This window comes from Streptomyces diversicolor, from assembly GCF_057537855.1.
Genome location: NZ_BAAJXA010000021.1, coordinates 1 through 55,499 on the forward strand (window position 1 = coordinate 1; position 55,499 = coordinate 55,499).

At 72.3% G+C, this 55,499-nt stretch carries 54 protein-coding genes and 1 pseudogene; 23 read left to right on the plus strand and 32 right to left on the minus strand.

The features are described from left to right. Nucleotides 1-234: 234 nt before the first annotated feature. Complete coding sequence (locus AC27LF_RS24425) at nt 235-876, minus strand: DNA-3-methyladenine glycosylase (protein ID WP_479658651.1); 642 nt, start codon at nt 874-876, stop codon at nt 235-237. Nucleotides 877-1,012: 136 nt separating this feature from the next. On the opposite strand from AC27LF_RS24425, the gene AC27LF_RS24430 reads away from it, so the two are divergent. The 3 genes from AC27LF_RS24430 (at nt 1,013) to AC27LF_RS24440 (ending at nt 3,049) form a co-directional block, all read left to right on the plus strand. Next, complete coding sequence (locus AC27LF_RS24430; RefSeq protein ID WP_404028991.1) at nt 1,013-1,795, plus strand: sporulation protein; 783 nt, start codon at nt 1,013-1,015, stop codon at nt 1,793-1,795. 41 nt (nt 1,796-1,836) lie between these two features. Next, complete coding sequence (locus tag AC27LF_RS24435) at nt 1,837-2,376, plus strand: YbhB/YbcL family Raf kinase inhibitor-like protein (protein ID WP_479658650.1); 540 nt, start codon at nt 1,837-1,839, stop codon at nt 2,374-2,376. 166 nt (nt 2,377-2,542) lie between these two features. Beyond that, nucleotides 2,543-3,049, plus strand: coding sequence for an HNH endonuclease (locus tag AC27LF_RS24440; protein WP_479658649.1), 507 nt, complete (start codon nt 2,543-2,545; stop codon nt 3,047-3,049). A gap of 170 nt (nt 3,050-3,219) precedes the next feature. On the opposite strand, the gene AC27LF_RS24445 is transcribed toward AC27LF_RS24440, so the two are convergent. From AC27LF_RS24445 to AC27LF_RS24455, 3 genes and pseudogenes are all read right to left on the minus strand, one after another. Beyond that, on the minus strand, nt 3,220-4,182 hold the full coding sequence (locus AC27LF_RS24445; RefSeq protein ID WP_479658648.1) for an SPFH domain-containing protein: 963 nt from the start codon (nt 4,180-4,182) through the stop codon (nt 3,220-3,222). 130 nt (nt 4,183-4,312) lie between these two features. Further along, nucleotides 4,313-4,744, minus strand: a complete 432-nt coding sequence (locus AC27LF_RS24450; RefSeq protein ID WP_479658647.1) for an NfeD family protein — start codon at nt 4,742-4,744, stop codon at nt 4,313-4,315. A 316-nt stretch (nt 4,745-5,060) separates the two neighbouring features. Then, nucleotides 5,061-5,714, minus strand: a pseudogene (locus AC27LF_RS24455) (ABC transporter ATP-binding protein); the annotation flags it as partial. A 29-nt stretch (nt 5,715-5,743) separates the two neighbouring features. On the opposite strand from AC27LF_RS24455, the gene AC27LF_RS24460 reads away from it, so the two are divergent. Then, nucleotides 5,744-6,532 carry a hypothetical protein gene (locus tag AC27LF_RS24460; protein ID WP_479658646.1) on the plus strand — a complete coding sequence of 263 codons (789 nt, stop codon included), beginning with the start codon at nt 5,744-5,746 and terminating at the stop codon, nt 6,530-6,532. A 97-nt stretch (nt 6,533-6,629) separates the two neighbouring features. Here AC27LF_RS24460 and AC27LF_RS24465 read toward each other — a convergent pair whose 3' ends face one another. The 4 genes from AC27LF_RS24465 to AC27LF_RS24480 all read right to left on the minus strand — a co-directional run bounded on the left by AC27LF_RS24465 (nt 6,630) and on the right by AC27LF_RS24480 (nt 9,285). Then, the gene (locus tag AC27LF_RS24465) at nt 6,630-6,869 is read right to left on the minus strand and encodes a chaplin (protein WP_479658645.1); all 240 of its coding nucleotides are present in this window, start codon (nt 6,867-6,869) and stop codon (nt 6,630-6,632) included. A gap of 184 nt (nt 6,870-7,053) precedes the next feature. After that, complete coding sequence (locus AC27LF_RS24470; protein WP_479658662.1) at nt 7,054-7,299, minus strand: chaplin; 246 nt, start codon at nt 7,297-7,299, stop codon at nt 7,054-7,056. 173 nt (nt 7,300-7,472) lie between these two features. After that, nucleotides 7,473-8,114, minus strand: coding sequence for a response regulator (locus AC27LF_RS24475; protein ID WP_479658644.1), 642 nt, complete (start codon nt 8,112-8,114; stop codon nt 7,473-7,475). Then, nucleotides 8,107-9,285, minus strand: a complete 1,179-nt coding sequence (locus tag AC27LF_RS24480; protein ID WP_479658643.1) for a GAF domain-containing sensor histidine kinase — start codon at nt 9,283-9,285, stop codon at nt 8,107-8,109. Before AC27LF_RS24480 ends, AC27LF_RS24475 begins: the two co-directional genes overlap by 8 nt. Nucleotides 9,286-9,770: 485 nt before the next feature. Between AC27LF_RS24480 and AC27LF_RS24485 the strand changes: the two genes are divergently transcribed. Continuing rightward, entirely contained in the window at nt 9,771-10,505 is a 735-nt protein-coding gene (locus tag AC27LF_RS24485) for a transglycosylase SLT domain-containing protein (protein ID WP_479658642.1), read from the plus strand. Nucleotides 10,506-10,593: 88 nt separating this feature from the next. Here the strand turns inward: AC27LF_RS24485 and AC27LF_RS24490 are convergent, their stop codons facing one another. Further along, entirely contained in the window at nt 10,594-13,101 is a 2,508-nt protein-coding gene (locus AC27LF_RS24490) for an ABC transporter ATP-binding protein/permease (RefSeq protein WP_479658641.1), read from the minus strand. A gap of 239 nt (nt 13,102-13,340) precedes the next feature. Here AC27LF_RS24490 and AC27LF_RS24495 point away from each other — a divergent pair, with 239 nt between their 5' ends. Both AC27LF_RS24495 and serB read left to right on the plus strand, forming a co-directional pair. Beyond that, complete coding sequence (locus AC27LF_RS24495; RefSeq protein WP_479658640.1) at nt 13,341-15,380, plus strand: streptophobe family protein; 2,040 nt, start codon at nt 13,341-13,343, stop codon at nt 15,378-15,380. A 468-nt stretch (nt 15,381-15,848) separates the two neighbouring features. Further along, the gene (gene serB / locus AC27LF_RS24500) at nt 15,849-17,057 is read left to right on the plus strand and encodes a phosphoserine phosphatase SerB (RefSeq protein WP_479658639.1); all 1,209 of its coding nucleotides are present in this window, start codon (nt 15,849-15,851) and stop codon (nt 17,055-17,057) included. 42 nt (nt 17,058-17,099) lie between these two features. On the opposite strand, the gene AC27LF_RS24505 is transcribed toward serB, so the two are convergent. The 4 genes from AC27LF_RS24505 to AC27LF_RS24520 form a co-directional block, all read right to left on the minus strand. Beyond that, nucleotides 17,100-17,618 carry a SixA phosphatase family protein gene (locus AC27LF_RS24505; protein WP_479658638.1) on the minus strand — a complete coding sequence of 173 codons (519 nt, stop codon included), beginning with the start codon at nt 17,616-17,618 and terminating at the stop codon, nt 17,100-17,102. A 79-nt stretch (nt 17,619-17,697) separates the two neighbouring features. Then, nucleotides 17,698-17,904, minus strand: coding sequence for a hypothetical protein (locus tag AC27LF_RS24510; RefSeq protein ID WP_479658637.1), 207 nt, complete (start codon nt 17,902-17,904; stop codon nt 17,698-17,700). A 168-nt stretch (nt 17,905-18,072) separates the two neighbouring features. Continuing rightward, nucleotides 18,073-18,189, minus strand: a complete 117-nt coding sequence (locus AC27LF_RS24515) for an SGM_5486 family transporter-associated protein (RefSeq protein ID WP_388717775.1) — start codon at nt 18,187-18,189, stop codon at nt 18,073-18,075. 279 nt (nt 18,190-18,468) lie between these two features. Then, nucleotides 18,469-19,821 carry a CynX/NimT family MFS transporter gene (locus AC27LF_RS24520; RefSeq protein ID WP_479658636.1) on the minus strand — a complete coding sequence of 451 codons (1,353 nt, stop codon included), beginning with the start codon at nt 19,819-19,821 and terminating at the stop codon, nt 18,469-18,471. Nucleotides 19,822-19,891: 70 nt separating this feature from the next. Here AC27LF_RS24520 and AC27LF_RS24525 point away from each other — a divergent pair, with 70 nt between their 5' ends. Continuing rightward, on the plus strand, nt 19,892-20,584 hold the full coding sequence (locus AC27LF_RS24525; protein ID WP_479658635.1) for a FadR/GntR family transcriptional regulator: 693 nt from the start codon (nt 19,892-19,894) through the stop codon (nt 20,582-20,584). A gap of 129 nt (nt 20,585-20,713) precedes the next feature. Here AC27LF_RS24525 and fabI read toward each other — a convergent pair whose 3' ends face one another. Continuing rightward, complete coding sequence (fabI, locus tag AC27LF_RS24530) at nt 20,714-21,481, minus strand: enoyl-ACP reductase FabI (RefSeq protein ID WP_404029027.1); 768 nt, start codon at nt 21,479-21,481, stop codon at nt 20,714-20,716. Between the two features lie 5 nt (nt 21,482-21,486). Continuing rightward, entirely contained in the window at nt 21,487-22,191 is a 705-nt protein-coding gene (fabG, locus tag AC27LF_RS24535; protein WP_479658634.1) for a 3-oxoacyl-[acyl-carrier-protein] reductase, read from the minus strand. Between the two features lie 239 nt (nt 22,192-22,430). Here fabG and AC27LF_RS24540 point away from each other — a divergent pair, with 239 nt between their 5' ends. The 3 genes from AC27LF_RS24540 to tyrS all read left to right on the plus strand — a co-directional run bounded on the left by AC27LF_RS24540 (nt 22,431) and on the right by tyrS (nt 26,767). Then, on the plus strand, nt 22,431-23,954 hold the full coding sequence (locus AC27LF_RS24540) for a TldD/PmbA family protein (protein ID WP_479658633.1): 1,524 nt from the start codon (nt 22,431-22,433) through the stop codon (nt 23,952-23,954). 82 nt (nt 23,955-24,036) lie between these two features. Next, complete coding sequence (locus tag AC27LF_RS24545; RefSeq protein WP_479658632.1) at nt 24,037-25,431, plus strand: metallopeptidase TldD-related protein; 1,395 nt, start codon at nt 24,037-24,039, stop codon at nt 25,429-25,431. A 67-nt stretch (nt 25,432-25,498) separates the two neighbouring features. Next, the gene (tyrS, locus tag AC27LF_RS24550) at nt 25,499-26,767 is read left to right on the plus strand and encodes a tyrosine--tRNA ligase (protein ID WP_479658631.1); all 1,269 of its coding nucleotides are present in this window, start codon (nt 25,499-25,501) and stop codon (nt 26,765-26,767) included. Between the two features lie 100 nt (nt 26,768-26,867). On the opposite strand, the gene AC27LF_RS24555 is transcribed toward tyrS, so the two are convergent. Continuing rightward, nucleotides 26,868-27,152 carry a GlsB/YeaQ/YmgE family stress response membrane protein gene (locus AC27LF_RS24555; protein WP_479658630.1) on the minus strand — a complete coding sequence of 95 codons (285 nt, stop codon included), beginning with the start codon at nt 27,150-27,152 and terminating at the stop codon, nt 26,868-26,870. Nucleotides 27,153-27,421: 269 nt separating this feature from the next. Between AC27LF_RS24555 and AC27LF_RS24560 the strand changes: the two genes are divergently transcribed. Further along, entirely contained in the window at nt 27,422-27,820 is a 399-nt protein-coding gene (locus AC27LF_RS24560) for a DUF3099 domain-containing protein (protein WP_479658629.1), read from the plus strand. Between the two features lie 213 nt (nt 27,821-28,033). Then, nucleotides 28,034-28,237: a hypothetical protein gene (locus AC27LF_RS24565; RefSeq protein ID WP_479658628.1), complete on the plus strand. Its 204-nt coding sequence runs from the start codon at nt 28,034-28,036 to the stop codon at nt 28,235-28,237. 80 nt (nt 28,238-28,317) lie between these two features. On the opposite strand, the gene moaA is transcribed toward AC27LF_RS24565, so the two are convergent. From moaA to AC27LF_RS24580, 3 genes are all read right to left on the minus strand, one after another. Then, on the minus strand, nt 28,318-29,307 hold the full coding sequence (gene moaA, locus AC27LF_RS24570) for a GTP 3',8-cyclase MoaA (protein WP_479658627.1): 990 nt from the start codon (nt 29,305-29,307) through the stop codon (nt 28,318-28,320). A gap of 174 nt (nt 29,308-29,481) precedes the next feature. Beyond that, the gene (locus AC27LF_RS24575) at nt 29,482-31,101 is read right to left on the minus strand and encodes a solute symporter family protein (protein ID WP_479658626.1); all 1,620 of its coding nucleotides are present in this window, start codon (nt 31,099-31,101) and stop codon (nt 29,482-29,484) included. After that, entirely contained in the window at nt 31,098-31,454 is a 357-nt protein-coding gene (locus AC27LF_RS24580) for a DUF485 domain-containing protein (protein ID WP_479658625.1), read from the minus strand. Before AC27LF_RS24580 ends, AC27LF_RS24575 begins: the two co-directional genes overlap by 4 nt. Before the next feature lie 247 nt (nt 31,455-31,701). On the opposite strand from AC27LF_RS24580, the gene AC27LF_RS24585 reads away from it, so the two are divergent. From AC27LF_RS24585 to AC27LF_RS24595, 3 genes are all read left to right on the plus strand, one after another. Then, the gene (locus tag AC27LF_RS24585; protein ID WP_479658624.1) at nt 31,702-33,225 is read left to right on the plus strand and encodes a S8 family serine peptidase; all 1,524 of its coding nucleotides are present in this window, start codon (nt 31,702-31,704) and stop codon (nt 33,223-33,225) included. Between the two features lie 113 nt (nt 33,226-33,338). Beyond that, the gene (locus AC27LF_RS24590; protein WP_479658623.1) at nt 33,339-34,868 is read left to right on the plus strand and encodes a S8 family peptidase; all 1,530 of its coding nucleotides are present in this window, start codon (nt 33,339-33,341) and stop codon (nt 34,866-34,868) included. 172 nt (nt 34,869-35,040) lie between these two features. Further along, entirely contained in the window at nt 35,041-36,000 is a 960-nt protein-coding gene (locus AC27LF_RS24595; RefSeq protein ID WP_479658622.1) for a CopD family protein, read from the plus strand. A gap of 39 nt (nt 36,001-36,039) precedes the next feature. Here the strand turns inward: AC27LF_RS24595 and AC27LF_RS24600 are convergent, their stop codons facing one another. Together AC27LF_RS24600 and AC27LF_RS24605 are read right to left on the minus strand one after the other, a co-directional pair. After that, nucleotides 36,040-37,083, minus strand: coding sequence for a zinc-dependent alcohol dehydrogenase family protein (locus AC27LF_RS24600; RefSeq protein ID WP_479658621.1), 1,044 nt, complete (start codon nt 37,081-37,083; stop codon nt 36,040-36,042). 314 nt (nt 37,084-37,397) lie between these two features. After that, the gene (locus AC27LF_RS24605; protein ID WP_479658620.1) at nt 37,398-38,114 is read right to left on the minus strand and encodes a VIT1/CCC1 transporter family protein; all 717 of its coding nucleotides are present in this window, start codon (nt 38,112-38,114) and stop codon (nt 37,398-37,400) included. A gap of 270 nt (nt 38,115-38,384) precedes the next feature. Here AC27LF_RS24605 and AC27LF_RS24610 point away from each other — a divergent pair, with 270 nt between their 5' ends. The 5 genes from AC27LF_RS24610 to AC27LF_RS24630 all read left to right on the plus strand — a co-directional run bounded on the left by AC27LF_RS24610 (nt 38,385) and on the right by AC27LF_RS24630 (nt 43,518). Next, on the plus strand, nt 38,385-39,383 hold the full coding sequence (locus AC27LF_RS24610) for a DEDDh family exonuclease (protein WP_479658619.1): 999 nt from the start codon (nt 38,385-38,387) through the stop codon (nt 39,381-39,383). 444 nt (nt 39,384-39,827) lie between these two features. Continuing rightward, complete coding sequence (locus AC27LF_RS24615; protein ID WP_479658618.1) at nt 39,828-40,061, plus strand: hypothetical protein; 234 nt, start codon at nt 39,828-39,830, stop codon at nt 40,059-40,061. Between the two features lie 49 nt (nt 40,062-40,110). After that, entirely contained in the window at nt 40,111-40,902 is a 792-nt protein-coding gene (locus AC27LF_RS24620; RefSeq protein ID WP_479658617.1) for an SURF1 family cytochrome oxidase biogenesis protein, read from the plus strand. A gap of 70 nt (nt 40,903-40,972) precedes the next feature. Further along, nucleotides 40,973-42,757, plus strand: coding sequence for a glycoside hydrolase family 15 protein (locus AC27LF_RS24625; protein ID WP_479658616.1), 1,785 nt, complete (start codon nt 40,973-40,975; stop codon nt 42,755-42,757). 5 nt (nt 42,758-42,762) lie between these two features. After that, nucleotides 42,763-43,518 (plus strand): SDR family oxidoreductase, encoded by a 756-nt coding sequence (locus AC27LF_RS24630; protein WP_479658615.1) that lies wholly within the window; start codon nt 42,763-42,765, stop codon nt 43,516-43,518. Between the two features lie 399 nt (nt 43,519-43,917). On the opposite strand, the gene amaP is transcribed toward AC27LF_RS24630, so the two are convergent. From amaP to AC27LF_RS24655, 5 genes are read right to left on the minus strand one after another with little or no spacing between them, the layout of a single operon-like run. Continuing rightward, complete coding sequence (gene amaP / locus AC27LF_RS24635; RefSeq protein ID WP_479658614.1) at nt 43,918-44,505, minus strand: alkaline shock response membrane anchor protein AmaP; 588 nt, start codon at nt 44,503-44,505, stop codon at nt 43,918-43,920. Continuing rightward, on the minus strand, nt 44,502-45,179 hold the full coding sequence (locus AC27LF_RS24640) for a DUF6286 domain-containing protein (RefSeq protein ID WP_479658613.1): 678 nt from the start codon (nt 45,177-45,179) through the stop codon (nt 44,502-44,504). Before AC27LF_RS24640 ends, amaP begins: the two co-directional genes overlap by 4 nt. After that, nucleotides 45,176-45,607, minus strand: coding sequence for an Asp23/Gls24 family envelope stress response protein (locus tag AC27LF_RS24645; RefSeq protein ID WP_404029071.1), 432 nt, complete (start codon nt 45,605-45,607; stop codon nt 45,176-45,178). Before AC27LF_RS24645 ends, AC27LF_RS24640 begins: the two co-directional genes overlap by 4 nt. Continuing rightward, the gene (locus AC27LF_RS24650; RefSeq protein WP_404029073.1) at nt 45,604-45,798 is read right to left on the minus strand and encodes a hypothetical protein; all 195 of its coding nucleotides are present in this window, start codon (nt 45,796-45,798) and stop codon (nt 45,604-45,606) included. Before AC27LF_RS24650 ends, AC27LF_RS24645 begins: the two co-directional genes overlap by 4 nt. Nucleotides 45,799-45,848: 50 nt before the next feature. Then, nucleotides 45,849-46,334: an Asp23/Gls24 family envelope stress response protein gene (locus AC27LF_RS24655; protein ID WP_404029075.1), complete on the minus strand. Its 486-nt coding sequence runs from the start codon at nt 46,332-46,334 to the stop codon at nt 45,849-45,851. A gap of 87 nt (nt 46,335-46,421) precedes the next feature. Between AC27LF_RS24655 and AC27LF_RS24660 the strand changes: the two genes are divergently transcribed. Further along, complete coding sequence (locus AC27LF_RS24660; RefSeq protein ID WP_479658612.1) at nt 46,422-47,306, plus strand: Asp23/Gls24 family envelope stress response protein; 885 nt, start codon at nt 46,422-46,424, stop codon at nt 47,304-47,306. Nucleotides 47,307-47,756: 450 nt separating this feature from the next. On the opposite strand, the gene AC27LF_RS24665 is transcribed toward AC27LF_RS24660, so the two are convergent. From AC27LF_RS24665 to AC27LF_RS24680, 4 genes are all read right to left on the minus strand, one after another. Further along, nucleotides 47,757-48,560, minus strand: coding sequence for an enoyl-CoA hydratase/isomerase family protein (locus tag AC27LF_RS24665; protein WP_479658611.1), 804 nt, complete (start codon nt 48,558-48,560; stop codon nt 47,757-47,759). A 165-nt stretch (nt 48,561-48,725) separates the two neighbouring features. After that, nucleotides 48,726-48,947, minus strand: a complete 222-nt coding sequence (locus tag AC27LF_RS24670) for a helix-turn-helix domain-containing protein (RefSeq protein ID WP_004002281.1) — start codon at nt 48,945-48,947, stop codon at nt 48,726-48,728. Nucleotides 48,948-49,282: 335 nt separating this feature from the next. Then, nucleotides 49,283-50,881 (minus strand): ribosomal protection-like ABC-F family protein, encoded by a 1,599-nt coding sequence (gene abc-f, locus AC27LF_RS24675; protein WP_479658610.1) that lies wholly within the window; start codon nt 50,879-50,881, stop codon nt 49,283-49,285. A 92-nt stretch (nt 50,882-50,973) separates the two neighbouring features. Next, on the minus strand, nt 50,974-51,618 hold the full coding sequence (locus tag AC27LF_RS24680; protein WP_479658609.1) for a PQQ-binding-like beta-propeller repeat protein: 645 nt from the start codon (nt 51,616-51,618) through the stop codon (nt 50,974-50,976). Between the two features lie 731 nt (nt 51,619-52,349). On the opposite strand from AC27LF_RS24680, the gene AC27LF_RS24685 reads away from it, so the two are divergent. Then, nucleotides 52,350-52,763, plus strand: coding sequence for a VOC family protein (locus AC27LF_RS24685; protein WP_479658608.1), 414 nt, complete (start codon nt 52,350-52,352; stop codon nt 52,761-52,763). Between the two features lie 16 nt (nt 52,764-52,779). Here the strand turns inward: AC27LF_RS24685 and AC27LF_RS24690 are convergent, their stop codons facing one another. Together AC27LF_RS24690 and AC27LF_RS24695 are read right to left on the minus strand one after the other, a co-directional pair. Next, nucleotides 52,780-54,219: a hypothetical protein gene (locus tag AC27LF_RS24690; protein ID WP_479658607.1), complete on the minus strand. Its 1,440-nt coding sequence runs from the start codon at nt 54,217-54,219 to the stop codon at nt 52,780-52,782. A gap of 137 nt (nt 54,220-54,356) precedes the next feature. Further along, nucleotides 54,357-55,484, minus strand: a complete 1,128-nt coding sequence (locus tag AC27LF_RS24695; RefSeq protein ID WP_479658606.1) for an alpha/beta hydrolase — start codon at nt 55,482-55,484, stop codon at nt 54,357-54,359. Between the last annotated feature and the right edge of the window lie 15 nt (nt 55,485-55,499).

Sequence of the window (55,499 nt, forward strand, 5' to 3'; positions counted from 1 at the left end):
CCCTTTCGGATCTGATTCCCGGTCGGCGGGGCCTTTCGACATTCACTACGTTAGCTGATTCCCTCGTGGACTCATAATCGAGTTCGCGAGTTCCTGAATTCAGGCATGTAGACATGCCGAATAGGCCCTCGCTGAGGGGTGTCGCAGGTAGTGGGTTGGCCGCTTCCGGCTGCTGGCGAATGCCGTACCCGGTTCAAGCGGCTCGGGCTACATTACGCATCTTCCAAGGATGCGTCAACTTGAGCGGCGCCGGGGCACATGGGCCCGATAGGGGCTCACCGTCGGGTCGTTGGCGATCCAGTAGCGCCACGGGTGGACCCCGCCGTCGCCGGACACACCCGTGCGCGGACCGTTGCGTACCTGGTCGGCGGGGACGGGGGTGCCGGTGGCCACCCTCAGCGGGGTCTCGCCGGGGGCACAGGCGTCCGTGCCGTCGAGGGCCCGGCCCACGTTCAGGGCGGTGGCGAGCCGCGCCGGGCCTTTGGCCAGTTCCTTGTCGTTTCGGGCCGAGAGTCGACGTCTACGCGCCAGCTCGGCGCCCTCGATGATCTCCCCGGCGCGGAGCAGCACGGCGCTGGCCCGGCCCTCGGGGCCGCAGACGAGGTTCATGCAGTGCCACATGCCGTAGGTGAAGTAGACGTACACGTGTCCGGGCGGGCCGAACATCACCTCGTTGCGGGGGGTGCGGCCGCGATACGCGTGCGAGCCCGGGTCGTTCGGCCCGTCGTACGCCTCGACCTCCGTCAGGCGCACCACGATCGGGCCGTCCGGGGTCGTCCGTACCAGGATGCGGCCCAGCAGGTCGGGGGCGACCTCCAGTACGGGGCGGTCGAAGAAGCTCCTGGGGAGTGGCGCACGGTCCGGGGGCACGATCATGGCTCTGGAGCGTAGTCCAGTCGGGTGGGTGTCAAGAGAGGGTGGGTGCCGCTCCGGTTGCCGGGGTGTGCCACGGAACCGGCTGGGTCCGGATCGCGTTTGTAGGGATCAAGGGTCCGTACGTAAAGGGAGAGTCATGGCGTTCAAGAGGCTGCTCGCGAGTCTGGGGGCCGGCGGGGCTTCGGTGGAGACGGTGCTCACCGAGGAGAACGTGGTGCCGGGCGGCGTCGTCCAGGGTGAGGTGCGGATCCAGGGCGGATCCGTGAACCAGGAGATCCAGGGGCTGAACGTGGGCCTGCAGGCGCGGGTCGAGGTGGAGAGCGGTGAGGAGGAGTACAAGCAGAACATCGAGTTCACCAAGGTGCGGCTCGGCGGCGCGTTCGAGTTGCAGGCGGGGGCGGTGCACGCGGTGCCGTTCGGTCTTGAGATCCCCTGGGAGACGCCCGTCACGATGATCGACGGGCAGGCGCTGCGCGGCATGCACATCGGCGTGACGACCGAGCTGGAGATCGCCCGCGCCGTGGACTCCGGTGATCTGGACCCGATCAACGTGCACCCGCTGCCGGCGCAGAAGGCGATCCTGGACGCGTTCATCCAGCTGGGCTTCCGCTTCAAGAACGCGGACATGGAGCGCGGCCACATCCGCAACACGCGGCAGCGGCTGCCGTTCTACCAGGAGATCGAGTTCTATCCGCCGTCGCAGTACCACGGTCTGAACCAGGTCGAGTTGAGTTTCGTGGCCGACGAGCAGGCCATGGACGTCGTGCTCGAAATGGACAAGAAGGGCGGGCTGTTCAGCGAGGGCAGTGACACGTTCCGGTCCTTCCAGGTGGGGCTGCACGACTTCCACGGGACCGATTGGGCGGCGTACCTCAACCAGTGGCTGTCCGAGGTCGGCAGCAGGCGCAACTGGTTCTAGGCTCGGTTCCCTCTAGAGGAAACGGATCAGGAGGTACCGAGGTGACCGAGCCCAAGCGGCGGCCGCTGCCCCATGATTTCCACCCGCCCGTGCCGTCGTTCACGGTGACGAGTGAGGACATCGAGGAGGGCGCGACGCTCAAGGACGCTCAGGTCTACGCGGCCGGCAACGCCTCGCCGCATCTGCGGTGGGCGGGCTTCCCGCCGGAGACCAAGAGCTTCGCCGTCACGTGCTACGACCCGGACGCGCCTACGGGCAGTGGGTTTTGGCACTGGACCGTGTTCGATATCCCGGCCTCGGTGACCGAGCTGCCGGCCGGTGCGGGCAGCGGCGCGTTCGAGGGTCTGCCCGCGGGCGCGGTGCAGGTCCGCAACGACTACGGGACCAAGGACTTCGGCGGTGCCGCGCCGCCGCCCGGTGACGGCCCGCACCGTTATGTCTTCACGGTGTACGCGGTGGACCAGGAGAAGCTGGGTCCGGACGCCGACGCCTCCCCCGCCGTGGTCGGTTTCAATCTGCGCTTCCACGCGATCGCGCGCGCCCACCTCATCGGCGAGTACGAGAACCCCGCGGAGGGCTGATCCGGCGCACGGAATCAGCCGAGCGTTCATGGAACGTTTGCCCGCCCCCGGTCGTGGACGTGATCGGGGGCGGGCATTTTTTATTGCGTTGTCCATCTCGGCGCGCCCGTCCAGAGTTGATCCAAGCCCGCCGGGGGGTGGGCGGTGCGCACGGGAGGTGGGCTGGATGCGGGACACGCTGGTGCTGAACGCGAGCTTCGAGCCGCTGTCGACGGTGACGTTGAACCGAGCCGTCGTGCTGGTGCTCCAGGACAAGGCGGTCGTCGAGCAGGCCCACCCCGAACTGCGGATGCGGGGCGCCGATGTGGACATACCCGCGCCCCGGGTGATCAGGCTGTGCAGATATGTACGGGTGCCCTTCCGAAGACAGGCTCCGTGGTCGAGGCGGGGTGTGCTGGTGCGGGACCGGCACCGCTGCGCGTACTGCGGGCGGCGGGCGACGACCGTGGACCATGTGGTGCCGCGTTCGCGGGGCGGGCAGGACACCTGGCTGAACACGGTGGCTTCGTGCGCCGAGGACAACCATCGCAAGGCGGACCGGACTCCGCGGGAGGCTGGTATGGAGCTGTTGCGGGAGCCGTTCGAGCCTACGCCGGCCGATGCGATGTTGCTTGCGCTGGGGGCCGAGGGGTTTGAGGCTCTGCCGGACTGGTTGGCTCGGGATGCGGCCTGAGGTGGCCTCGCCGTAGTGGCTTGCGGGCGCATTGGCTGCGGGCCGCGTGTGGTTGCTCGCGCAGTTCCCCGCGCCCCTTCAGCTTCAGGGCTTGGGTCGACTGTCGTCTGGCGGTTGTGGGTAGTTGCTCGCGCCGTTCCCCGCGCCCCTTTCGGGGCGCGGGTTGGGGGTTAGTCGATTTGGGGTTTTTCGCGGCGTTCTGGGGTGGGGTTCTGCTGGGGCGGGACTGTGGTGCCGTTGTTGCCCGAACCGCCGCCCAGCGGGCCGAGGTTGCCCATCGCGCCGGACAGGCCCTTGAGGGCGTCGCCGATCTCACTGGGGACGATCCAGAGCTTGTTGGCGTCGCCTTCGGCGATCTTCGGGAGCATCTGGAGGTACTGGTACGACAGGAGCTTCTGGTCCGGGTCGCCGGCGTGGATCGCCTCGAAGACCGTGCGGACGGCCTGCGCCTCGCCCTCGGCGCGCAGCGCGGCGGCCTTGGCCTCACCCTCGGCGCGCAGGATCTGGGACTGCTTCTCGCCTTCGGCGGTGAGGATCGCGGCCTGGCGCGTGCCTTCCGCGGTGAGGATCGCGGCGCGCTTGTCACGGTCGGCGCGCATCTGCTTCTCCATCGAGTCCTGGATGGAGGTGGGCGGTTCGATGGCCTTCAGTTCCACGCGGTTGACGCGGATGCCCCACTTGCCGGTGGCCTCGTCGAGGACGCCGCGCAGGGCCGCGTTGATCTCCTCGCGGGAGGTCAGGGTGCGCTCCAGGTCCATGCCGCCGATGATGTTGCGCAGGGTGGTGACGGTGAGCTGTTCGATGGCCTGGATGTAGCTGGCGACCTCGTAGGTGGCGGCCCGGGCGTCGGTCACCTGGTAGTAGATGACGGTGTCGATGTTGACGACCAGGTTGTCCTGGGTGATCACCGGCTGCGGCGGGAAGGGGACGACCTGTTCACGCAGGTCGATGCGGTTGCGGATGGTGTCGATGAACGGGACGACGATGTTGAGGCCCGCGTTCAGTGTCCGCGTGTAGCGGCCGAAGCGCTCGACGATGGCCGCGCTGGCCTGTGGGATGACTTGGATCGTCTTGATCAGGGCGATGAAGACCAACACCACCAGAATGATCAGGACGATGATGATCGGCCCCATCGTAGTTCCCCGTACCCTTCTCTGCCTCGGCGCTTTCGGAAGATCCTATGTTGTCGAAGATCTTGCTGGTCGAGTCTGGCAGACCGTCGGACAACTCGTGGTCCGTTCGGCCCAGTTGAGTCTCGCGAGGTCAGATGACGATCGCGGTGGCCCCCTCGATGTCCACGACGTCCACTTCCTGACCCGCTTCGTAGGCCCGGCCGGTGTCGAGGGCGCGCGCCGACCAGACCTCTCCGGCGAGCTTGATCCGGCCGCCCGAGGCGTCGACGCGCTCCAGCACGACGGCCTGCTTGCCCTTCAACGCGTCGACGCCGGTGGCGAGTTCGGGCCGCTGTCTGCCGTGCCGGTTGGCGATGGGCCGTACGACGGCGACGAGGGCGATCGAGACGATCACGAAGGCGAGCACCTGGACCACCACGTCGAAGCCGAGTCCTGCGAGCACGGCCGCGGCGATGGCGCCCACCGCGAACATGCCGAACTCCGGCATCGCGGTGATGACGAGCGGGATACCGAGCGCCGCCGCGCCGATCAGCCACCACACCCATGCGTCGATGTTGTCCACGTGGTCATGGTAGGGCCGCGGGTCCGCGTCGGACAGGGCGCAAAGGCAGTCAGGACAGCGGCAGGCCCTGGGCGGTCCAGCGGTCGCCGACCTGCTCGACGACGAGCGGGAGGCCGAAGCACAGCGAGAGGTTGCGGGAGGTGAGTTCGAGCTCCAGCGGGCCGGCGGCCATGACCTTGCCCTGACGGATCATGAGGACGTGGGTGAAGCCGGGGGCGATCTCCTCGACATGGTGGGTGACCATGATCATGGAGGGGGCGATCGGGTCGCGGGCGAGGCGGCCGAGGCGGCGGACCAGGTCCTCGCGGCCGCCGAGGTCGAGTCCTGCGGCGGGCTCGTCGAGGAGGAGGAGTTCGGGGTCGGTCATCAGGGCGCGGGCGATCAGGGTGCGCTTGCGTTCGCCCTCGGAGAGCGTGCCGAACTTCCGGTCGAGGTATTCGCTCATGCCGAGGCGGTCCAGGAAGGCGCGGGCGCGCTGCTCGTCGACCTCCTCGTAGTCCTCCTGCCAGTGGGCGGTCATGCCGTAGGCCGCGGTGAGCACGGTCTCCAGGACGGTCTGGCGCTTGGGAAGCTTCTCGGTCATGGCGATGCCGGCCACACCGATGCGCGGGCGCAGTTCGAAGACGTCCGTGCCGGGCCTGCCCAGGGTCTCGCCGAGGATGGTGGCGGTGCCCTTGCTGGGGAAGAGGTAGCTGGAGGCGACGTTGAGCAGGGTGGTCTTGCCGGCGCCGTTGGGGCCGAGGATGACCCAGCGCTCGCCCTCCTTGACCGACCAGGAGACCTGGTCCACCAGGGCCCGGCCCTCGCGGACCACCGATACGTCCTGAAGTTCCAGAACATCGCTCATGAGCGCGTTGTCTCCCCTTGCATTGTGGCCGGTCTCGGCGCAGTCGCGGTCACCAGTGGCTCGGTCCGCCGCGCCGGTGGGCGCAGCCCCTACGAAATCTACGCCACCGGTGCCGCGGTCCATTCCATCGGTCCGGTCCTTAGGGTGGGGGCATGCTTTCGGAACCACGTTCAGGACGCCTTGCCGCTTGGGGAAATGCCCTTTTGGTCGGACTTGTCTCTCCGGATGACGCCGTGCTCGCCATCGTGGGCGAGGACGCGATGCACCGGCTGGAGGGGCTGCCGGGCGAGCCGGCGCCGGTCGGTCTCACGCTCGGTCTCGGTCGGCTGCGGGCGCTCGGGGTGACGGGGCTGCGGGTGGCGCTGCCGCAGCCCGGGCATCCTCTGGGGCTGAGCGGGCCGCCCGAGTTCAACGCGCGGGCGCTGGAGGCCGAGGAGGCGGTGGTCTGTCACGGCGCCGCGTACGGGTTGGTGCCCGAGGTGGACGAGGCGGGCCCGGACGGCGATGTGCACGTCGAGGTGGTCTGGCGCTGTCTGCCGGTGCGGGAGGCGCCGCCCGCCGACGTGCCGTCGCTGGGCGAGGCGGAGCGGGAACTGGCGGAGGCGCTGCGGGAGGCGACGGAGATGCTGTCGCGGCTGGACCTCGCGGGGTCGGGCCCGGTCGCCGAGGCCGCGATCGACGCCTACCGGGCACGGGCCGAACGGGGGCGGGAGGTGCTGGCGCCGGGGTATCCGCCGCGGGCGGTACGGGTGCTGGAGCTGGCGCAGCGGGTGGGCCTGTTGGTCTCGCTGGCGTACGAGAACGGGCACGGCGGGGCGGTGAGCGCATCGGAGATGGCGGCGCGGGGTGCCGCGCTGCGTCCGGTGGAGCGTACGGCCCGGCGGGCGCAGGTCGCGGCGTACAACTCCGTGGTGGAGGAGCGGGAGCGCGGGGTGCGGTGAGCGGTGCCTTGGGGGTGTGGGGTGTCGGAGCGGGCGTATCCGGGGGCTGGAGCCCCCAGAACCCCGCTCCGGCCGCGGCCTACCGAAAGGGCTGGGCTCAGTCGTTGGCGCTCTGGTTGCCGAACGCCGGGTTCAGCAGGCCGACCACGTTGACGCTGAGGCCGGTGGCGTTGACGGGGACGTGGACCGGCACCTGGACCACGTTGCCGGAGCCGACGCCCGGGGACTGCTGGGCCGCGCCCGACGCTCCCGAGTCGGCGAAGGCCGCGCCGGCCGAAGCGCCCGCGGCGATACCGGCGACGGTCATGGCTACGGCGGCCTTCTTGGCAATGTTCATTGGAAACGTTCCTCCTGCGTGTGCGTATCCGACCCGGCGTGGGTCGCACGCTGATCAACGTCGGTCGGGTCCGGGCGGTACGGAGCCGCGCGGCCGACAGCCCGATCGGACGATTGAAACGACAAACGGACCGGCCTCCCGGGGTCCGGGAGGCCGGTGCTCGCTGTCGGCGCGCGGCGCGGCGTCAGCGGTTGAGGCCGAGGTTGCCGAAGGCGGGGTTCAGCAGACCGATGACGTTCACGCTGTTGCCGACCGCGTTCACCGGGATGTGCACCGGGGCCTGGATGACGTTCCCGGAGACGACGCCCGGGGAGTGCTCGGCCTTGCCGCCGGCCGACGAGCCGTCGGTGGCGGAGGCCATCCCGGCGCCGGCGGCCACCAGGCCACCGGCCACCATCGTCACGGCCGCTGCCTTCTTCAGGTTCTTCACTTCTAAGCCCTCCTTGGCGATCACCGCGGCAAGTCGCCGCGGCACGCACTGGAGAACGCGGGCGGTGCACGGAGGGTGCGCCATCCGGGTGACGTTCCCACGACGGTATGAATCTCGGTCCGGAGCGGAACCGTCCGTGGCGATGCCGGGTGTGGGGCCTCCCGGTGGGCGTTTCAGCCGGTCACGCCGTGCCGGACGGCCCACAGCGCGGCCTGGGTGCGGTCCGCGAGGTCCAGTTTCATCAGGATGTTCGAGACATGCGTCTTGACCGTCTTCTCGGACAGCACGAGGGCGCGGGCGATCTCCCGGTTGGAGCGGCCGTCGGCTATCAGGCCAAGCACCTCGCGTTCCCGCTCGGTGAGCGAACCTCCGCGGCCCTGACCGGAGTTGACCTCCTCCTGAGAGAGCAGCGCGCCGGCCACCTCGGGCTGGAGCAGGACGTGTCCGGCGTGCACGGAGCGGATGGCACCGGCGAGCGCGTCGGGGTCCACGTCCTTGTAGACGTATCCGGCGGCGCCCGCGCGCAGGGCCGGGACGACCGTGCGCTGCTCGGTGAAGCTGGTGACGATCAGGGTCCGCGCGGGGTTGCCGAGTTCCCGGAGTCTGCGCAGCGCGTCGACGCCGTCCATGCCGGGCATCCTGATGTCCATCAAAACGACGTCGGGACGCAGTTCCTCGGCGCGGTCGACCCCTTCGGCGCCGTCGGCCGCCTCGCCGACGACCTCGATGTCGTCCTGCACCTCAAGGAAGGTGCGCAGTCCCCGGCGGACGACCTGGTGGTCGTCGACGAGCAGGACTCTGATCGCGTCAGCCACCAGGAACCTCCATCTCGATCGTGGTGCCCTTGCCGGGCGCCGATTCCACCGTCAGCGTGCCGCCGACGCCGCTCGCCCGGTCGCGCATGGAGACCAGGCCGAGATGGCGTCCGGCCCGGTGCACGGAGCGCGGGTCGAAGCCGCCGCCGTCGTCGGTGACCCGCAGCACGGCCCCATGGCCGCGCCGGTTCACGGTCACGTCGACATGGGCGGCCCCGGAGTGCCGCAGGGCGTTGTGCAGGGCCTCCTGGGCGACGCGCAGCAGGGCCTCCTCCTGGGCGGCCGGCAGGGCGCGGAAGCCGGTGCTCGCGAAGGTCACGCGCGCGGTGTGGGCGCGGTCGAGGACCTGTGTCTGGGTGCGCAGGGTGGCGATCAGGCCGTCCTCGTCGAGCGCCGCGGGGCGCAGCTCGACCACGGCGGCGCGCAGTTCGTCGGCCGCCTCCGCGGCCAGCGCGGCGACCTGCTGCAGCTCGCACTTGGCGCGGGCCGGGTCGCGGTCCACGAGGCGGGCCGCCGCCTGGGCGGTCAGGCGCAGCGAGAAGAGTTTCTGGCTGACCGCGTCGTGCAGTTCGTGGGCGAGGCGGGAGCGTTCCTCGGCGATGGTCAGTTCGCGGCTGCGTTCGTAGAGCCGGGCGTTGGTCAGTGCGATCGCGGCGTGCTGGGCGAGGATGGCGAGCAGTTCCTCGTCCTCCTCGGTGAAGCCGCAACCCGAAGGGGCACCGGCCCGCCCCCGGGCGGGCCGGTGCCCCTTCGGGTTGCGGCGCTTGTTGGCGAGGAACAGCGCGCCGATGACCTCGTCGCCGTCGCGGATCGGCAGGCCGAGGAAGTCGGACAGCTCGGGGTGGGCGGTGGGCCAGCCCTCGAAGCGCGGGTCTTTGCGGACGTCGGCGAGGCGTACGGGGGCGGCCTCGTGCAGCATCGCGGCCAGGATGCCGTGCTGGCGCGGGAGCGGGCCGATGGCCTTCCACTGGGCGTCGCTGACGCCGGCGACCACGAACTGGGCGAATCCGCCGTGGTCGTCCGGGACGCCCAGGGCGGCGTAGTGGGCGTCGAGCAGGTCGCGGGCGGAGGCGACGATCGTCTTGAGGACGTCGCGCACCTCCAGGTGTCTGCTCATGGCCAGCAGCGCGGAGCTGACCGCGGCGAGGCCGGACCGGGGGCCGTGACTCATGTCCTCACGGTACCGGCGGGGTGCGACAGCGCGGATCGGGCCGTCGACGGCCGCGGCTGGGCCGCTGGCCCTAGGCCCACCGCCGTAGGCCACGGCCCGGGACGGACTGCGGGCCGAGGGACCCCTCTTGGCTCGTCCGCCCGGCGGAGAAGGCTCACGCAGAGCATTGCTCCAGCAACCCTTGGTGAGTGTGACAGCGGATTCATGTGACGCCGCACATAGGGCGCAGCTCACGTACGAAGGCATATAGGAGATAAATAGGACCGCCACTAGCGGGAAAGACGTTCCAGTCTGTCCCGATTTGCCCCTCACGGTTCCACTATCACAAATCGTACGTCACATCTTTGCCATGGGTTTTTGCGGCAGCTAAGAATGGCTGCCGTCGCTCAACGCCGCGGGTTCCGTCCGCGGCGTCCGTGCGGAGAGGACCGATCCCCCCGCAGAACGGACGCGACCTCCGCGCTATTCGAAGAGGTCCATCTGCCATGCCCCAGAACATCAACATCCGAGATCTCGGTCGGACGCTGACCAAGCAGCACAAGATCGCGATCACCGGTGTCGGTGCCCTCGGTGCCGCCGCTGTCGCCTTCTCCGCAGTCCCCAGCAGCGCGGAGACGGTCACCTCCGCACCCTCCGTACCCGCCGCCCAGGTGGCCTACAGCACCCACCCGATCCAGGACGTCAAGGGCGCCGTCACCGACCAGCTCGCCGTCCAGGACGTCAAGCTGGAGGCCATCGCGGCGCAGAAGAAGGCCGCGGCCGAGACCGCGAGGAAGCAGGCCGAGACCGCGGCCAAGAACGCGGCGGTCAAGAAGGCCGCCCAGGAGCGCGCCGCGCAGCGGACCGCGAGCCGGTCCGCGCAGCGCCCCGAGGTCCAGCCGGTCGCCGTGAAGACCTACGCGAACAACCTGGACGGCTGGATCCGTGAGTCCCTGGACATCATGAAGGCGAAGGGCATCCCGGGCAGCTACTACGGGCTGCACCGCAACATCATGCGGGAGTCCTCCGGCAACCCGAACGCCATCAACAACTGGGACGTCAACGCCGTCAACGGCATCCCGTCCAAGGGGCTGCTCCAGGTCATCCCGCCGACGTTCAAGGCGTACCACGTCCCGGGCACGTCCTGGAACATCTACGACCCGGTCGCCAACATCACCGCGGCGGCCAACTACGCGGCCCACCGGTACGGCTCGATCGACAACGTGAACAGCGCGTACTGAGGTAGGCGCGGGCCTCAGTCGTGAACGCCGAAGGGCGGCACCCGGTGACCGGGTGCCGCCCTTGGCCCGTCTTGACGGCCGAACACGCCTACTTGCGCATGACCTCCGGCTCGTGGCGGCGCAGGAAGCGGGCCACGAAGAAGCCGCAGACCACGCCGAGGGCGATCAGCGCGGCCATGTCCATGCCCCAGGCGCCGACGGTGTGGTCCCACAGCGGGTCGGTGTCCCCGGCCGACTCCGGGGGGCTGATCCTGTTGAAGTCCAGCGTGGTGCCCGCGGCGGCGACGGCCCAGCGCGACGGCATCAGATACGAGAACTCGTTGACGCCGATCGAGCCGTGCAGCGTGAACAGGCAGCCCGTGAACACCACCTGGATGATCGCGAACATCACCAGCAGCGGCATGGTCTTCTCGGCCGTCTTCACCAGCGAGGAGATGATCAGGCCGAACATCATCGAGGTGAAGCCCAGCGCCATGATCGGCAGCGACAGCTCGACCAGCGTGGCGCCGCCGAGGACCAGGCCCTCCTCGGGGATCTCCCGGCTCGCGAAGCCGATCACGCCGACCAGCAGGCCCTGCAGCACGGTGATCATGCCGAGCACGAACACCTTGGACATCAGATACGCCGAGCGCGACAGGCCGGTGGCGCGCTCCCGCTCATAGATGACCCGTTCCTTGATCAGCTCGCGGACGGAGTTCGCGGCGCCCGCGAAACAGGCGCCGACCGCGAGGATCAGCAGGACCGTGGTCGCGGTGCCGTTGGGGACGATCTGGCCGTTGGCGCGCGGCGGATTGGGCAGCAGGCCCTTGTCCGCGTCGATGAGCAGGCTCACCGCGCCCAGCACGGCCGGCAGGATCACCATCAGGGCGAGGAAGCCCCGGTCGGAGACGATCACCGAGATGTAGCGGCGCACCAGCGTGCCGAACTGCGACAGCCAGCCCTGCGGCTTCGGCGGCTTCATCGCCTGCATCGGCGGCACCTGTACGGACTGCGGCGCGACCGCGTCGATGTCCGCGGCGTACATCTGGTAGTGCTGCGAGCCCTTCCAGCGGCCGGCCCAGTCGTAGTCGCGGTAGTTCTCGAAGGCGGAGAAGACATCGGCCCAGGTGTCGTAGCCGAAGAAGTTCAGCGCCTCCTCGGGCGGACCGAAGTAGGCGACCGCGCCGCCCGGGGCCATCACCAGGAGCTTGTCGCACAGGGCCAGTTCGGCGACGGAGTGGGTGACGACGAGGACCGTGCGGCCGTCGTCGGCGAGGCCGCGCAGCAGTTGCATCACATCGCGGTCCATGCCCGGGTCGAGGCCGGAGGTCGGCTCGTCGAGGAATATGAGCGAGGGCTTGGTGAGCAGTTCGAGTGCCACCGAGACCCGCTTGCGCTGGCCGCCGGAGAGGGAGGTGACCTTCTTCTCCTTGTGGATGTCCAGCTTCAGCTCGCGCAGCACCTCGTCGATGCGGGCCTCGCGCTCGGCGGCCGTGGTGTCGGCCGGGAAGCGCAGCTTGGCCGCGTACTTGAGGGCCTTCTTGACAGTCAGTTCCTTGTGCAGGATGTCGTCCTGCGGGACCAGTCCGATGCGCTGGCGCAGCTCCGCGAACTGCTTGTACAGGTCGCGGTTGTCGTACAGGACCTCGCCCTGGTCGGCGGGCCGGTAGCCGGTGAGCGCCTTGAGCAGGGTCGACTTGCCCGAGCCGGACGGGCCGATGACCGCGATCAGGGACTTCTCGGGGACGCCGAAGGAGACGTCCTTGAGGATCTGCTTGCCCCCGTCGACCGTGACCGTCAGATGGCGGGCCGAGAAGGAGACCTCACCGGTGTCGACGAACTCTTCCAGGCGGTCGCCGACGATACGGAAGGTGGAGTGGCCGACACCGACGATGTCGTTCGGGCCGAGCAGTGCCGAGCCGCCCTTGGCGATCGGCTGGCCGTTGACGTAGGTGCCGTTGTGCGAGCCGAGATCGCGGATCTCCATGCGGCCGTCGGGCGTCGCGTGGAACTCGGCGTGGTTGCGGGAGACCTGGAGGTCGGAGACGACCAGGTCGTTCTCCAGGGCACGGCCGATGCGCATCACGCGGCCGAGCGCGAACTGGTGGAACGTGGTGGGACTGCGGTCGCCGTAGACCGGCGGCGCCCCCGCGCCACCACCGGGGCCCTGCTGCTGCGGGATCGACGGCTGCTGGGCCGCCTGCCGCGGCTGCTGCCAGTCCTGCTGCGGCTGCTGCCAGTCCTGCTGCGGCGGCTGCTGGGCCCAGCCGGTCGCCGCGCCCTGGGCCGCGTACGGCTGTTGCTGCGGCTGCGCGGCCACGGCCGCGGCACCGGACAGGTTCACCAGCGGACCGTCGGTGGCGTTGCCCAGGTGCACGGCCGTACCGGGAGCGATCTCCACCTGGTGGATCCGCTGGCCCTGCACGAAGGTGCCGTTGGTGCTGCCGTGGTCCTCCATGACCCAACTGCGGCCGTTGAAGCTGATCGTGGCGTGCCGCCAGGAGACCCTGGCGTCGTCGAACACGATGTCTCCCTGCGGATCGCGTCCCAGGGTGTAGTGCCTGGACGGGTCGAGCGTCCAGGTCCGTCCATTTGATTCCAGTACGAGTTCCGGCACTCCATGCCCCACTGAGTTGTCCCCCGAATTTCCCCCGTCGCAGGGAGTCTAGGGATGTCGAACATCGTGGGGAACTATTCCAGGCCCGCCCCTGTGACCGAAAGTCGGGCCTTGTCACGAGCGCGTACCAGCGCTGGGACATCGTCTCGTTGACGGGGATGAAACCGGCGCGGACAGTGGTAATCCCCCGCGAGGGGGGCATGCGGCCGACGGCCGCGCCGCGGATCGGGGGGTCTGCCATGAGCGCTGCCACGCACACCGGGACCGAGCGGCACGGCGGGCGACTGCCGTGGGGAGACGTCCTGCTGTCCGCGATCACCGCCGTGAGCTGGGCGTTGATCGGGATGGCGGGGACGGCCGCGCTCGGACTGCATCTGCTGCGCGCCGACTCGGCCGGCTCACTGGGGCCGATGACGGCGGCGGTTGTGGCGCTCGGGGCGGGTGGTTCCCTCTCGCCGTCCGGAGATCTGTCCGCTTTCGGACTGAAAGGCGCTCAGGCGCATACGGCCGTCGAGATCACGCCACTCGGCGTGAGCCTCGTGGGCGCCCTGCTGCTGTCGTGGTTCTTCCTGCGGTCCCTGCGCACGGCCACCGTTGTGATCGCCCCGTCCGAACTCCTCGCGCGCGCGGCGGCAGTGGTCGCGCTGTTCGTGGCGATGCTGGGCGGGCTCGCCTGGGCCGGGCACGACGTCGTCACGATCGACGGCGGTGCGCTCGGGCACGACCGGCTGCCCCGCGGCAGCGGCGGCGGTCCCGGCGTCCCCGGGCTCGGTGACCTCGGGGACGTCGGCGGGCTGCTGCCCGACCGGATCGGGGACCTGATCGACGCGAAGGCGGCGGTCGGCTTCAGTGTGGACACCGCGCCCACGCTGCTCGGCGGGCTCGGCTGGTCCGCGGGCGTGCTGCTGATCGCGCTGCTCGCCTCGCGCCGTACTCCCCTGCCGCGCGGCCTCGACGCCGTGCACCGGGTGGTCCGGCCGGCGGTCTCGTCCCTCGTCGGCGTGCTGGCCGTGGCCGTCCTCGCGGGGCTTGCGGCGGCGGCGTACGCGGCGATCGGCGACGCTCACCCCCGGCGCGTCGTGGGCGCGGCCCTGCTCGGCGCGCCCAACGGGGTGTGGCTGGGCGTCTCCCTCGGCCTGTTCGTGCCCTTCGACGGCAGGGCCACCGGTGCGCTGACCGCCCTGCTGCCCGACCCACTGGACCGGCTCCTCACCGGTCGGCCCGACCGTCCCGTGACGCTGGGACGACTGGCCGAACTGGACGGCAGGGTCTGGCTGCTCGGGGTGGCGGCGGCCCTCATGCTGCTCCTGGCGGGCCTGCTGACCGCGGCACGAACTCCGCCGGGTGCGCGCGAGAGGCGGGGTACGGCGGGTTCTGGAGCGGGGGGTTCTGGAGCGGGAGGCTTCGGGACGGCGGGCCCCGGGACGGCGGGCTTCGAGGCACCGGGCTGCAGGGCAGTGGACTCCGAGAGCCCGGGCTCTGGGACGGCAGGCTCCGGGGCCGCGGGCTCCGGGACGGTGAGTTCAAGGGCGGGAGGCTTCGGGACGGCGGGTCCCGGGGCGGCGGGTTCAAGAACGGTGGACTCCGGGGCGGGGGGCTTCGGGGTGGTGGGTGGAGAGGGGCTGCTGGGCGCGGGAGGTGTCGGTCCGCGCGGATCGGGGGTCCTCGGGTTCGCGGGGCGCTGTGCGCTGCGGCTGGGGGCCGTGACCGCGCTGGCGCTGCCGCTGCTCGCCTGGCTGGCCGACGTCTCCGTGGACGCCTCGCTGTCCGTGCTGGGCCTCGACGCGCTGGGCGCCGGGGTCGAACTGCACGGGCAGCTCGGTACGGCGCTGCTCCTCGGGGCCGCCTGGGGCGCCGGGGCGGGAGCCGTGGGCGCGGTGCTCGCCTGGGTGTCCGGCACCGCGGGCCGGCAGGCGGCACCGTTGGCCCTGGGCCGGCCGGCGGGCGGTACCGGCCGACCGACCGACACCGGCGGCAGCGGGCCGTACCTGCCTCGGGTGCCGTACCGACCGCCCAACCCCGCGACGAACCCCTACCTCCGGCTGCCGGACGAACTGCGGGACGCCGGGGGCTCCGGGCCGCGCGATGCCGAGCGGCCGCGACCGCCGGCCGGCCCGCCGCCGCCCGGCGATGTGTACGACGCCACCACCGTGGCCCGCCCACTGGCCCCGCCACCGCGGCCCCGGCACCGCCCCGAACCCCACATCACGGACCACCCCGCCGACGGTCCGCCACCCCCACCCACGGCGCCGCCAGGACGGCCGGGCGGAGGGCATTGAGCCATGCCGCACGGCGACGGACGGTCACGGGAAGAGGTCTCTCGAACACAACAGCCGGCCACCCCATCACGGCCACCACCCGCACTGCCACCGCGACCAGCTGGCAGGCACCGGACGTGCCGCACGGCAACGGACGGTCACGGAAAGAGGCGGCGTGGGGGCGGCACGCGGTGACGGGTTCGGTGGTGTCGGGCGGGGGCGCCGTACGGGCCGGCGAGGTGGCATACGGCGGGAGGGCGCGGACGCGCGGGCGTGTCCGGCGGCGCGGCGGGGCAAGCGGACGTGTCCCGCGGCGGCGCGGACGGACCGTACGACGGCGCTGGTCAGCCGCCCGGGCCTGGCCGCCGGATGCCACGGTCGTGGCTCTGCCGCAAGGCGTCGGACACCGACCCGACATCTATTGTTCTGTGTCCGCCAGGCGGACCTCGGCGGCATGGGGCACGGGGTGCCGGATACGGTGGATGCACCATGAGCGCTTCGCAGACTTCCGAGGTCCCCACCCTCCTCGTCAAGATCTTCGGCAAGGACAGGCCGGGCATCACGGCCGGCCTCTTCGACACCCTTGCCTCCTTCTCCGTCGACGTGGTCGACATCGAACAGGTCGTCACCCGCGGTCGGCTGGTGCTCTGCGCGCTCGTGACCCAGCCCACCGCCGGTCTTGAGGGTGATCTGCGGGCCACGGTGCACAGCTGGGCCGGCTCGATGAAGATGCAGGCGGAGATCATCTCCGGGCACGGCGACAACCGTCCACGCGGCCTCGGCCGCTCCCTGGTGACCGTCCTCGGCCATCCGCTCACCGCCGAGTCGACGGCCGCCGTCGCCGCCCGGATCGCGAAGGTCGGTGGCAACATCGACCGGATCTTCCGTCTCGCCAAGTACCCAGTGACCGCGGTCGAGTTCGCGGTGTCCGGCGTGGAGACCGAGCCGCTGCGCACCTCCCTGGTGGCCGACGCGGCGGCGCTCGGCGTCGACATAGCCGTCGTCGCCGCGGGCCTGCACCGGCGGGCGCAGCGGCTGGTCGTCATGGACGTCGACTCGACCCTCATCCAGGACGAGGTGATCGAACTCTTCGCCGCGCACGCGGGCTGCGAGGAGCAGGTCGCCGAGGTGACCGCGGCCGCCATGCGCGGGGAACTGGACTTCGAGCAGTCGCTGCACGCGCGCGTGGCGCTGCTCGCGGGGCTGGACGCCTCGGTCGTGCACAAGGTGCGCGGTGAGGTGCGGCTGACGCCGGGCGCGCGTACGTTGATCCGCACGCTGAAACGACTCGGCTACCAAGTCGGCGTGGTCTCCGGCGGGTTCACCCAGGTCACCGACGACCTCAAGGAGCGGCTCGGGCTGGACTTCGCCCACGCCAACACCCTGGAGATCGTCGACGGGAAGCTGACGGGCCGGGTCATAGGGGACGTCGTCGACCGCGCGGGCAAGGCACGGCTGCTGCGCCGGTTCGCCGCCGAGGCCGGTGTCCCGCTCTCCCAGACGGTGGCGATCGGCGACGGCGCCAACGACCTGGACATGCTGAACGCGGCCGGTCTCGGCGTCGCCTTCAACGCCAAGCCGGTGGTCCGCGAGGCCGCGCACACCGCGGTGAACGTGCCCTTCCTGGACACGGTGCTGTATCTGCTGGGCATCACCCGCGAAGAGGTCGAGGCGGCGGACGCCCACGACGAGGGCTGAGCCGCCGGGACGCCCCCCCCTGCCGACCGGGTCGTACTGCGGTCAGTCGGACGGCGCCCAGTAGTCCGCGAGCGCCGCGGCGCCGGGCTCCAGGCCCTTCCACGAGCCGTCGAAGGTCAGCACGGCGAAGGCGGCGGCGGGGAAGCCACGGCGTTTCATCCGCTCGCCCGCGTCGCCGTCGGCGGAACCGGAAAGGATCTCGGCCAGGCCGTGCACGCCCGGGTTGTGGCCGACCAGGACCAGGTTCCGCGCGTCGTCGGGCACCTCGTTGAGGACGGCGATGATCTCGCCGGGCGATGCCTCGTAGAGCCGCTCCTCGTAGATGGTCTTCGGCCGGTGCGGCAGCTCCTGCACGGCGAGCTTCCAGGTCTCGCGGGTCCGCACCGCGGTGGAGCACAGGGCCAGGTCGAAGGAGATACCGCTGTCGGCCAGTCTGCGGCCGGCCACTGCCGCGTCCATGCGGCCCCGCTCGGCGAGCGGCCGCTCGTGGTCGGTCACCTGAGGCCAGTCGGCTTTCGCATGCCGGAAGAGGACGATCCTGCGGGGTTCTGCGACGCTCATGAGATCCAGCTTCGCATGAAACAGGCCATGGGGCGCAGGGAGTTGACACCCGACCGGGCCGCCTAGGCCGGCGCCGGGGTCAGCGGGTCAGCAGGTGCTGGGCGCGTTCGAGGAACTGGGCGATGGCCGGCTGGCCCGTGGCCGCCTGGGCGTCCGAGGGGTTGAGGAGCAGCACCAGCAGGGAGACGAAGGCGAGCACGGGCAGGGCAAGCGCCCACCAGGGCAGCCGGATGTCGACGCCGCCCGTGGTCGCCGGGTGGGGCCGGGTGTGCGTACGGGCCGACATGATCGCCTCCGCTGGTCTCCGAGTGGTCGGTGACCGCCTTTCGCGGTCACATCTCGAAGGTAGGCAACCCGCGGGCGCCGCCCCATCCGGTGATCCACCCAGTTCACCCTGACACTCACCCCCTAGGGGATGGTGGGGCTGGCCCCACCATCGGCCGCGGTGGTGGGGTCAGGGGGAGGCGAGGGTCGCGATGATGGCGATGAGTACGAAGATGGCGAAGAACGAGCCGAAGACGATCAGCATCTTCTTCTGGCCGTTCTGGGGGTTCGGATCGAGCACGGGCATGCGCCCCAGTCTCGCACCCCACCCCCACACCCGACCCGCCGCCCCCAGCGAATCCACCCCGACGGCTCGCACCCCGACTCACCGGCCCAGGGGCCGACGCGGCACGGGCGGGGCCGGCCCTGACCGTCGGCGGGGCGGGGCTCCAGGCGGGGACGCGGTCGGTGGGTCCCCGAGGCGCGGCGGCGGCCCCGGGGGCTCTGGCCATTTCGGGCGGGCCGTCGGGGCCCCTGGCCGATTCGCGGGTCGCCAGGGGCCCTGGCCGGTTCGGCGGGCCGCAGGTCAGCGGGTGGCTTCGTCTTCGATGGTGCGGGGGCGGCCTGCCAGTATGCCCACCGCCATCTGCGGGACCATGAGGCCGGCCATGAGGGCGATGGGCAGGCCCCAGCCGCCGCTGTGCTGGTAGAGCACCCCGACCAGCAGCGGCCCGGGGATGGAGATCAGATAGCCGGTGCTCTGCGCGAACGCGGAGAGCTGGGCGACACCCGCGCCGGTCCTGGCCCGCATGCCGACCATGGTGAGGGCCAGCGGGAAGGCGCAGTTGGCGATGCCGATCAGCAGCGCCCACGCCCAGGCGCCGCCGGCCGGGGCCAGGTACAGGCCCGCGTAGCCGGCCAGGCCGCAGGTGCCGAGCGCCACCACGATCGGCCCCTGGTGGGGCAGCCGGGTGGCCAGGCGCGGGATCACGAAGGCCAGCGGTACGCCCATGACCATGGTGACGGCGAGCAGCAGCCCCGCCGTGCCCGCGGCGACGCCCGCGTCGCGGAAGATCTGTGCCATCCAGCCCATGGTGATGTAGGCGGCGGTGGCCTGGAGCCCGAAGAAGACGGCGAGGGCCCAGGCCGTACGGCTGCGGGTGATCCGCAGCGGCGGCGCGGCGGGTCGCTGGTCGGCCGCGGGCGTGGCCGCCGGCGCGGGGGCGCTGCGCCGGTCCCGGACCAGTGGCAGCCACGGCAGGATCGCCGCCGCGGCGAGCACGGCCCACACGCCGAGGCCGGTGCGCCAGCTGCCGCCGAGCGCGTCGGTCATGGGCACGGTGACCGCGGCGGCCAGCGAGGTGCCGAGGGCGAGGGCCATCGAGTACAGGCCGGTCATGGAGCCCACCCGGTCCGGGAACCAGCGCTTGACGATGACCGGCATGAGGACGTTGCTGACCGCGATGCCCATGAGCGCGAGGGCGCTGGCGGCCAGGAATCCGGCGGTGCCCCCGACGTAGGGGCGGAGGACCAGGCCCGCGGTGATCGCGGCCATGCCGGCGCACACCACCGCGCCGGGCCCGAAGCGGCGGGCGAGCCGCGGTGCCGTGACACCGAAGACGGCGAAGCAGAGCGGGGGTACGGAGGTGAGCAGCCCGGCCACGCTGCCGCTCATGCCGAGGCCGTCGCGGACCTCTTCCAGCAGGGCGCCGAGGCTGGTGATGGCGGGGCGGAGATTCAGCGCGGCGAGCACGATGCCGACGACGACCAGACGCGTCGTCCACGCGCGCGTGCCGCCCGCCTCGGCGGTCGCGGTGCCGTGCGTCCGGCCGGCCGCGTCGTGGTCGGCTTCGGCGGTGGCGGCGGTGGGCGGCGCGTTCGTGGATCGCGTCGCCGTGTCTGTCGTGTGGGTTTCCTCGCTTGCCATGAGAGACATCATAGAATCATGGGATGATTAGTGGTCCATTCCCGGGTCGTCGGCACCCGGCCCTCCCGTGCGAAGGTGTGCCATGCCTCTGAGCCACCCCCGCCGCTCGGCGCTGTCCGAGCAGGTCATCGCGGAGCTGCGGAATCAGATCGCGACCGGCGAGTGGCCGGTCGGCTCCCGCATCCCGACCGAGCCGGAGCTGGTCGAGCAGCTCGGCGTCGCCCGCAACACGGTCCGTGAGGCCGTGCGCGCGCTCGCCCACAACGGCCTGCTGGACATCCGCCAGGGCTCCGGGACCTATGTCGTGGCGACCAGCGAGCTGGCGGGCGTGATGCAGCGGCGCTTCGCCGACGCCGACCCGCGGCACATCGCCGAACTGCGCTCCACGCTGGAGTCGGCCGCGGCGACGCTCGCGGCACGGCGGCGCACCGAGAAGGACCTCAAGCAGCTGGACGCCCTGCTCGTGCGGCGCGAGGAGGCTTGGGAGTCGGGCGACGCGGAGGCCTTCGTGGCCGCGGACGCCACCTTCCATCTGGCGGTGGTGGCCGCCTCCCACAACGACGTCATGACCGCCATGTCCGCCGACCTGGGCGAGGTGCTGCGGGACTGGCTGCGCGCCGACGTGGGCGCCGATCTGACGCCCGAGACGCACATGGACCACTCACGCCTGGTCGACGCGATCCGCACGGGTGACGCGGAGACGGCCGGGCGGGAGGCGGCGAGCTATCCGTTCCTGTGCCGCCCGGGCCGGCTCGGTCCGCCTTCTGACGCCTGATCCACACCGAGCCGACGTCCTTCCGGCAGCGCCCCGTCAGCCGGCCGGTGGGCCGAGCGGGTGGGGCTGGGCGGGCCGAGGCCCCCACCGTGGGGTGGGGGCCTCGGTGTTCGGACGGGTGTGGGGCGGTCAGGCGCCGATGGCGTGCAGGCCGCCGTCCACGTGGATGATCTCGCCGGTGGTCTTCGGGAACCAGTCGCTCAGCAGGGCGACGATGCCGCGGCCGGCCGGCTCGGGGTCCTTCAGGTCCCACTCCAGCGGGGAACGGGAGTCCCAGACCGACGCCAGTTCGCTGAAGCCCGGGATGGACTTGGCGGCCATGGAGCCGAGCGGGCCCGCGGAGACGAGGTTGCAGCGGATGTTCTGCTTGCCGAGGTCGCGCGCCATGTAGCGGCTGGTCGCCTCCAGGGCGGCCTTGGCCGGGCCCATCCAGTCGTACTGCGGCCAGGCGTACTGGGCGTCGAAGGTGAGGCCGACCACCGAGCCGCCGTTCTGCATCAGCGGCAGGCAGGCCACGGTCAGCGACTTCAGCGAGTACGCCGAGACGTGCATGGCGGTGGCCACGGACTCGAACGGCGTGTTGAGGAAGTTGCCGCCGAGCGCGTCCTGCGGCGCGAAGCCGATGGAGTGCACGACGCCGTCGAGGCCGCCCAGCTCCTCGCCGACGATGTCGGCCAGCCGGGCCAGGTGCTCGTCGTTGGTGACGTCCAGCTCGATGACCTTGGTGGGCTTCGGCAGCTTCTTGGCGACACGCTCGGTCAGGGTGGGCCGCGGGAACGCGGTCAGGATGATCTCGGCGCCCTGCTCCTGTGCCAGCTTGGCCGCGTGGAAGGCGATGGAGGACTCCGTGAGCACACCGGTGATCAGGATGCGCTTGCCGTCGAGAATTCCGCTCATGGTGATCAGTGACCCATTCCCAGTCCGCCGTCAACGGGAATGACGGCTCCAGTGATGTACGAGGCGTCGTCCGAGGCGAGGAACCGGACCGCCGCGGCGATCTCCTCCACCTGCGCGTAACGCCCGAGCGGTACCTGCGCGACGATGTCCGCGCGCTGCTCCTCGGTGAGCGCCCGCGTCATGTCGGTGTCCACGAAGCCGGGCGCGACGACGTTGAAGGTGATGTTGCGCGAGCCCAGCTCACGGGCGAGGGAGCGCGCGAAGCCGACGAGCCCGGCCTTGGAGGCGGCGTAGTTCGCCTGCCCCGCCGAGCCCAGCAGTCCGACCACCGACGAGATCAGCACGACCCGGCCCTTCCGGGCGCGCAGCATGGCCCGGTTGGCGCGCTTGACCACCCGGAACGTACCGGTCAGGTTGGTGTCGAGGACGGAGGTGAAGTCCTCCTCGGACATGCGCATCAGGAGCTGGTCCCGGGTGACGCCGGCGTTGGCGATCAGCACCTCGACCGGGCCGTGCTCGGCCTCGATCTCCTTGTAGGCCTGCTCCACCTGCTCGGGGTCGGTGATGTCACACTTGACGGCCAGGAAACCGGACGGCGGCTCGCCCGAGCGGTACGTGATCGCGACCTTGTCGCCGGCGTCGGCGAAAGCGCGGGCGATGGCGAGGCCGATGCCCCGGTTGCCTCCGGTGACGAGAACCGAGCGGCTCAACGGATCACCCTTTCGATAGCGGTCTGACACATCCGCCCGAACACCTGGATGACAGGCGGCTTCATCGAAAACCTATCGGTAGCGGAACGCCTGCGGGCATTCGGGCACCGACAGTGGCGCACGCGGGTCACTGTCGGATCCCTACAGAAAGGGCCGGCGTCACGCGGAAACGTGTGGTCCGCGGGCCCGGTCGCGCGACATCATCGGAGCCGACAGGCCACGACAGCAGGGAGACCTCGGTGCCTCATTCCATCGACGAAGCCTTCACGGCGCTTCCGCTACGGGCCCTCGCCGACGCCGCGCTGGCACGCGCGCGTGCGTTGGGGGCCGAGCACGCGGACTTCCGGTTCGAACGGGTGCGCAGCGCGTCCTGGCGGCTGCGCGACGCCAAGCCGGCCGGGTCGTCCGACACCACCGACCTCGGGTACGCGGTACGGGTCGTGCACGGCGGCACGTGGGGCTTCGCTTCGGGGGTCGACCTGACCCTGGACGCCGCCGCCAAGGTCGCCTCACAGGCCGTGGCGATGGCGAAGCTGTCCGCCGAGGTGATCAGGGCCGCCGGGTCGGAGGAACTGGTGAAGCTGGCCGACGAGCCGGTGCACGCCGACCGGACGTGGATCTCGTCGTACGAGATCGATCCGTTCTCGGTGCCCGACGAGGAGAAGTCGGCGCTGCTGGCCGACTGGAGCGCTCGGCTGCTCGCGGCGGACGGCGTCAACCACGTGGACGCCTCGCTGCTCACCGTGCACGAGAACAAGTTCTACGCGGACACCGCCGGGACCGTGACCACGCAGCAGCGGGTGCGGCTGCATCCGCAGCTGACCGCGGTGTCGGTCGACGAGTCCAGCGGTGAGTTCGACTCGATGCGCACCCTCGCCCCGCCGGTGGGCCGCGGCTGGGAGTATCTGACCGGCACCGGCTGGGACTGGGACGGCGAGCTGGCCCGCATCCCCGAACTGCTCGCCGAGAAGATGCGCGCGCCGAGCGTCGAGCCGGGCCCGTACGACCTAGTCGTCGACCCGTCCAACCTGTGGCTGACCATCCACGAGTCCATCGGCCATGCCACCGAGCTGGACCGTGCCCTCGGCTACGAGGCCGCCTACGCGGGCACCTCCTTCGCCACCTTCGACCAGCTGGGCAAGCTCAGGTACGGCTCCGAGCTGATGAACGTCACCGGTGACCGCACCGCCGAGCACGGCCTGGCCACCATCGGGTACGACGACGAGGGCGTCGCGGCCCAGTCCTGGGACCTGGTCAAGGACGGCACCCTGGTCGGCTATCAGCTGGACCGGCGGATCGCGAGGCTGACCGGCTTCGACCGGTCCAACGGGTGCGCGTACGCCGACTCGCCCGGACATGTGCCCGTGCAGCGCATGGCCAACGTGTCGCTCCAGCCGGACCCGGCGGGGCTGTCCACGGAGGATCTGATCGGCGGCGTCGACCGCGGGATCTATGTCGTCGGCGACCGGTCCTGGTCCATCGACATGCAGCGCTACAACTTCCAGTTCACCGGGCAGCGCTTCTTCCGGATCGAGAACGGGCGGATCACCGGTCAGCTGCGGGACGTCGCCTACCAGGCCACGACCACCGACTTCTGGGGTTCCATGGCGGCCGTCGGCGGCCCGCAGACCTATGTCCTGGGCGGCGCCTTCAACTGCGGCAAGGCCCAGCCGGGCCAGGTGGCAGCGGTGTCCCACGGCTGCCCCTCCGCCCTCTTCAAGGGCGTCAACATCCTCAACACGACCCAGGAGGCCGGTCGATGAACGGCGGATTCGGAACCGGCCGGGGGCCCGGGGGTCGCCCCCCGGGAAAGCACAGTCTCAACACGACGCAGGAGGCCGGTCGATGAGTGCCCGTAGCAACAAGCCGCACGAGGTCGTCGAGCAGGCGCTCGCGCTGTCCCGGGCCGACGGCTGCGTGGTGATCGCCGACGAGCACTCGACCGCCAATCTGCGCTGGGCGGGCAACGCGCTGACCACCAACGGCGTCACCCGCGGGCGGACGCTGACCGTGGTCGCCACCGTCGACGGCAAGGAGGGCACGGCCTCCGGGGTGGTCTCCCGCTCGGCCGTGACCGCCGAGGAGCTGGAGCCCCTGGTGCGGGCCGCCGAGGCCGCCGCGCGCGGCGCCGGACCAGCCGAGGACGCCCAGCCGCTGGTCACGGGCGTGCCCGAGGCGCCGGACTTCACGGACGCGCCCGCCGAGACCTCGTCGGCGGTGTTCGCGGACTTCGCCCCGGCGCTCGGCGAGGCGTTCGCACGCGCGCGTGCGGGCGGCCGGGAACTGTACGGCTTCGCCAACCACGAACTGGTCTCCACGTATCTGGGCACGTCCACCGGGCTGCGGCTGCGGCACGACCAGCCCACCGGCACGCTGGAGCTGAACGCGAAGTCCCCGGACCGTATCCGCTCGGCCTGGGCGGGACGCTCGACGCGGGACTTCAAGGACGTCGATCCGGGCGCGCTCGACGCCGAGCTGGCCGTCCGGCTCGGCTGGGCCGAGCGGCGGGTGGAGCTGCCCGCGGGCCGCTACGAGACGCTGCTGCCGCCGACCGCGGTGGCGGACCTGCTGATCTACCAGCTGTGGTCGGCGTCGGGCCGGGACGCGGCCGAGGGCCGGACGGTGTTCTCCCGGCCGGGCGGCGGCACCCGCCTCGGCGAAAAGCTCACCGAGCTGCCGCTGACCCTGCGCAGCGACCCGGACGAGCCGGGTCTGGAGAGCGCCCCGTTCGTGGTCGCGCACTCCTCCGGGGGCGACCAGTCGGTGTTCGACAACGGGCTGCCGGTGCGCGCCACGGACTGGATCGGCGACGGTGAGCTGAGGCACCTGACGACCACCCGGCACAGCGCGGCGCTGACCGGGCTCCCGGTGGCCCCGGCGATCGGGAACCTGATCCTGGACGGGGGCGAGGACCGCTCGCTGGACGAGATGGTCGCGGACACCGAGCGCGGGCTGCTGCTGACCTGCCTGTGGTACATCCGCGAGGTCGACCCGGCGACGCTGCTGCTGACGGGGCTGACCCGGGACGGCGTGTACCTCGTGGAGAACGGGGAGGTGACCGGGCAGGTCAACAACTTCCGGTTCAACGAGTCGCCGGTGGATCTGCTGGGGCGGGCGACACAGGCCGGGCGGACCGAGAAGACGCTGCCGCGCGAGTGGAGCGACTGGTTCACCCGGGCCGCGATGCCGGCGCTGCGCGTCCCCGATTTCAATATGAGCTCGGTCAGCCAGGGCGTATAACCTCGTAGGCGTTCCCGGTCGGCCGTCCGCCGGCCGGCCGAAGATCATCCGAGGAGACACGAGAACCGTGACGGACATCGTCGACGAGCTGAAGTGGCGCGGGCTGTTCGCCCTGTCCACCGACGAGGACGCTTTGCGCAAGGCGCTCGCGGACGGTCCCGTCACGTTCTATTGCGGTTTCGACCCGACCGCGCCGTCGCTGCACGTGGGGCATCTGGTGCAGGTGCTGACCGTGCGCCGGCTCCAGCAGGCCGGGCACCGGCCGCTGGCGCTGGTGGGCGGCGCGACGGGGCTGATCGGTGACCCGCGCCCGACCGCGGAGCGCACGCTGAACGACCCGGAGACGGTGGCCGGCTGGGTGCACCGGCTGCGGAGTCAGATCGAGCCGTTCCTGTCCTTCGAGGGTCCGAACGCGGCGGTCATGGTCAACAACCTGGACTGGACCGAGGGGCTGTCCGCGATCGAGTTCCTGCGGGACATCGGCAAGCACTTCCGGGTCAACAAGATGCTGACGAAGGACTCCGTGGCCCGCCGCCTGGAGTCCGACCAGGGCATCAGCTACACGGAGTTCAGCTACCAGATCCTGCAGGGCATGGACTTCCTTCAGCTGTACCGACGGTACGGCTGCACGCTCCAGCAGGGCGGCAGCGACCAGTGGGGCAACCTCACGGCCGGTCTCGACCTGATCCACCGGCTTGAGCCGCACGCGAGCGTGCACGCGCTGGCCACGCCGCTGATGACGAAGGCGGACGGCACCAAGTTCGGCAAGACCGAGGGCGGCGCGGTCTGGCTCGACCCGGAGATGACGTCGCCGTACGCGTTCTACCAGTTCTGGCTGAACGTGGACGACCGGGACATCTCCTCGTACCTGCGGATCCTGTCCTTCAAGTCCCGTACGGAGCTTGAGGAGCTGGAGCGGCAGACCGAGGAGCGTCCGCAGGCCCGGGCGGCGCAGCGCGCGCTGGCCGAGGAGCTGACGACGCTGGTGCACGGCGCCGACCAGACGGCCGCGGTGATCGCCGCGTCCAAGGCGCTGTTCGGCCAGGGCGAGCTGGACCGGCTCGACGAGCGGACGCTGACGGCCGCCCTGTCGGAGGTGCCGCACGTCCGGGTCACCGAGCTGGGGCAGGTGACCGATCTGTTCGCCGAGGTCGGCCTGGTGCCCAGCAAGTCGGCCGCGCGGCGGACGGTCAAGGAGGGCGGCGCCTACGTGAACAACGTGAAGGTCACCGCCGAGGACGCGGTCCCCGCCACGGAGGACCTGCTGCACGGCCGCTGGCTGGTGCTGCGCCGGGGCAAGAAGAACCTGGCGGCGGTGGAGGTCACGTCCGGCTGAGCCGGGACCGAAGACCGACACAGCGCGACGCGGCACGACACAGCGCGACGAGGGGTGGCCCCGCGCCCGGGGCCACCCCTCGTCGTGTCCGCCGCCGCTCTCAGGCCCGCCGCTCCTGCTTCCTCCTGCCCCACAGCGCCATGTACGCCATGTCCCCGAGGAAGACGATGATGATCGCGGCGATGAGCTGGAAGAGGTGCCGGGTCCAGTCGACGCCCGGGGTCGAGGCGACGCCGGCGGCGCGGGCGACCGCGTTGCCCACGATGGCGCCGAGCATGCCGAAGATGGTGGTCAGCCAGAGCGGGCTGTGCTGCTTGCCCGGGATGACCGCCTTGGCGATCACACCCAGCACGAACCCCACGATGATCGCCCACAACCAGCCCATGGCTGCCTCCTCGTCGGCTCGACGTGAGCATTACGCCCAGTGTCGGACGGTCCGCCGAACGGCGCATGTCGGGTACGGCCGTGTGGTGCACGCGCGGTACGCGATACGGCGCACAGCGTTCGCCCAGGCGGGAGGCGACCCGGTCTCGAAGGCGGCGCGGGGGCGGCGTAACGTGGATGCTGTCCTGGTCCGGTGCGTCCGGTGCGCCGCACCGGGTGGGCCGGGTGCGGGCCGGGGAGAGTCCCGAAGCGGGCGGATGGTGGAATGTGATGCGGAAGCAGCACGGCGGCGGCAACGTCCAGGTGTTCCGGATCACCGGAGCCCGGACGGGTCTGGCCGAGGACGTGCGGGGGCGGCAGCGCCGGTATGTCATCTCGATGTCCGTCCGTACCGTCTCGGTGATCCTCGCGGTGTCGCTGTGGAACGTCGAACGGCCCGTCGCCATCGTGGCGTTGGTGCTCGGGGCGGCGCTGCCCTATGTCGCCGTGGTGATCGCCAACGCGGGCCGGGAGCGGCCGCCGTCGCTGCCGTCGACCTTCGTGACCGCGCCGCTGCGGCCGGTGATCACGCCGTCGCCCGCGCCGGACGACCGGACGGAGTCCGGCCAGGAGCACACGCGGGCCGATCCGCCGACGGGGGTGGGCGGTGAGCGGACCGACCCGGCATGACCTCCGCGGATGGCGGGAAGCGTGCGTCCGGCGCGCGGCCGGCGCAGAAATGCTCAGATCAATCATGTTGTTCCGGTGCCGGGCGGCCGGTCACCCGTGACATACTTCCTACGCGCTCCGCATCCCCCGTCGGAGCGACGGACCGACGCCGGGCAGCTCCCCCCGTGGCTGCTCGGCGTCGCCTTGTGTGCGGGGCCTTTGTGAGACGAACCGGTGAGTGACGCTATCTGTTCAGCCAAGGGGTGCCGGGCCGCCGCCGCATGGGTGCTGGCCTGGAACAACCCGAAGATCCATTCGCCCGAGCGGCGCAAGACGTGGGTGGCCTGCGAGGAGCACCGTGAGCATCTGTCGCAGTTCCTCGGGATGCGGGGATTCCTGAAGGACGTCGTGCCGCTGCGGGAGTGGGAGGAGCGCTGAGCGCTCCGCCGGAGGGACCGTGACGGGCCGTCCCTCGTCCGCGGTGGCGGCCTGCCCGGTCCGCGCCCCGGGCGGGCGCCTCAGCCGCCGATCGCCGACATGGGCCGCTCCGGCTGGAGGAACGACGGATCGTCCAGACCGGATCCGGCCTTCTTTCCCCACATCGCGAGCCGCCAGATACGGGCGATCTCCTCGTCGGGCGCACCGGAGCGGAGCGCGCCGCGCAGATCGGTCTCCTCGCGGGCGAACAGACAGGTGCGTATCTGGCCGTCGGCGGTCAGCCGGGTGCGGTTGCAGGCTGCGCAGAACGGGCGGGTGACGGAGGCGATGACGCCGACGCGCTGCGGGCCGCCGTTGACCAGCCAGCGTTCCGCCGGGGCCGAGCCGCGCTCCCCGGCGTCCTCCGGGGTCAGCTCGAAGCGGGTGCGCAGGGCGGCCAGGATGTCGGCGGCGGTGACCATGCCCTCGCGTTTCCAGCCGTGCTGGGCGTCCAGGGGCATCTGCTCGATGAAGCGCAGTTCGTAGCCGTGCTCCAGCGCCCAGGCGAGGAGGTCCGGGGCCTCGTCCTGGTTCAGGCCCGGCATCAGGACGGTGTTGACCTTGACCGGGGTGAGGTCCGCGGCCCGGGCGGCGTCGAGGCCGTCCAGGACGTCCTGGTGGCGGTTGCGGCGGGTGAGTGCCTTGAAGACGTCCGGGCGGAGCGTGTCGAGGGAGACGTTGACCCGGTCGAGTCCGGCCGCCTTCAGGGCCGCGGCCGTGCGCTTCAGGCCGATGCCGTTGGTGGTGAGGGACAGCCGGGGGCGCGGCTGCAGGGCAGCGGACCGCTCCACGATGCCGACCAGGCCGGGGCGCAGCAGGGGTTCGCCGCCGGTGAAGCGGACCTCGCGGATGCCGAGGGAGGTGACCGCGACATCGATCAGCCGGACGATCTCGTCGTCGGTGAGCAGGTCGGGTTTGCCGAGCCACTGCAGGCCCTCCTCGGGCATGCAGTAGGTGCAGCGCAGATTGCACCGGTCGGTCAGCGAGACCCTCAGGTCGGTGGCCACCCGGCCGTAGGTGTCGATGAGCACGTGGGCCCCCTCCCTCGTCCCTGAGACGCTTCTTACCTCAGTCGTCTTCCGTCACTTGTTCCGTCACTTGCGAGCCTACGTGACGGCGCCGACATCGGCCGAGAGCCGGTCCGGCGGGGCAGCGCGGACGGCCGCGCCGCCAAGATCCGCGACGCGGCCGTCCGCGCGGGTTTTTCAGTGGGCTCCGGTGCCGGTCAGGGACCGTACCTCCAGTTCCGCGTACTTGCCGGCGTCCGGGGTCTCCTTCGACAGGAGCGTGCCGACGACGCCCAGCAGGAAGCCGACCGGGATGGAGATGATGCCCGGGTTCTCCAGCGGGAACCAGTGGAAGTCGACGTCCGGGAACATCGACGTCTCCTTGCCGGAGACCACCGGCGAGAACAGCACGAGGCCGACCGCGGTGATCAGGCCGCCGTAGATCGACCACAGTGCGCCGCTGGTGGTGAACCGCTTCCAGAACAGGCTGTAGAGGATCGTCGGCAGGTTCGCGGAGGCGGCGACCGCGAAGGCGAGCGCCACCAGACCGGCGACGTTCAGGTCGCGGGCGAGGGCGCCCAGGACGATGGAGACGGCGCCGATGCCGACCGTGGCCCAGCGTGCCGCGCGCAGTTCCTGCTTCTCGGTGGCCTCGCCCTTCTTGATGACGTTGGCGTAGATGTCGTGGGCGAAGGAGGAGGACGAGGCCAGGGTCAGACCCGCGACCACGGCGAGGATGGTGGCGAAGGCGACCGCGGAGATGGTGGCGAGCAGGATGGCGCCCCAGTTGGAGTCGACTCCGCCGAGGTGCAGGGCGAGCAGGGGTGCGGCCGTGTTGCCCGCCTTGTTGGAGGCGATGATCTCGTCCGGTTTGATCAGCGCGGCGGCGCCGAAGCCGAGGGCGAGGGTCATCAGGTAGAAGGCGCCGATCAGGCCGATCGCCCAGATCACCGACTTACGGGCGGCCTTGGCCGTGGGCACCGTGTAGAAGCGGATCAGGATGTGCGGCAGGCCGGCGGTGCCCAGGACCAGGGCGATGCCGAGCGAGATGAAGTCCAGCTTGGTGGTGCCGGTCGCGCCGTACTTGAGGCCGGGTTCCAGGAAGGCGCTGCCCTTGGCGCTGTTGTCGGCGGCCGAGCCCAGCAGGTCGGAGATGTTGAAGTTGAACTTCAGCAGGACGAGGAAGGTCAGCAGCAGGGCGCCCAGGATGAGCAGCACGGCCTTGACCATCTGCACCCAGGTGGTGCCCTTCATGCCGCCGATCGTGACGTAGACGATCATCAGGACGCCGACCAGGGCGACGATGGCGATCTTGCCGCCGTCGCTGGTGATGCCGAGCAGCAGGGAGACGAGGACACCGGCGCCGGCCATCTGGGCCAGCAGGTAGAAGATCGACACGACGATGGTGGAGGTGCCGGCCGCGGTGCGGACGGGGCGTTGGCGCATCCGGTAGGCGAGCACGTCGCCCATGGTGTAGCGGCCGGAGTTGCGCAGCGGCTCGGCGACCAGGAGCAGCGCGACGAGCCAGGCGACCAGGAAGCCGATGGAGTACAGGAAGCCGTCGTAGCCGAACAGGGCGATGGCGCCCGCGATGCCGAGGAAGGACGCCGCGGACATGTAGTCGCCGGAGACGGCGAGGCCGTTCTGGAAGCCGGTGAACTGCCGTCCGCCGGCGTAGAAGTCGCTGGCGTCCTTGGTCTGCCGGCCCGCCCAGACGGTGATGACGAGGGTCGCGGCGACGAACACCGCGAACAGGGTGATGATCAGCGTCCGGTGCTCGCCGGCCTCGCCTGCGGCCAGGGTGATCGCGGGGCTCATGCGCCGCCCTCCGTCCGGGACTTGATGGCCTCGGCCTTGGGGTCCAGCTTCGCGGCGGCGTGCCGCGCGTACCACCAGGCGATGAGGAACGTGGTGAGGAACTGGGCGAGGCCGAAGACGAGGGCCACGTTGATGTTGCCGAACACCTCGGTGCCCATGAAGCCGCCCGCGTAGTTGGACAGCAGCACGTACAGCAGGTACCAGGCGATGAAGGCGACGGTCAGCGGAAACGCGAAGGAGCGGTGGGAGCGGCGCAGTTCACCGAACTCCGCGCTCTCCTGCACCGCGACGAACTCCTCGGTGGAGGGGAGTCGGTGATGGGGTTCAGAGTGGGGCGGTGTCTCGGTAGCCACGGAGTCTCCTCGGGTTGCGGGTGGATCGCGGACGGGGGCTCGATCGTGCTCGTGCTCCCTGTCGAAGGTCCACGGCGCCACGCGAGGGCGGGTTCAAGTCCTATGAGTTCTTTCCGAAGTCGTCCCCCCAGGTCATTGCTGGCCAGCGAGGCGGGGAGATAGTTTCACCCTGCACCACCCGTCATGTACCTGCCCGGGCAGCACCTGTGTCTCGGGCGGTTTCGTTTTCGGATGATGTGGAGACCCCATGCTTCATCTGCGTTCCAGACGCCGGCTCGGCCTCGCCGTGCCGGTCGTGCTGTCGCTGACCGCCTCGCTCGGCTTCCTGCCGGCCGCGGCGTCGGCGGCCCCCGCGGCGGCGACGGCTCCGGCGGCGGACTCTCCGGCGCTGGCCTACGTCGTCAACACCGCGACCGACCATCGCACCATCGCGTCGGTGCGGAAGGCGGTGACCGCGAACGGCGGCAGCGTCGTCGCGACGTACGACAGGATCGGCGTGCTCGTCGTCCACTCCTCGAACCCCGACTTCGGCCGGGCGATGCGCGCCGTGCGCGGGGTGCAGTCGGCGGGCGCCACCCGCACCGCGCCGCTGGCCGCCGCGGGCACCACGGACGAGGGCGCGGTGCAGGTCCTGTCGAAGGCGCAGGCCGAAAAGCTCGCGCAGCGCTCGGCCTCGGGCCAGGAGCCCCTGGAGGCCGACCAGTGGGACCTGCGGGCGATCGGCGCCGACAAGGCCGCGCGGATCAACCCGGGCAGCAGGTCGGTGACCGTGGGCGTCATCGACACGGGCGTCGACGACACGCACCCGGACATCGCCCCCAACTTCTCGGCCGCCCAGTCCGCGAACTGTGTGAGCGGCAAGGCGGACACGACGTACGGCGCCTGGCGGCCGGCGGACGCGGACCACTACCACGGCACACACGTGGCGGGCGAGATAGCCGCGGCCCGCAACGGCACGGGCGTCGCGGGCGTCGCGCCCGGCGTGAAGGTCGCGAGCATCACCGTCGCGCAGCCCGACTCGACGCAGCTGTTCTACCCGGAGAGCGTCGTCTGCGCCTTCGTGTTCGCCGCCGACCACGGCGTGGAGATCACCAACAACAGCTACTACGTTGATCCGTGGCTGTACAACTGCATGGACGACCCCGATCAACGTGCCATCGTGGACGCGGTCAACAGGGCCCAGCTGTATGCACAGCGCAAGGGGACGCTCAATGTCGCCTCGGCCGGCAACTCCAACGACGACCTGGACGCGCGCGCCCTCGTCGACGACTCAAGCCCCGACGACTCGACCCCGGTGACCCGCACCGTCGACCCGCACAAGTGCTTCGACGTGCCGACCCAGCTGCCGGGCGTGGTCACCGTCAGCGCGACCGGCGTCAAGGGCGCCAAGTCGTACTACTCCAGCTACGGCAAGGGCGTGGTCGACGTGGCAGGACCGGGCGGCGACCGGTACCAGATCCCGGACACGCCGTCGCAGAACGGCCGCATCCTGTCCACGCTGCCGAACGGCCAGTACGGCTTCCTTCAGGGCACCTCGATGGCCTCCCCGCATGTGGCCGCGGTGGCGGCGCTGCTGAAGTCCACCCACCCGCGCGCGACCCCGGCCCGGCTTCAGGCGCTGCTCAAGGCCCAGGCGGACAACCCCGGCTGCCCGACGGACCCGTACGACGGGGACGGCGACGGCGTCGTGGACGCGACCTGCGTCGGCGGCAAGCGCGTCAACGGCTTCTACGGGTCCGGCATCGTCAACGCGCTCCGCGCGGTGCGCTGACGCCCGCTCTCCTGCGCCCCACGTCGCAGTCTCCCCCCACGCCAGGAATCCCGCACGGCATGCACGGCAAGCACAGCATGCACGCAGAGCCAACGAACTGGAGACACAGACACATGACCGCGCCTCAGCCGCGCCACCTCCGCGCCCTGTCGATCCCGGTCGGGATGGCCATGGCCACGGCCCTCGCGTTCCTGCCGAACGTCACCGCGTCCGCCGCGGACGCCACGACCACGGCCACGGCGCCCGCCTCCGGGGATGCGACCTCGCTCAGCTACGTCGTCAACGTCCGCCCGGGCCCTGGCACTTCGAAGCAGGTGCAGAAGGCCATCGGCCGGGCCGGCGGCACGGTGGTGACCTCGTACGACCAGATCGGCGTGATCGTCGTCCACTCGTCGAACCCGGACTTCGCCAAGACCATCCGCACGGTGCGCGGCGTCGAGTCGGCCGGTGCCACGCGCAACGCGCCGCTGCCCGCGCAGTCGACCACGGACGTGGGCACCCCGAAGGCACTCAGCGCCGAGCAGGTCGCCGCGGCGCAGGCGGCCGACGGGCAGGACCCGTTGGAGCCCCTGCAGTGGGACCTGCCCGCCATCAAGGCGGACAAGGCGCACGAGAAGACCCTCGGCAGCCCGAAGGTGACCGTCGCCGTCATCGACACCGGCGTGGACGACACCCACCCCGACATCGCGCCCAACTTCGACCGGAGGGCCTCCGTCAACTGTGTGACGGGCAAGCCGGACACGGCCGACGGCGCCTGGCGGCCCGCCGCGTCCGAGAGCCCGCACGGCACGCACGTGGCCGGCGAGATCGCGGGCGCCAAGAACGGCGTGGGCATGACGGGCGTGGCGCCGGGCGTCAAGGTGGCCGGCATCAAGGTGTCCAACCCGGACGGCTACTTCTACACGGAGGCCGTGGTCTGCGGCTTCGTGTGGGCGGCCGAGCACGGCGTCGACGTGACCAACAACAGCTATTACACCGACCCGTGGTACTTCAACTGCAAGAACGACCCCGACCAGAAGGCGCTGGTCGAGGCCGTCGCCCGGGCCTCGCGGTACGCCGAGAAGAAGGGCGCGGTCAATGTCGCCGCGGCCGGCAACGAGAACTACGACCTCGCGGCCGACTCGATCACCGACCCGGTCTCGCCCAACGACGGCACCCCGTCCGACCGGGTGATCGACCCGTCGAAGTGCTATGACATACCGACCCAGTTGCCGGGTGTGGTGACCGTCGCGGCCACCGGCGCGAAGGGCATCAAGTCGTCCTTCTCCAACCACGGCCTCGGAGTCATCGACATCGCCGCTCCCGGCGGCGACTCGACCGCCTACCAGACGCCGCAGCCACCGGCGACCAGCGGTCTGATCCTGGGCCCGCTGCCCGGCGGCAAGTGGGGCTACATGGCCGGCACCTCGATGGCCAGCCCGCACGTCGCGGGTGTCGCCGCATTGATCAAGTCCACCCACCCGCACGCCTCGCCGGCCCTCGTCAAGGCGCTGCTGTACGCGGGCGCCACGGCCACGCCGTGCACCGACCCGTACGACATCAACGGCGACGGCAAGATCGACGCCGTGTGCGAGGGCTCGAAGAACTACAACGGCTTCTACGGCTGGGGCACGGCGAACGCCCTGGCGGCCGTGACCAGGTAACACCGAAGACAGGCGGGCGGCGCCCAGGACAGCCGTCCGGGCCGCCCGCCTGTTCCACTGTCCGGCCATGTCCGGGGGCGCGGCGGGCCGCGCTCGCCGAACGGTCCGCGGTGGACCCGTGGTTGCCTTCCCCGGCTTGCTGCCGTTCGCGACGGCTGGCGAAGATCCGGGGGTGACCTTGATACGACCGACCGCCGTCCTGGCCCTGGTGGCGCTGGCCGCTCTGATACCCCTGCTCGGGCCGTCCGCCGCCCTGCACGGCACCGGGGAGGCCGCCGCCCCGGGCGTCGGCGGCATCGCCCTGCTGCGCACGGTGCTGTTCGCGGCGCCGTGCGTACCGCTGGGCGAGCTGTTCGTGAACCGGCTGGCCCGTGGGCTGCCCGGCGCGCCGTCCGGCACGCCCCGCAGTTGGGCGCCGTACGCGGCCGTCGCCGGTTTCCTCGCCGCGCTGGGGCTCGCCTCGGTCGTGGCGACCGGCAACCTGGTGCCGCACAGCCCCTCCCAGATCGACATCGGCGGCCTCTACGGCACCCGTGACGGCGCGCTCGCCCTGCTGGAGGTCAACGCGTTCATCCTGGCCGGACTGTGCGCGCTCGGCCGCAGGACCGGCCTCCAGCTCTGGCCGGCGGCCGCGGTCGTCTGCGCGGAGGCGCTGCGCGCCCACCCCACGACCGAGCACGGCCCGCTGATCGGTACCGGGCTGACCCTCGTGCACCTGACGTGCGCCGCGCTGTGGACGGGCGGCCTGCTGCACGCGCTGCGCACGCTGCGGCTGTGGCGCCGGTCCGGCGCCGGCCAGGCGGGCGCCGGGCTGCTGGGGCTCTACGCGCGCGTGGCCGTCGTACTCCTCGCGGCGATCACCGCCACGGGCCTGTGCAGCACGCTGCGCCGGATGCCCGCGGACACGGTGCTGCGCCAGCTGACGGAGACGGCCTACGGGCGCACCCTGCTGGCCAAGGTGATCCTGGTGGCCGCCGTCGCCCTGCTCGCCCTGTGGGCGCGGATCCGGCTGCGCCGCGCGCCCGACCCGCTGACCGCGTGCGTACCCGCCCGGGGCGAGGTGATCGTCCTCGGGGTGGTGGTCGCGGTGTCGGGGCTGCTGACCGCGCTGCCCCTGCCGATCCGCTGGTGACCCCGTCCGAGGGCGGTGCCAAACCGGCCTGGCGCCGTCTCAGGTGGTGATGAGCACCTTCAGGGCGGAGCGCTCGTCCATCGCCTTGTAGCCGTCCGGTACGCCCTCCAGGCCGACCGTCAGATCGAAGAGCGGCGAGGGGTCGACGGTGCCGTCGAGGACGTCCGGCAGCAGCTCCGGGATGTACGCGCGGACCGGCGCGACCCCGCCGCGCAGCGCGATGTTCCGGTCGAACATGACGCCCAGGTCGAGGCCGGTGCCGCTGCCGTGCGGCACGCCGACATAGCCGATGGCCCCGCCGTCCCGGGCGATGCGCACGGCCGTGGTCATCGACTGCTCGGTGCCGACCGCTTCGACGACGGCGTGCGCGCCCTGGCCCCGGGTGAGCGCGCGGACCGCCTCCACGGCAGCCTCCCCGCGTTCGGCGACGACGTCGGTGGCGCCGAAGCGGCGCGCGAGGTCCGTACGGACCCGGTGCCGGCCCAGCGCGATGATCCGCTCGGCGCCCAGCCGCCGGGCCGCCAGGACGGCGCACAGGCCGACGGCGCCGTCCCCGACGACGGCGACACCGGCACCGGGGCGGACACCGGCGCCGAGGGCGGCGTGGTGGCCGGTGCCGAGGACGTCCGAGAGGGTCAGCAGCGCGGACAGCAGACGGTCGTCGCCTGCCGCCTCCTTGGGCAGCGTCACGAGGGTGCCGTCGGCGAACGGCACGCGCACGGCCTCGCCCTGGCCGCCGTCGTAGCCGACGGCCCCCCAGAAGCCGCCGTGCTCGCAGGATGTGGTCAGGCCCTCGCGGCAGTGGTCGCAGACGCCGTCGGACCACTTGAAGGGCGCCACGACGAGGTCGCCGCGGCGCACACCGTCCACCTCGGAGCCGATCTCCTCGACGACGCCCAGGAACTCGTGTCCGATCCGCTGCCCCGGCTGCCGGGGCGCCGCGCCGCGGTACGCCCACAGGTCGCTGCCGCAGATGCAGGCGCGCAGGACCCGCACCACCGCGTCGGTGGGCAGCCGCACGACCGGGTCGGGCACGGTCTCCACGCGGATGTCGTACGGGGCGTGGATGGTGGTGGCGCGCATGGCAGGGGTCTTTCTCGTGCGGTGTCCGTGCGGTGTGTGTGCGGAGGTGCCTCGTGCGGTGTGCGTAGGGCGGTGTCTCGTGCGGTGTTCGTACGGCGGTGTCTCGTGCCTCGGCGGTGTGCGTGCGGCGGTGCGCCTGGTGGTGGGGGGGCGTGGGGGTGGGGGTGGGGGTGGGGGTGTGATGGTGGGGGCGTGGTCGCATGGTGGTGCGTGCGGGTGTGCGGGGCGCCCGGGGTGGTCGAGCCCACTTCACGGTACGTCGTCCGCGCGCCCGACCGCCGTCTGACGGACCCGCGCGTCGGAGCGCGGACCGGTCAGACCCCGACCGCGCCCAGCAGCGTGCCGACCGCGTAGGTGACCCCCATCGCCAGGGCTCCGCCGGCCACGTTCCGCAGCACCGCCCGGCCGGGGGCCGCCGCGCCCAGCCGGGCGCTGCTCCAGCCGGTCAGCACCAGCGCGGCCAGGACGGACACCACGGTGACCGGGAGCCGCCGGTCCGCGGGCGGCAGCACGATGGCGAGCAGGGGCAGCAGCGCGCCGACCGTGAAGGCCAGGAAGCTCGCCCATGCCGCGTGCCAGGGATTGGTCAGCTCGTCCGGGTCGATCCCCAGCTCCACGCGCGCGTGGGCCCGCAGCGCGTCCCGCGCGGTGTACTGCTCCGCCGCCTCCCGCGCCACCTCACGGGACAGCCCGCGCTCCTCCAGCAGGCCGGCCAGTTCCTCCAGTTCGGCCTGCGGCTGCTCCGTCAACTCCCGCTTCTCCACGGCCAGGGCGGCCATCTCCGAGTCACGCTGGGTCGACACGGACACGTACTCGCCCGCGGCCATCGACATCGAACCGGCCAGCAGCCCGGCGAGTCCGGCGGTGAGCAGGGCGGCACGGTCGCTCGTCGCTCCGGCCACACCGACGACGAGTCCCGCCGTGGACACGATGCCGTCGTTCGCCCCGAGGACCGCCGCCCGCAACCAGTTCAGCCGGGAGCCGAGCCCGCCGCCGTGCGGCTCGTCGTGTGGGGGGTGCGTCGGTTCCATCACAGGACGGAGGATCGCAGCTCGCGCTCCGCGGCGCCCGCAGCGACGCTCCCGGGCGCCGGCCGCGCACCGAGCGGGACGCGCACCGAGCGGGACGCGCACCGGCCGCGACGACAACGGCTGTGCTTTGGACGCGCCTTGCCGGGCCGCCGGTGCACCGGGCCCGAAACGCGTGCCCGTCGCGGGGAATTGACGCCGGCTCGGACACGACGCGGGGCACCGGGAGCCTGGGGGCGGGACTGTCGGTACCGGCCCGTATCCTCAGTGACCATGCTCGAAGACCGTACGACCGCAGCGTCCTCCCCCACCCGGTGGCCGGCCGCGTATCCGAAGGGATACGCGGTCGTTGACGTGGAGACCACCGGGCTGGCCCGCGACGACCGGATCATCTCCGCGGCCGTCTACCGGCTGGACGCGCGCGGCGAGGTCGAGGACCACTGGTACACACTGGTCAACCCGGAGCGCGATCCGGGCCCGGTGTGGATCCACGGTCTGACGAACGAGGTGCTGGCGGGGGCGCCGCTCTTCGCCGACATCGCCGACGAGTTCGCCGCCCGGCTGGCGGACCGGGTGCTCGTCGCGCACAACGCCGTCTTCGACTGGCAGATGATCGCACGCGAGTACGCGCGCGCGAAACGCGAGGCGCCGGTGCGTCAGCGGCTGTGCACCATCGCGCTGTCCAAGGAGCTGGGGCTGCCGCTGCCCAACCACAAGCTGGAGTCACTGGCGGCGCACTTCGGCGTCGTACAGCGGCAGGCGCATCACGCGCTGGACGACGCGCGCGTGCTCGCGGAGTCCTTCCGGCCCAGCCTGCGGGCCGCGGCGCGGGGCGAGGTGCGGCTGCCGCTGCTGGAGTGCCGGCCGCTGACCGAGTGGAACGACACGCCGGTGCCGCGGATCGGCCGGCAGGCGGGCGGCGGCCGGGGAGGCTACGGACCGTCCGGTTGGCGCCCCGCCCGCAGGCGCCCCGCGTGCCCCTACCCCAACCCGGGGCGCTGGCAGGAGGGCGGACGGCTCAAGCAGGGCATGCGGGTCGCGTTCTCCGGGGACACGTCGGTCGACCGCGAGCTGCTGGAGGACCGGGCGACGGAGGCGGGGTTGCATGTGTCGACGAGCCTGTCACGGCTGACCAGCCTGCTGGTCACGAACGACCCGGACTCGGGCACCTCGAAGGCGGTCAAGGCACGGCAGTACGGCACACCGGTGGTCGACGAGGCGGCGTTCGCCCACCTGCTGAGAGACGTAGAACCAGCGACCCCCCAACGCTGACCACACGGTACGTGGGGGCGGGCAGGGCTCTGCGAGGCTTGGGCAGGGCTGTGCCGGTGGGCCGGTGGCGCCGGGTTGTGCCGGGGCTCGGGCGGGGGTGCTCCGGTGGGCTGCCGGCGCCGAGTGTGCGGCGGGTGACGGTGGTCGGCACCGCCGGGATGCGCCGTGGTGGTTGCTCGCCGCTGCGGCGGGACATTCCGTTGCGGCATGTTTCAGGGGCTGCCGCCGGCGCGCGGCCGACGCCTGGCTGTGCCTGGGCCCGCACGCGGACGCCGGCGTGGTCGTCCTCGGCTCCCGCGCCCCGGCCACCGGCGCGCGGGACACCGGTGGCGGTACGCGCGGGCATGGGCAGGGCGGTCCCGCGCCGCCGGGCGGTTGGGTGATTGGGGGCGACTCGCGCTGTGGTCGCTCGACCGGGGGACGAGGACCGCTCACCCTGAGCCCATGGCGACATGCGAAGTTTGCGGCAATGACTACGGAATGACGTTCGAGGTGCACGCCCAGGGCGCGGTCCATGTCTTCGACTGCTTCTCCTGCGCGATCCACCGCATGGCCCCGGTGTGCGAGCACTGCCGGGTCTCGATCATCGGCCAGGGCGTGGAGGCCGAGGGCCAGTGGTTCTGCGGTGCCCACTGCGCCCGGGCCGCGGGCAAGACGGGAATCGTGGACCGGGTGTGAACCGGTACCCGACCGAATGCACCCGACGTCCAAGTTGTACGGTCGACGGGTGTACCGCTTCCTGTTGACCCGGCAGTGGGTGATCCTCACCCTGATCGCCCTGCTCCTGATCCCCGTGATGATCGAGCTGGGCTTCTGGCAGAAGCACCGGTACGAAGAGCGCAGCGCCCGGAACCAGTTGGTCACCGACGCGCTGTCCGCCAAGCCCGTACCGGTGGAGCAGCTGACCTCGCCCGGCCACGCGGTGACCCGCACCGAGCGCTACCGCAGCGTCACCGCGACGGGCACCTTCGACACCGGCCATGAGGTCGTGGTGCGCCGCCGGGTCAACTCCGGCGACGAGGTCGGCTTCCACGTCCTGACCCCGTTCGTGCTGACCGACGGGAAGGTGCTGCTGGTCAACCGCGGCTGGATCCCGGCGACCGGCTCCCAGACCGCCTTCCCGAAGGTCCCCGCGCCGCCCGCGGGCCGCACCACCGTCACGGGGCGGCTGAAGGCGGACGAGACGACCGCGGCGAGCGGCATCAAGAACGTCGAGGGACTGCCGGACCGCCAGATCATGCTGATCAACAGCGAGGAGGAGGCGCGGCGGCTCGGCGCCGAGGTGCTCGGCGGCTACATCGAGCAGACGGCCCCCGCGCCGAAGGGCGACACCCCGCAGCAGATCTCCGACCCGGGCAAGGAAGACGCCCCGCTGAACTACGCGTACATGATCCAGTGGTGGCTGTTCGCCGCGGCGGTCCCGGTCGGCTGGGCCGTCCTGGCACGCCGGGAGGCACGCGAACGGGCCCGCACGACGGACGGCGAGACGGCTCCGCAGGCGGAACCCGCCGCCGTGTGACCGCCGGGCGCGTCACCCGCCCGGCCGCGACCCGGATTGCCCCGTCGGCACACCGGGAACCCGCATCTGCGTGCACCCCCGCATCGAGGACTACGCCCTCATCAGCGATGAGCAGACCGCTGCCCTGGTCGGCACGGACGGCTCCATCGACTGGCTGTGTCTGCCCCGCTTCGACTCCGGCGCCTGCTTCGCGCGGCTCCTGGGCGACGAGGAGAACGGGCACTGGAGGATCGCACCCGTGGACGCGGGCCGCTGCACCCGCCGCGGCTACCGTCCCGACACCCTGGTCCTCGACACCGAGTGGGACACCCCGCGGGGAACGGTCCGGGTCACCGACCTGATGCCGCAGCGCGAGCGCGCCCCCGAACTGATCCGGATCGTGGAGGGCGTCAGCGGGCGCGTCACCGTGCACAGCACGCTCCGCCTGCGCTTCGACTACGGCTCGATCGTCCCGTGGATGCGCCGCTCCGGCGGCCACCGGGTCGCCGTCGCCGGACCGGACTCGGTGTGGCTGCGCAGCGAACCCGAGGTGCGCACCTGGGGCAAGGACTTCGGCACGCACTCCGAGTTCTCCGTCGCGGAGGGCGAGAAGATCGCCTTCGTCCTCACCTGGCACCCCTCGCACGAGCCGCGCCCCGGCCTGGTCGATCCGTACGAAGCGCTCAGCTCCAGCGTGCGGGACTGGCGGCGCTGGGCGGCCCGCTGCCGCTACGACGGCCCCTACCGGGACGCCGTCGTACGCTCCCTGATCACCCTCAAGGCCCTCACGTACCGTCCGACCGGCGGCATCGTCGCCGCCGCCACCACATCGCTGCCCGAGGAGCTGGGCGGCGTACGCAACTGGGACTACCGCTACTGCTGGCTGCGCGACTCCACCCTCACCCTCGGCGCGCTGCTGTCCGCGGGATACCACAAGGAGGCCGGGGCCTGGCGCGACTGGCTGCTGCGCGCGGTCGCGGGCGATCCGGCGGACCTGCAGATCATGTACGGCGTGGCCGGTGAGCGGCGGCTGCCCGAGTTCGAGGTGCCGTGGCTGTCCGGGTTCGCCGGGTCGGCGCCGGTGCGGATCGGCAACGGCGCCGTCAACCAGTTGCAGCTCGACGTGTACGGCGAGGTCATGGACTCGCTGTGGCTGGCCCGGCGTTCCGGTCTTTCGCCCAAGCCGCACATGTGGTCGATGCAGAACATCCTGCTGGAGTGGCTGCGCGCCCAGTGGCGGCAGCCGGACGAGGGGCTGTGGGAGGTGCGCGGCGGACGCCGGCACTTCGTGCACTCGAAGGTGATGGTGTGGGTGGCCGCCGACCGGGCGGTGCGCACCCTGGAGGAGTACCCCGAACTCCCCGGGGACAAGGCGGGCTGGCGGGCGCTGCGGGACGAGGTGCACCGCGAGGTGTGCGAGAAGGGCTACGACCCGGACCGCAACACCTTCACCCAGTACTACGGCTCGCAGGAGCTGGACGCCGCCCTGCTGCTCATCCCCCGCGCCGGGTTTCTGCCGCCGGACGATCCGCGGGTGATCGGCACGGTGGACGCGGTCCGCGCGGAGCTGGGGTGCGAGGGCTTCGTGCAGCGCTACGCCGGCACCGGCGACGGCATCGACGGGCTGCCCGGCCGCGAGGGCGTCTTCCTGGCCTGCTCGTTCTGGCTCGCGGACGCGCTGCATCTGACGGGCCGTACGGAGGAGGCGCGGCGGCTTTTCGAGCGGCTGGTGGGGATCGCCAACGACGTGGGGCTGCTGTCCGAGGAGTACGACCCGGTGGCCGGGCGCCAGCTGGGCAACTTCCCGCAGGCGTTCAGCCATATCGCGCTGGTGAACACCGCCCTCGTGCTGTTCGGGGGCGACGGGGCAGGATAGGAGCCATGGATCTTGGACTGAAGGACCGGGTGTACGTCGTCACGGGGGCCACCCGCGGGCTGGGCAACGCCGCCGCGCGCGAACTGGTCGCCGACGGGGCGAGGGTGGTCATCACCGGGCGGGACGAGCAGCGGGTCGCCGACGCGGCGGCCGAACTGGGGCCCGGCGCGGTCGGCATCGCCGTGGACAACGCCGACCCGGACGCCCCCGCGCAGCTGATCGCGACCGCCCGCGAGCGGTTCGGCCGCTTCGACGGTGTGCTCGTCAGCGTCGGCGGGCCGCCGCCCGGGTTCGTCGCCGACAACACGGACGAGCAGTGGCGGGCGGGCTTCGAGTCGGTGTTCCTGGGCGCGGTGCGGGTCGCTCGCGCGGCGGCGGAGGAGCTGCCGGAGGGCGGTGTCATCGGGTTCGTGCTGTCCGGGTCGGTGCACGAGCCGATCCCCGGGCTGACGATCTCCAACGGGCTGCGGCCCGGACTGGCCGGCTTGGCCAAGTCGATCGCGGACGAGCTGGGGCCGCGCGGGATCAGGGTCGTGGGGCTGCTGCCGGCCCGCATCGACACGGACCGCGTGCGCGAGCTGGACGCGCTGTCCGCGGACCCGGCGGTCACCCGTGCCGCGAACGAGGCCCGCATCCCGCTGCGCCGGTACGGCACACCGGCGGAGTTCGGCCGGGTCGCCGCGTTCGTGCTGTCCCCGGCCGCCTCCTACCTGACGGGCATCATGATCCCGATCGACGGCGGAATGCGCCACGGCTTCTGAACCCGGCAGCCGGCCCGCGCAGGACGCAACGGCCCGTCCCGGCGCCTTGGCCGGTGCCCCGAGGCACGCGGCCCCGGCTCCGGGAGCCGCCTGCCGGTCGGGCCCGGGGCCCGGCAGGTTCGGCGGGCCCCGCGCGAAGACCGGGACGAGCAGGTCCAGCGGCCACCGGCCAGGGCTGGTGAGCAGGAACGTCGCGACCACCACGACAACGCCGGGCAGCGCACCGGGGCGCTCCCGGCGGGACGCGCAGCGGGCCGCCGACGCGGCGGCCGGACTCGGGCCCGGCGCGGTCGGCATCGCCGTGGACAACGCCGGCCCGGACGCCGGACGCCCCCGCACGGCTCATCGCGACCGCCGCGCGGCGCACCGCCCCGGTGCCGGCCTGCGCGGCCCGGGCCGTCACGTCACGCGTTCCGCGCGGTGTTTGACGGCGCGTAGGAATACCTCCGCCGGTAGCGACGGCAGCCGTGCGGAGTCGCGGGCGCGGGCCAGGGACTCGGTGGCGAGGTGGTGCAGGGCCGTGCCGGGGTCCACGTCCGGTTCCAGCTGGAGCCAGACCCGGGCCTGCGGGGCGGTGCGGCGACCGGTCAGCGTCGCCTGGGCGTGGGCCACCCCGTCAAGACGGGCCGCGTCCTCGACGAGCACGCTCTCCAGGGCCCGGCCGCGCAGCAGCGCGCCCGCGCCGTCGCCCGTGTCGACGGCCACCTCGGCCAGCCGGCGGCGGCGCAGCACCGCGGTCAGCCACCACAGCCCGAGCAGGACGAGCACGGCGAGCGCGGCGATGACCGCGGGCCACCACCAGCCGGCGTCCCGCCACCGGCTCCGCTGGGCGTCGCTGAGCAGCACGTCGTGCGGCCCGCCGTGGATCCACCAGGACGGCGGCCGTGTGCCAAGGCCCACGGCCAGCACCGGCCCGCCGACGGCGACCAGCAGCAGACCGATGATCCCGATCAGCACCCGGTTGGCGATCCTGAGCACCGCCGTCACCCCTTCCGTCCGGGCCGCGCCACACGCACCGACAGGGTGGGCGGCCGGGACAGGCCCAGTCCCCGTACCGCCTCGGCGAGCGTGAGGTCCAGATCGGCGCGTACCTCGTCGAGTTCGCGGAAGTGCGAGACCGCGCGGACGTCGGCCTTCCGCCGCCGCATCCGCACCCGCACCGACCGCACGCCCGAGACCTCCATGGCCCGGTCGCGCAGCACCTGGGCGGCGGCCCGCCGCTGGAGTCCGGCCCGTACATCAAGGTGGCCGCGCCGCATCGGCAGCAGGCTCCGCAGGCCCGGGGTGACGGCGAGCGCGATCAGCCACAGGCCGAGGACCGTGGCGACGCCGGCGCCGATCAGCACCCAGATGTCGTCGAGGGGCCGGTGCGCGAGCTGATGGGCCAGGGCGCGGCGCCAGTGCATGGCCGGCCGGTGGGCCCGCACGGCGGCGACGTCGTACAGGAAGACGCCCGCGCCGAGCAGGAGGAGCAGCGCGACGATCCCGGCGGGGACCCGGCGCGCGGACCAGAAGCGGCCGTCCCGGCCGTCCGGGCCGTCCGCGGCGCGCGGCGGATCGTAGTCCGCCGCCGAGGCGGACTGGTCGAGTGCGGGGCCGGCCGGTTTCTCCACGACCGGCAGGGGCCGGGTGCCGGTCTCCATGCCCTGGGGCTCGTTCATCGCGTCCTCCCGTCCGCGCCGTGCCCCGGTGCCAGATGCAGCCGCTCCACCTCCACGGCGACCTCCGGCACCTCCATGTCCACCAACGCGCCTACCCGCTCGGTCACATGACGACGCACGGCCGCACAGCGGGCGCCGATGTCGGTCGGGTAGTCGAGTTCGAGGTGGACGCGGACCCGGGCCGAGGCGGTGGCGGTGCCCCGGGTCCGGGCGGATTCGGCGGCCGGGGGGCGCACGACGACGGTCGCGTGCGGGGGCGCGGCGTCCTTCGGGAGCGGGCCGACGGCCTCCCGCGCGGCCTGCGCGGCGATCTTCGCGACGACCCGGTCGGCGATCCGGGTGGCGCCGCGCGCGCCCGGCGCGACGGCGGTCACGGCTCCGCGTGCCGCGCCCGGCCCGCCGCTCAGGGACTCACCGGCGGTCGTCATCGGCGCCGGTCGCGCTTGCCGTCGCGGGTACGGAAGAAGTCACCCGGTTCCAGGTCCCCCTCCAGGAATCGGCCGACGACGAACCCGATCGCGCCCAGGGCCGCCACCAGCAGGAACGCGCCGAACCCGCCGAAGTATCCGGCGAAGCCCAGCGCCATTCCGGCGATCATGCCGATCACGGCCATGTTCATGCTGCCCTCCTCCGCTCCTCAGCCGCGTGGTCCGATCGCCGCCCGGGGCTTCACTGGATCCGCGGCTCCAGCTCCTCTTCTTCTTCCTCGGGGAGCTTGACATCACTCACCGCGATGTTGACCTCCACGACCTCAAGTCCGGTCATCCGCTCCACGGCGGCGATCACGTTCTCCCGGACGTCGCGGGCCACGTCGCCGATGGACACCCCGTAGTCCACGACGATCTCCAGGTCGAGCGCGGTCTGCACCTCGCCGACCTCGGCCTTCACCCCGCGGGTCACCGACTTCGAACCGCCCGGCACCCGGTCGCGCACGGCGCCGAAGGTCCGGCTGAGACCGCTGCCCATCGCGTGCACGCCCAGCACGTCACGCGCGGCGAGCCCGGCGATCTTCTCCACGACCCCGTCGGCGATGGTGGTCCGGCCGCGGCTCGCCGGGTCCCCACCGCCGCGTTTGGTGGCCTTGCGGGTCTGCACGGGTGTCTCGGCCTCGGCCTCGGGGCCCGTCGTCCGGTTCTGCTCCGTCATGTCGGTCATCGCCGTGCGTCCCTTCCGGTCGTCCTCCTGCGACCACCGTATGTGCGGTGGCGGGATCGCGCGCCGGGAATGGGGCAGGCTGGAGGAATGACGGCGGATCCATGGACCCGAGTGGTGCGGCAGCAGGTGGGGCTCGGCAGGCTGCTGCCGCTGGGCGGTGCGCGGGACGGCGGGTGGATCACGGAGGCGGCGGCCGAGGCGGTGCTGCGGGGCGCCGCCGCGGAGGTGCCGGGGGTGCGCCTGGGCAGGCTGCGGATCGCACGCGCCGAGCCCGACGGTATGGACGTGGTGGACGGGACCGGCGGCATCGAGGGGGCCGACGAGGTCGACGAGGCCGGTGACGCCGGCGAGGCTGTCGCGGCTGGCAAGGCCCTCAAGGCTGAGGGGGCCAGTGAAGCTGTTGAAACCAAGGAGGCCGATCGGGCTGAAGAAGCCGACGAGGCTGAAGAGGCCGTCGTACCGGCGCCGCCGAGCGCGCTGTCCCCGGGACCGCTGCGGGTGGTGGCGGACTTCGCGGCCACGGCCGCCGCGCCGCTGCCGGAGACCGCGTCCCGGCTTCGGCTGGCCCTGGCCACGGCCGCGGACCGGCGGCTCGGGCTGACGGTCACGGAGGTGGACCTGCGGATCACCGAACTGCTGGACGGACCTGCGGACCCCCCGAAGGCGCGGGCGCCGCAGCCGCCCCCGGCCCGCGAGGGCACGGACCCCGACGAGATCCGCGCGGCGACCGCGGCCCTGTCGGTGCCGGGCGTGGTCCGGCTGACCGGCAGCCTCGGCGGTCTCGGCCGGGGCGTGCACTGCGAGGTACGGCGGCACGGGGTGGGCGCGTCGCCGCACCGCCATGTCCGGATGGAGCTGGCGGTCGCGGCGGGGCACCGGCCGCGGGACGTGGTCCGTCAGGTGCGTACCGCGGTGGCGGCGGCGCTGGAGGGCCGTACGACGGTGGCGGTGCTGGTCACGGCGGTGGGCTGAGCGCCGCGTCGGCGGGCCTGCGGTGGCGGGCCGAGCCACCCCGGCCACGGCCGGCCGCCCGCTCGGGCGCCGCAGGGCGGCCGGCCGCCGCGCCGGGGCACGGCCGAGAGGACCGCGACCTCCCGGAGCCGCAGCGGAACACCGGCCGCCCGAACGCCGACGTCCGACGACGGCCAGTGCGGCGACCGCGGACCGTACCGCCGGAGCCGGGCGCCCGGGGGCACGTCCTCGGAACAGGCCCCGCAGCCCGTGCGCGACGCCTGACGACGGCCAGTGCGGCGGCCACGGACCACGCCACCGGAACGCGGCGCCCGGGGGCACGTCCTCGGGACAGGCGCCGCAGGCCGTGCGCGATGTCTGACGACGGCCAGTGGGGCGACCGCGGACCGTGCCGCCGGGGCGCGGCGCCGGGGGGCACGTCCTCGGGACAGGTGCCGCAGGCCGTGCGGCTCAGTCGCCGGCGCCGGCCAGATCCCGCAGCCGCCGCGCCTGGGCGGCCCGTTCGGCGGCGCACTGCTCCTCGTACGTGCGTCCGCCCGCCCCGCGCAGCAGGGCCTTGGTCTCCACCACGGCGTCCCGTGGCGCGGCCAGGATCGCCGCGGTCAGGTCGCGTACGGCGGCGTCGAGTTCGCCGACGGGCACCGCGAGGTTGGCGAGCCCGCAGCTCACCGCCTCCTCGGCGCCGACGAACCGCCCGGTCACGCAGATCTCCAGCGCGCGGGCGTATCCGACCAGGCCGACCAGCGGGTGCGTGCCGGTCAGATCGGGCACGATCCCGAGGCTGGTCTCGCGCATCGCGAACTGCACGTCGTCCGCGACGACGCGCAGATCACAGGCGAGGGCGAGCTGGAAGCCGGCACCGATGGCATGCCCCTGGACGGCGGCGACGGAGACGAGGTCGTTCCGCCGCCACCAGGTGAATGCCTCCTGGAAGGCGGCGATGGTCGCGTCCAGTCCGGCATCGTCGCGGCGTGCGAGATCGGTGAGCGTCGGCTCGTCCGGGATGCCGTCCGGCGCGAACATCCGCCGGTCGAGGCCGGCGGAGAAGGACTTGCCCTCGCCGCGCAGCACGACGACTCGCACGGTGCCCGGCAGCGACCGCCCGGCCTCGGCCAACGCCCGCCACAGTGCGGGGCTCTGGGCGTTGCGCTTGGCCGGGTTGGTCAGGGTCACCGTGGCGAGCGCGTCGTCGACGGTGAGCCGTACGCCGTCCTTGTCGAGTGCGGGAGCAAGGTCCTGGTCGGGCGAAGCCATGGGGCGCCTCCGATGAGTGCGGTCGACACGCCGTGCCGTGACGGCATGCTAAGTGACTGCACAGTAACCACCCGGCCGATCTGAGCTGCCCCCAGGCCCCCTCAGGGGCACTGCGGGAGGACCGGCCGGGTGGCCACCATCGAAGCCGATGGGCCGCCCGGGGGGTCAGGACGATGCGGCCTTCTTGCCCCGGGTCGCTCCGCCACGCCCACGGAGCGTGACGCCCGACTCGCTGAGCATCCGGTGTACGAAGCCATACGAGCGGCCGGTCTCCTCGGCCAGCGCCCGGATGCTCGCACCGGAGTCGTACTTCTTCTTCAGGTCTGCCGCGAGCTTGTCGCGCGCGGCGCCGGTCACCCGGCTGCCCTTCTTCAGAGTCTCGGCCACCCGTGCCTCCTCATGGGAAGTGCGCTCTGGTCTCCTCATGATCACCCCTCCCGGGCCCGATGGCCACCCATTCGGCAAGGTCCGTAAGACACGGTTTTGACGACAGGAGCACATCCCCACAAGCGGAATTACTGATTCCGATGCATGCCGTCCGTACCGCCGAACGGGTTCATTCGCGAAGTGCCAGGTCAGAGACGCACGACGGCCGACCCCTCACCGATGGAGGGATCGGCCGCTACATGGGTGTAGGACACACCCGGATACCAGGAGATCTCACACAGATGATGGATCACCGATGGGCCGAATGATCCATAGCCCGTGGATCATTCATTCGATCAAGCCAGCGCGACGAGGTCCGCGTAGTCGGCGCCCCACAGGTCCTCCACGCCGTCCGGCAGCAGGATGATCCGCTCCGGCTGAAGCGCCTCCACCGCGCCCTCGTCGTGGGTGACCAGGACGACCGCGCCGGCGTAGGTGCGCAGCGCGCCCAGGATCTCCTCCCGGCTCGCCGGGTCGAGGTTGTTGGTCGGCTCGTCCAGGAGCAGCACGTTCGCCGACGAGACGACGAGCGTGGCGAGCGCGAGGCGGGTCTTCTCGCCGCCGGACAGGACGCCGGCGGGCTTGTCGACGTCGTCACCGGAGAACAGGAACGAACCCAGGACCTTGCGGACCTCGACCAGATCCATGTCGGGAGCGGCCGAGCGCATGTTCTCCAGGACCGTGCGGCCGGCGTCCAGGGTCTCGTGCTCCTGCGCGTAGTAGCCGAGCTTGAGGCCGTGGCCGGGGACGACCATGCCGGTGTCCGGCTGTTCGACGCCCGCGAGCAGCCGCAGCAGGGTGGTCTTGCCCGCGCCGTTCAGGCCCAGGATGACGACCCGTGACCCCTTGTCGATGGCCAGGTCGACATCGGTGAAGATCTCCAGCGAGCCGTACGACTTCGACAGGCCCTCGGCCATCAGCGGGGTCTTGCCGCAGGGCGCGGGCTCCGGGAAGCGGAGCTTTGCGACCTTGTCGGACTGGCGGACCGCTTCGAGGCCGGACAGCAGCTTCTCGGCGCGGCGCGCCATGTTCTGCGCGGCGACGGTCTTGGTGGCCTTGGCCCGCATCTTGTCGGCCTGGGCGTTGAGCGCGGCGGCCTTCTTCTCGGCGTTCTGCCGCTCGCGCCTGCGGCGCTTCTCGTCGGCCTCGCGCTGCTGCTGGTAGAGCTTCCAGCCCATGTTGTAGACGTCGATCATCGAACGGTTGGCGTCCAGGTAGAACACCTTGTTCACGACCGTCTCGACCAGGTCGACGTCGTGCGAGATGACGATGAAGCCGCCGCGGTACGTCTTCAGGTAGTCGCGCAGCCAGGCGATCGAGTCGGCGTCGAGGTGGTTCGTGGGCTCGTCGAGCAGCAGTGTGTCGGCGTCCGAGAACAGGATCCGGGCCAGCTCGATGCGGCGGCGCTGACCGCCGGAGAGGGTGTGCAGCGGCTGGCCGAGCACCCGGTCGGGGAGGTTGAGCGCGGCGGCGATGGTGGCGGCCTCGGCCTCGGCGGCGTATCCGCCCTTGGTGAGGAACTCGGTCTCCTGACGCTCGTACTGCTTGAGCGCCTTCTCCCGGGTGGCGCCCTGACCGGTGGCGATGCGCTGCTCGTTCTCGCGCATCTTGCGGATCAGCACGTCGAGGCCGCGGGCGGACAGGACGCGGTCGCGGGCGAGGACGTCCAGGTCGCCGGTGCGCGGGTCCTGCGGCAGATAGCCGACCTCGCCCGAGCGGGTGACGGTGCCGGCGGCGGGGATGCCCTCGCCGGCCAGGACCTTGGTGAGGGTGGTCTTGCCGGCGCCGTTGCGGCCGACGAGACCGATGCGGTCGCCCTTGGCGACGCGGAACGTGGCGTTCTCGATGAGGATGCGGGCACCGGCGCGCAGCTCGATACCGGAGGCGGAGATCACGGACAGACTCCAGGGCGAAGTCGTTGGCGGGATGGGCGGCTGAGGACGTTCCCGCCGTCTAATGCGCGAGGAGAATGGCCATGGGGGTCAGTCTAACGGGGCGGCGCAAGCGGTTTTCCCGGGTCCGGGTGTCCCGCCGTGCGGCCCGGCATCTCGTTGCCGAGGGGCGAGCGGTGCGGGGCGACGGGCCCGAGGTCGTCCACGGCGACGAGCTGATCGGTCCAGGCGCCCCGCGCGCAGGGCTGGGCGACGAGCAGGTTCGGGCCGTGCCGCACGGCGCGGTCGGGACGGAACGCGCAGCGCTCACGCGCGGGCAGCACCCAGCGCAGGTCGCCGTCGGCGGTGCGGTACGCGGTGATGCGGCGCGGGGTGACCACGGCGAGCATGCCCCGTGGCAGCGGGCGCAGGACGCCCGTGGCGCCGTGCGCGGCGAGCCAGCCGGATACGGCGGGCAGGGCACGGTGCCAGCGCACGGAGCGGCCGTCGGTGGCGGTGACGAGTCCGTCGTCCCAGAGGGCGATCGCGTGCCCGCGCGCGGGGAGCACGTCCAGCGGGCGGCGGCCCTCGCGCGCATAGCGCCAGCGCCGCTCGCCGCCGGCCGGGTCGTACGCCTCCACGGCCGCGCCCCGTGCGCGGACCGCCGTCGCGGCCGGCCCGTCGGGTCCGTGCGCGGTGAGCCGGTCCCCGTAGGGGGCGCCGGGACGCACCTGAAGGGCGACGACGAGCAGCGCCCCCACGAATGCCCCGCCAAGACCGGCCCCACGCCCCGCCCGTCCCCGGCCCCGGGTTCGGCTGCGGCTGCGGCCCCGCGGCATGCCTCGTCGCCCGTCCCCGGCACCCGGGCCCCGCACCGCTCCCTCGGACCGTTGCGGTCCCGCGGGTCGGCCCCGTCCCTCCGGGCCGCTCGGCCCGGTCGGTCCCTCCGGGTCAACCGGTCCGTCTGGTCCGCCCCGACCCAATGGGCCCTCCCGTGCTTCCCGTTCGTCCGGTTTCGCCAGTCCGCCCAGTCGTATGGGTCCGGCCGGTTCCTATGGCGTATCCAGACCTCCCCGTTCGTCTGGTCCCTCTACCACCCCGCCCCCTCCGGTCTTCGGTGTCCGCCCGGCAGAGCCGGCCCCGGGCCATCCGGTCCCTCGGGGCCCTACCGTCCGCCCGCCCTGTCCCGTCGGGGGCGTCCGGGGCAGACGTCGGGGGCGTCCGGGGCAGACGGAGAGCGTAGCCAGGCGGGGGCGGGGCAGCCGGGCGCGCGGGGACGACACGCGAGCGGGTGTCGGGCCGTCCCCCGATCGGCCGCAGGGGTGGCAGGTCAGGGGCATGGGCCGGTGCGACACGTTCCGGTGAAGCGGGGGCCGGTTGTCGCCGGGCGCTGTCAGTGCCGGGTGCAAGACTGGGCGGCAGATCGGATCCACGGGACCGACGGGACCGTCGACGGACACAGGTGAGGCATGTTCACAGGGGAGTGATCAGCATGGCAGGCACGGGCGGAGGGCGTCCGAGCATCTATCCGACGCTGCTGTACGCGGACGCGAAGGCGGCGATCAAGCAGCTAACGGAGGCCTTCGGATTCACCGAGCTGTCGGTGTACGAGGGAGAGGACGGCTCGGTGCTGCACGCCGAGCTGGTGCAGGGCAACGGCGCGGTGATGCTGGGCTCCAAGGGCCGCGGCGGTGTCTTCGACACGCTGATGAGGGACGCGGGCCCGGCGGGGGTGTACATCGTGGTGGACGACGTCGACGCGCACCACCGGCGCGCCGTGGACCACGGTGCGGAGATCGTGATGCCCCCGACGGACCAGGACTACGGCTCGCGGGACTACACGGCCCGGGACGCCGAGGGCAACATCTGGAGCTTCGGGACATACGCCCCCGAGATAGGGATCTGACCCGCTCCGGCGCGCGCTATCCGCCGGTGTGCACCTGGAAGGCGGCCCGGCGCACCGCCTTGGCCAGGGCCGGGTCGGGGTGCGCGGCGGCGAGCGCGACCAGGACCTGCACGGTGCGCGGGTGCCCGACGGCGCGCACCTCGTCGAGCAGCCGGGGGACGGTGGGCTGCACCGCGGACTCAAGGTGACGCACGAGCATCGGCGCCTCGCCGTGGTCGGCGACGGCGGCGGCGGTGTCGACCCACAGCCAGGTGGCCTCTTCGCGGGTGAGGACTTCGTGGGCGTCCTCCGGGTCGGCGCCGTCGTGCTCGGCGAGCCACAGCAGGGCGTAGGGCCGCAGCGTGGGCTCGTCGACGACTCCGCGTACGTCGGGCTCGGCGGGGGCGCCGACGACCCGCAGCGCCTCGAAGGCGAGGCCGCGCAGCAGCGCGTCGTCGCCACGGGCGGCCTCGATCAGTTCGGTGACGGCGCTGCCGACGGGGCGGGCGGCGAGCCAGGCGCGGTACTCGGCGCGGGCGGCGTTGGGGCGGAGCTGGGCGCAGCCGCGGAGCATGTCCTCGGCGGACTGTTCGATGTTCCCGGCCGGGCTCTGCGCGGCCACGCAGATCTGCTCCAGCTTGACCCACACCGCCCAGCTGCCGAGCGGGGTGAGGGTGGCCTGGCCGTCGCCGTAGGTGAGGGCGCCGACGGAGGCGAGGGCGTGCAGGGCCCAGTCGAGGATCGGGGCGAGGAGGGTGCCCTCGGCGAGCGCGGGCGGCGGGGCGGCGGGCGCGTAGGCCGTCGGGAGCGCGGCGCCCGGGGCGTCGCCGGGACCTGGCTCGTAGGGGACTTCGCAGCGCTCGGTGCGCAGTTCGGTCACCCGTTGCCTGAGCAGGTCGAGAAGCTGCTCGACCGGGACCGGGCCTGCGGACAACTGGAGGAAGGAGAGCACCTGAGGCATGGCCGAGACCACGTCGGCGACGACCGCGTGCTCGTGCTCGGCGGGTTCCGGATGGGCCAGCGACCAGGCGTCGAAGAGGGCGACCCAGCCGCGCAGTACGGCGCTGTCGTCCCGGTCCCAGGCGCGCAGCCGCCAGCCGGGGCGGGCGCTGTCGCCGTGCACCTCGACCAGGCCGGCGAGGCGGGCGGTGTCCCAGTCGGCCCGTACCTGGGCCACGGTCAGATGCAGATCTGCGGCAGCGCGTTCGGCGGACGCGTCGGAGAGGGTGGCCTTGCCGTCCTCGGTGGCCCCGGCGCGGCCGGAGCCGAGGGCGGCGTCGGCCCAGTGGGCCACGCGGGCCGCGCCCGCCAGGCCGGAGCGCGCCATTCTGGCCAGCTCCGCGGGGGCGGGCGTGCCTTCCGGCGGCCGGGGTGCGGGGCGGCGTGGGCGCCGCTGGTTCACAGCTCTGGGGGCGGCGGCCAGGGGTCGCGGTCGGACGAGTCGAAGCCTGGAGTCGCGCGGGATACGGGACGTCACGGGGGCAGTCTTCCGGTTGACGGTCCGAAAACCCAAACGGAATGTCACGGCGGGCGACGGGGGTGGCCAAGGCACGGTGTCCGGCTGGGGCGGAGGGGCCATGATCAGGCCACAGGTACGGAGTTAAACGGAATGGATTACATGAGCGGAGTCAGGAACCGGCGCAGCTGTTCCTCGTACTCCTCGGGGTCGGCGTTCCACATGGCGGCGTGCGGGGCGTCCGGGACGGTGTGCAGGGCGATGCGGTCCGGGCGGCGGGCGGCGAGGCGCCGGGAGTGCGCCCAGGGGGCCACGGTGTCGCCCGGGCCGTGGATGATCAGGGTGGGCATGTCGAGCCGGGCGGGGTCGGCGGCGTCGGCGAGGCCGTCGGGGTGCAGACCGGTGCGTCCCTGCGCGGCGCGCACGGCGAGCGGCAGCACGGCGTCCGGCGTATGGCGGGCCGATGCCAGGGCGCGCAGCGTGGCCGGCCAGTCCAGCACGGGTGAGTCCAGGACGAGCCCGGCGATACGGTCCCGCTCGGGTGACCGGGCGGCGGCGTGCAGGGCCATGGTGGCGCCGGTGGACCAGCCGAGCAGGATCACGCGGCCGGCGCCGTGCCGGACGGCGTAGCGGATGGCGGCGTCCAGGTCCCGCCACTCGGTCTCGCCGAAGTGGTTCAGGCCGTCGGGCCTGCGGGGTGCGCCGAGGTCGCCGCGGTAGGCGAGGGCGAGCACCGGCAGGCGCCTGTGGTGCAGGAAGCCCATGACGTTCAGGGCCTGTTCACGGGTGGTGCCAAGGCCGTGCACGGCGATCACCCAGATGTCCCGGTGGCCGGGCACGAACCAGGCGGGCAGCGGGCCGAGTTCGCCGGGTACGTCGATGTCGGCGTGGTCGAGGTCGAGGGCGGAGGCCGGGTTGCCGACGTGCACATTCGGGGTCAGCCAGACCTTGTCGCCGGCCCCGAGGGTGCCGTGGGTGACGCCTTGCAGGCGGCGTACGACGGTGTCGGCGGTGCTCCGGACGGACTCCAGGACGGGTCCGACGACGGCGTGCGAGCCGTCGCCCGCGAGGCCGTAGGTGCCGGGGCGCAGGGAGGCCAGGTCGCGGGTGAGGGTGATCTGTCCCGCGGCCGTGCCGTGCACGGTGAGCCGGGGTTCGGTGGGCAGGGGCCGGCCGGCGGGCGCCTTGAGCGCGGCGTCGCTGGCCAGCCGTCCGGCGGCCACTCCGGCCGCGCCGGCTGCCAGGGCCGCGGTGAGGGCGGCGGCGGTCGCTGTGACAGTGCGCACGGAACCAGTGTGCTG

Excerpts from the sequence above, each read along its gene's own strand:
- AC27LF_RS24425 (WP_479658651.1), bottom strand. The coding sequence starts at position 876 with ATGATCGTGCCCCCGGACCGTGCGCCACTCCCCAGGAGCTTCTTCGAC.
- AC27LF_RS24430 (WP_404028991.1), top strand. The coding sequence starts at position 1,013 with ATGGCGTTCAAGAGGCTGCTCGCGAGTCTGGGGGCCGGCGGGGCTTCG.
- AC27LF_RS24440 (WP_479658649.1), top strand. The coding sequence starts at position 2,543 with ATGCGGGACACGCTGGTGCTGAACGCGAGCTTCGAGCCGCTGTCGACG.
- AC27LF_RS24445 (WP_479658648.1), bottom strand. The coding sequence starts at position 4,182 with ATGGGGCCGATCATCATCGTCCTGATCATTCTGGTGGTGTTGGTCTTC.
- AC27LF_RS24460 (WP_479658646.1), top strand. The coding sequence starts at position 5,744 with ATGCTTTCGGAACCACGTTCAGGACGCCTTGCCGCTTGGGGAAATGCC.
- AC27LF_RS24465 (WP_479658645.1), bottom strand. The coding sequence starts at position 6,869 with ATGAACATTGCCAAGAAGGCCGCCGTAGCCATGACCGTCGCCGGTATC.
- AC27LF_RS24480 (WP_479658643.1), bottom strand. The coding sequence starts at position 9,285 with ATGAGTCACGGCCCCCGGTCCGGCCTCGCCGCGGTCAGCTCCGCGCTG.
- AC27LF_RS24485 (WP_479658642.1), top strand. The coding sequence starts at position 9,771 with ATGCCCCAGAACATCAACATCCGAGATCTCGGTCGGACGCTGACCAAG.
- AC27LF_RS24495 (WP_479658640.1), top strand. The coding sequence starts at position 13,341 with ATGAGCGCTGCCACGCACACCGGGACCGAGCGGCACGGCGGGCGACTG.
- serB (WP_479658639.1), top strand. The coding sequence starts at position 15,849 with ATGAGCGCTTCGCAGACTTCCGAGGTCCCCACCCTCCTCGTCAAGATC.
- AC27LF_RS24505 (WP_479658638.1), bottom strand. The coding sequence starts at position 17,618 with ATGAGCGTCGCAGAACCCCGCAGGATCGTCCTCTTCCGGCATGCGAAA.
- AC27LF_RS24510 (WP_479658637.1), bottom strand. The coding sequence starts at position 17,904 with ATGTCGGCCCGTACGCACACCCGGCCCCACCCGGCGACCACGGGCGGC.
- AC27LF_RS24515 (WP_388717775.1), bottom strand. The coding sequence starts at position 18,189 with ATGCCCGTGCTCGATCCGAACCCCCAGAACGGCCAGAAGAAGATGCTG.
- AC27LF_RS24520 (WP_479658636.1), bottom strand. The coding sequence starts at position 19,821 with ATGATGTCTCTCATGGCAAGCGAGGAAACCCACACGACAGACACGGCG.
- AC27LF_RS24525 (WP_479658635.1), top strand. The coding sequence starts at position 19,892 with ATGCCTCTGAGCCACCCCCGCCGCTCGGCGCTGTCCGAGCAGGTCATC.
- fabI (WP_404029027.1), bottom strand. The coding sequence starts at position 21,481 with ATGAGCGGAATTCTCGACGGCAAGCGCATCCTGATCACCGGTGTGCTC.
- AC27LF_RS24545 (WP_479658632.1), top strand. The coding sequence starts at position 24,037 with ATGAGTGCCCGTAGCAACAAGCCGCACGAGGTCGTCGAGCAGGCGCTC.
- AC27LF_RS24555 (WP_479658630.1), bottom strand. The coding sequence starts at position 27,152 with ATGGGCTGGTTGTGGGCGATCATCGTGGGGTTCGTGCTGGGTGTGATC.
- AC27LF_RS24560 (WP_479658629.1), top strand. The coding sequence starts at position 27,422 with ATGCGGAAGCAGCACGGCGGCGGCAACGTCCAGGTGTTCCGGATCACC.
- AC27LF_RS24575 (WP_479658626.1), bottom strand. The coding sequence starts at position 31,101 with ATGAGCCCCGCGATCACCCTGGCCGCAGGCGAGGCCGGCGAGCACCGG.
- AC27LF_RS24585 (WP_479658624.1), top strand. The coding sequence starts at position 31,702 with ATGCTTCATCTGCGTTCCAGACGCCGGCTCGGCCTCGCCGTGCCGGTC.
- AC27LF_RS24590 (WP_479658623.1), top strand. The coding sequence starts at position 33,339 with ATGACCGCGCCTCAGCCGCGCCACCTCCGCGCCCTGTCGATCCCGGTC.
- AC27LF_RS24600 (WP_479658621.1), bottom strand. The coding sequence starts at position 37,083 with ATGCGCGCCACCACCATCCACGCCCCGTACGACATCCGCGTGGAGACC.
- AC27LF_RS24605 (WP_479658620.1), bottom strand. The coding sequence starts at position 38,114 with ATGGAACCGACGCACCCCCCACACGACGAGCCGCACGGCGGCGGGCTC.
- AC27LF_RS24610 (WP_479658619.1), top strand. The coding sequence starts at position 38,385 with ATGCTCGAAGACCGTACGACCGCAGCGTCCTCCCCCACCCGGTGGCCG.
- AC27LF_RS24615 (WP_479658618.1), top strand. The coding sequence starts at position 39,828 with ATGGCGACATGCGAAGTTTGCGGCAATGACTACGGAATGACGTTCGAG.
- AC27LF_RS24630 (WP_479658615.1), top strand. The coding sequence starts at position 42,763 with ATGGATCTTGGACTGAAGGACCGGGTGTACGTCGTCACGGGGGCCACC.
- AC27LF_RS24640 (WP_479658613.1), bottom strand. The coding sequence starts at position 45,179 with ATGAACGAGCCCCAGGGCATGGAGACCGGCACCCGGCCCCTGCCGGTC.
- AC27LF_RS24645 (WP_404029071.1), bottom strand. The coding sequence starts at position 45,607 with ATGACGACCGCCGGTGAGTCCCTGAGCGGCGGGCCGGGCGCGGCACGC.
- AC27LF_RS24650 (WP_404029073.1), bottom strand. The coding sequence starts at position 45,798 with ATGAACATGGCCGTGATCGGCATGATCGCCGGAATGGCGCTGGGCTTC.
- AC27LF_RS24655 (WP_404029075.1), bottom strand. The coding sequence starts at position 46,334 with ATGACCGACATGACGGAGCAGAACCGGACGACGGGCCCCGAGGCCGAG.
- AC27LF_RS24660 (WP_479658612.1), top strand. The coding sequence starts at position 46,422 with ATGACGGCGGATCCATGGACCCGAGTGGTGCGGCAGCAGGTGGGGCTC.
- AC27LF_RS24665 (WP_479658611.1), bottom strand. The coding sequence starts at position 48,560 with ATGGCTTCGCCCGACCAGGACCTTGCTCCCGCACTCGACAAGGACGGC.
- AC27LF_RS24685 (WP_479658608.1), top strand. The coding sequence starts at position 52,350 with ATGGCAGGCACGGGCGGAGGGCGTCCGAGCATCTATCCGACGCTGCTG.